49 protein-coding genes and 1 pseudogene are annotated in these 45,501 nt (G+C 69.6%); 38 read left to right on the top strand and 12 right to left on the bottom strand.

Annotated features, from left to right (window positions below):
• The 4 genes from GT354_RS45410 to GT354_RS45395 all read left to right on the top strand — a co-directional run.
• On the top strand, window positions 1-216 hold a 216-nt coding region (locus GT354_RS45410; protein ID WP_202513024.1), incomplete at its 5' end, for a hypothetical protein.
• Window positions 213-803 (top strand): 2Fe-2S iron-sulfur cluster-binding protein, encoded by a 591-nt coding sequence (locus tag GT354_RS45405; protein WP_161363262.1) that lies wholly within the window; start codon window positions 213-215, stop codon window positions 801-803. The genes GT354_RS45410 and GT354_RS45405, both read left to right, overlap by 4 nt.
• 35 nt (window positions 804-838) lie before the next feature.
• Window positions 839-2,974: a xanthine dehydrogenase family protein gene (locus tag GT354_RS45400; protein WP_346012472.1), complete on the top strand. Its 2,136-nt coding sequence runs from the start codon at window positions 839-841 to the stop codon at window positions 2,972-2,974.
• Between the two features lie 177 nt (window positions 2,975-3,151).
• Entirely contained in the window at window positions 3,152-4,552 is a 1,401-nt protein-coding gene (locus GT354_RS45395) for an MFS transporter (RefSeq protein ID WP_161363260.1), read from the top strand.
• 281 nt (window positions 4,553-4,833) lie between these two features.
• Here the strand turns inward: GT354_RS45395 and GT354_RS45390 are convergent, their stop codons facing one another.
• Complete coding sequence (locus GT354_RS45390) at window positions 4,834-5,289, bottom strand: ATP-binding protein (RefSeq protein ID WP_161363258.1); 456 nt, start codon at window positions 5,287-5,289, stop codon at window positions 4,834-4,836.
• Window positions 5,290-5,487: 198 nt separating this feature from the next.
• Between GT354_RS45390 and GT354_RS45385 the strand changes: the two genes are divergently transcribed.
• The 6 genes and pseudogenes from GT354_RS45385 to GT354_RS45360 all read left to right on the top strand — a co-directional run bounded on the left by GT354_RS45385 (window position 5,488) and on the right by GT354_RS45360 (window position 8,693).
• Window positions 5,488-6,321 (top strand): helix-turn-helix transcriptional regulator, encoded by an 834-nt coding sequence (locus GT354_RS45385; protein WP_161363256.1) that lies wholly within the window; start codon window positions 5,488-5,490, stop codon window positions 6,319-6,321.
• The gene (locus GT354_RS55280; protein ID WP_346012471.1) at window positions 6,318-6,503 is read left to right on the top strand and encodes a DUF397 domain-containing protein; all 186 of its coding nucleotides are present in this window, start codon (window positions 6,318-6,320) and stop codon (window positions 6,501-6,503) included. Before GT354_RS45385 ends, GT354_RS55280 begins: the two co-directional genes overlap by 4 nt.
• 51 nt (window positions 6,504-6,554) lie before the next feature.
• A pseudogene (locus tag GT354_RS45375) lies at window positions 6,555-6,734 on the top strand (DUF397 domain-containing protein); the annotation flags it as partial.
• Window positions 6,735-6,737: 3 nt separating this feature from the next.
• Complete coding sequence (locus tag GT354_RS45370) at window positions 6,738-6,923, top strand: DUF397 domain-containing protein (protein ID WP_161363251.1); 186 nt, start codon at window positions 6,738-6,740, stop codon at window positions 6,921-6,923.
• 47 nt (window positions 6,924-6,970) lie between these two features.
• Window positions 6,971-7,612 (top strand): class I SAM-dependent methyltransferase, encoded by a 642-nt coding sequence (locus GT354_RS45365; RefSeq protein WP_161363249.1) that lies wholly within the window; start codon window positions 6,971-6,973, stop codon window positions 7,610-7,612.
• A gap of 496 nt (window positions 7,613-8,108) precedes the next feature.
• A complete protein-coding gene (locus tag GT354_RS45360) occupies window positions 8,109-8,693 on the top strand; it encodes an HIT family protein (RefSeq protein ID WP_161363246.1) in 585 nt (194 codons plus the stop codon).
• A gap of 29 nt (window positions 8,694-8,722) precedes the next feature.
• On the opposite strand, the gene GT354_RS45355 is transcribed toward GT354_RS45360, so the two are convergent.
• On the bottom strand, window positions 8,723-9,490 hold the full coding sequence (locus GT354_RS45355; RefSeq protein WP_161363244.1) for a hypothetical protein: 768 nt from the start codon (window positions 9,488-9,490) through the stop codon (window positions 8,723-8,725).
• A 323-nt stretch (window positions 9,491-9,813) separates the two neighbouring features.
• Between GT354_RS45355 and GT354_RS45350 the strand changes: the two genes are divergently transcribed.
• Genes GT354_RS45350 through thiL form a run of 3 tightly spaced genes read left to right on the top strand, consistent with a single transcriptional unit; the run spans window position 9,814 to window position 12,351 of the window.
• Window positions 9,814-10,545, top strand: coding sequence for a hypothetical protein (locus GT354_RS45350; protein ID WP_161363242.1), 732 nt, complete (start codon window positions 9,814-9,816; stop codon window positions 10,543-10,545).
• A 46-nt stretch (window positions 10,546-10,591) separates the two neighbouring features.
• Window positions 10,592-11,251 (top strand): (d)CMP kinase, encoded by a 660-nt coding sequence (locus GT354_RS45345; protein WP_161363241.1) that lies wholly within the window; start codon window positions 10,592-10,594, stop codon window positions 11,249-11,251.
• The gene (gene thiL, locus GT354_RS45340; RefSeq protein ID WP_202513023.1) at window positions 11,248-12,351 is read left to right on the top strand and encodes a thiamine-phosphate kinase; all 1,104 of its coding nucleotides are present in this window, start codon (window positions 11,248-11,250) and stop codon (window positions 12,349-12,351) included. The genes GT354_RS45345 and thiL overlap by 4 nt, the downstream gene beginning before the upstream one ends.
• Window positions 12,352-12,692: 341 nt before the next feature.
• Here thiL and GT354_RS45335 read toward each other — a convergent pair whose 3' ends face one another.
• Window positions 12,693-14,213 carry an MFS transporter gene (locus GT354_RS45335; RefSeq protein WP_161363239.1) on the bottom strand — a complete coding sequence of 507 codons (1,521 nt, stop codon included), beginning with the start codon at window positions 14,211-14,213 and terminating at the stop codon, window positions 12,693-12,695.
• 452 nt (window positions 14,214-14,665) lie between these two features.
• Between GT354_RS45335 and GT354_RS45330 the strand changes: the two genes are divergently transcribed.
• From GT354_RS45330 to GT354_RS45320, 3 genes are all read left to right on the top strand, one after another.
• Window positions 14,666-16,450 carry a DEAD/DEAH box helicase gene (locus tag GT354_RS45330; protein ID WP_161363237.1) on the top strand — a complete coding sequence of 595 codons (1,785 nt, stop codon included), beginning with the start codon at window positions 14,666-14,668 and terminating at the stop codon, window positions 16,448-16,450.
• A gap of 338 nt (window positions 16,451-16,788) precedes the next feature.
• Entirely contained in the window at window positions 16,789-17,460 is a 672-nt protein-coding gene (locus GT354_RS45325) for a helix-turn-helix domain-containing protein (RefSeq protein ID WP_161363235.1), read from the top strand.
• Window positions 17,461-17,570: 110 nt separating this feature from the next.
• Window positions 17,571-18,341: a S16 family serine protease gene (locus tag GT354_RS45320; RefSeq protein WP_346012470.1), complete on the top strand. Its 771-nt coding sequence runs from the start codon at window positions 17,571-17,573 to the stop codon at window positions 18,339-18,341.
• Window positions 18,342-18,644: 303 nt separating this feature from the next.
• Here GT354_RS45320 and GT354_RS45315 read toward each other — a convergent pair whose 3' ends face one another.
• The 5 genes from GT354_RS45315 to GT354_RS45295 all read right to left on the bottom strand — a co-directional run bounded on the left by GT354_RS45315 (window position 18,645) and on the right by GT354_RS45295 (window position 22,910).
• On the bottom strand, window positions 18,645-19,616 hold the full coding sequence (locus GT354_RS45315) for a glycine betaine ABC transporter substrate-binding protein (RefSeq protein ID WP_161363233.1): 972 nt from the start codon (window positions 19,614-19,616) through the stop codon (window positions 18,645-18,647).
• 2 nt (window positions 19,617-19,618) lie between these two features.
• A complete protein-coding gene (locus GT354_RS45310; RefSeq protein ID WP_202513025.1) occupies window positions 19,619-20,362 on the bottom strand; it encodes an ABC transporter permease in 744 nt (247 codons plus the stop codon).
• 68 nt (window positions 20,363-20,430) lie between these two features.
• Complete coding sequence (locus tag GT354_RS45305) at window positions 20,431-21,687, bottom strand: ATP-binding cassette domain-containing protein (RefSeq protein ID WP_161363229.1); 1,257 nt, start codon at window positions 21,685-21,687, stop codon at window positions 20,431-20,433.
• The gene (locus GT354_RS45300) at window positions 21,680-22,327 is read right to left on the bottom strand and encodes an ABC transporter permease (protein WP_161363227.1); all 648 of its coding nucleotides are present in this window, start codon (window positions 22,325-22,327) and stop codon (window positions 21,680-21,682) included. The genes GT354_RS45305 and GT354_RS45300 overlap by 8 nt, the downstream gene beginning before the upstream one ends.
• Before the next feature lie 112 nt (window positions 22,328-22,439).
• On the bottom strand, window positions 22,440-22,910 hold the full coding sequence (locus GT354_RS45295) for an Lrp/AsnC family transcriptional regulator (protein WP_161363225.1): 471 nt from the start codon (window positions 22,908-22,910) through the stop codon (window positions 22,440-22,442).
• Window positions 22,911-22,983: 73 nt separating this feature from the next.
• Here GT354_RS45295 and GT354_RS45290 point away from each other — a divergent pair, with 73 nt between their 5' ends.
• The 6 genes from GT354_RS45290 to GT354_RS45265 all read left to right on the top strand — a co-directional run bounded on the left by GT354_RS45290 (window position 22,984) and on the right by GT354_RS45265 (window position 28,878).
• The gene (locus GT354_RS45290; protein ID WP_161363222.1) at window positions 22,984-24,351 is read left to right on the top strand and encodes an FAD-linked oxidase C-terminal domain-containing protein; all 1,368 of its coding nucleotides are present in this window, start codon (window positions 22,984-22,986) and stop codon (window positions 24,349-24,351) included.
• 668 nt (window positions 24,352-25,019) lie between these two features.
• A complete protein-coding gene (locus tag GT354_RS45285; protein WP_161363220.1) occupies window positions 25,020-25,394 on the top strand; it encodes a zinc ribbon domain-containing protein in 375 nt (124 codons plus the stop codon).
• Window positions 25,395-25,471: 77 nt separating this feature from the next.
• Complete coding sequence (locus GT354_RS45280) at window positions 25,472-26,278, top strand: SDR family oxidoreductase (protein WP_161363218.1); 807 nt, start codon at window positions 25,472-25,474, stop codon at window positions 26,276-26,278.
• A 133-nt stretch (window positions 26,279-26,411) separates the two neighbouring features.
• Complete coding sequence (locus GT354_RS45275) at window positions 26,412-27,716, top strand: nicotinate phosphoribosyltransferase (protein ID WP_161363216.1); 1,305 nt, start codon at window positions 26,412-26,414, stop codon at window positions 27,714-27,716.
• A 181-nt stretch (window positions 27,717-27,897) separates the two neighbouring features.
• On the top strand, window positions 27,898-28,521 hold the full coding sequence (locus tag GT354_RS45270; RefSeq protein ID WP_161363214.1) for an isochorismatase family protein: 624 nt from the start codon (window positions 27,898-27,900) through the stop codon (window positions 28,519-28,521).
• Window positions 28,522-28,677: 156 nt separating this feature from the next.
• Window positions 28,678-28,878, top strand: coding sequence for a hypothetical protein (locus GT354_RS45265; RefSeq protein WP_161363212.1), 201 nt, complete (start codon window positions 28,678-28,680; stop codon window positions 28,876-28,878).
• Here the strand turns inward: GT354_RS45265 and GT354_RS45260 are convergent.
• Both GT354_RS45260 and GT354_RS45255 read right to left on the bottom strand, forming a co-directional pair.
• Window positions 28,865-29,581, bottom strand: a complete 717-nt coding sequence (locus GT354_RS45260) for an RDD family protein (protein ID WP_161363210.1) — start codon at window positions 29,579-29,581, stop codon at window positions 28,865-28,867. The two genes, GT354_RS45265 and GT354_RS45260, sit on opposite strands and share 14 nt — an antisense overlap.
• A 242-nt stretch (window positions 29,582-29,823) precedes the next feature.
• Window positions 29,824-30,789, bottom strand: a complete 966-nt coding sequence (locus tag GT354_RS45255) for an RDD family protein (RefSeq protein ID WP_161363208.1) — start codon at window positions 30,787-30,789, stop codon at window positions 29,824-29,826.
• 116 nt (window positions 30,790-30,905) lie between these two features.
• Here GT354_RS45255 and clpS point away from each other — a divergent pair, with 116 nt between their 5' ends.
• The 7 genes from clpS to GT354_RS45225 all read left to right on the top strand — a co-directional run bounded on the left by clpS (window position 30,906) and on the right by GT354_RS45225 (window position 35,717).
• A complete protein-coding gene (gene clpS, locus GT354_RS45250; RefSeq protein WP_161363206.1) occupies window positions 30,906-31,196 on the top strand; it encodes an ATP-dependent Clp protease adapter ClpS in 291 nt (96 codons plus the stop codon).
• A 151-nt stretch (window positions 31,197-31,347) separates the two neighbouring features.
• Window positions 31,348-31,950, top strand: coding sequence for a DUF2017 domain-containing protein (locus tag GT354_RS45245; RefSeq protein WP_346012469.1), 603 nt, complete (start codon window positions 31,348-31,350; stop codon window positions 31,948-31,950).
• Between the two features lie 236 nt (window positions 31,951-32,186).
• The gene (locus GT354_RS45240; RefSeq protein WP_161363204.1) at window positions 32,187-33,599 is read left to right on the top strand and encodes an amino acid permease; all 1,413 of its coding nucleotides are present in this window, start codon (window positions 32,187-32,189) and stop codon (window positions 33,597-33,599) included.
• Window positions 33,600-33,640: 41 nt separating this feature from the next.
• Window positions 33,641-34,054: a M67 family metallopeptidase gene (locus GT354_RS45235; protein ID WP_161363202.1), complete on the top strand. Its 414-nt coding sequence runs from the start codon at window positions 33,641-33,643 to the stop codon at window positions 34,052-34,054.
• A gap of 131 nt (window positions 34,055-34,185) precedes the next feature.
• Complete coding sequence (locus tag GT354_RS56895; RefSeq protein ID WP_346012468.1) at window positions 34,186-34,317, top strand: putative leader peptide; 132 nt, start codon at window positions 34,186-34,188, stop codon at window positions 34,315-34,317.
• 168 nt (window positions 34,318-34,485) lie between these two features.
• Complete coding sequence (locus GT354_RS45230) at window positions 34,486-34,767, top strand: MoaD family protein (protein WP_161363200.1); 282 nt, start codon at window positions 34,486-34,488, stop codon at window positions 34,765-34,767.
• Window positions 34,767-35,717: a cysteine synthase gene (locus tag GT354_RS45225; RefSeq protein ID WP_161363198.1), complete on the top strand. Its 951-nt coding sequence runs from the start codon at window positions 34,767-34,769 to the stop codon at window positions 35,715-35,717. Before GT354_RS45230 ends, GT354_RS45225 begins: the two co-directional genes overlap by 1 nt.
• A gap of 214 nt (window positions 35,718-35,931) precedes the next feature.
• Here GT354_RS45225 and GT354_RS55275 read toward each other — a convergent pair whose 3' ends face one another.
• Both GT354_RS55275 and GT354_RS45215 read right to left on the bottom strand, forming a co-directional pair.
• Window positions 35,932-36,243 (bottom strand): helix-turn-helix domain-containing protein, encoded by a 312-nt coding sequence (locus tag GT354_RS55275; protein WP_237536094.1) that lies wholly within the window; start codon window positions 36,241-36,243, stop codon window positions 35,932-35,934.
• A gap of 269 nt (window positions 36,244-36,512) precedes the next feature.
• Window positions 36,513-36,878 (bottom strand): hypothetical protein, encoded by a 366-nt coding sequence (locus tag GT354_RS45215; RefSeq protein ID WP_161363196.1) that lies wholly within the window; start codon window positions 36,876-36,878, stop codon window positions 36,513-36,515.
• Window positions 36,879-37,496: 618 nt separating this feature from the next.
• On the opposite strand from GT354_RS45215, the gene GT354_RS45210 reads away from it, so the two are divergent.
• The 9 genes from GT354_RS45210 to GT354_RS45170 all read left to right on the top strand — a co-directional run bounded on the left by GT354_RS45210 (window position 37,497) and on the right by GT354_RS45170 (window position 45,322).
• Entirely contained in the window at window positions 37,497-38,774 is a 1,278-nt protein-coding gene (locus GT354_RS45210; RefSeq protein WP_161363194.1) for a hypothetical protein, read from the top strand.
• 164 nt (window positions 38,775-38,938) lie between these two features.
• On the top strand, window positions 38,939-39,394 hold the full coding sequence (locus tag GT354_RS45205; protein ID WP_161363192.1) for a 2'-5' RNA ligase family protein: 456 nt from the start codon (window positions 38,939-38,941) through the stop codon (window positions 39,392-39,394).
• 295 nt (window positions 39,395-39,689) lie between these two features.
• Window positions 39,690-40,505 carry a glutamate racemase gene (gene murI, locus GT354_RS45200; RefSeq protein WP_161363190.1) on the top strand — a complete coding sequence of 272 codons (816 nt, stop codon included), beginning with the start codon at window positions 39,690-39,692 and terminating at the stop codon, window positions 40,503-40,505.
• Window positions 40,502-41,257, top strand: a complete 756-nt coding sequence (locus GT354_RS45195; RefSeq protein WP_161363188.1) for an MBL fold metallo-hydrolase — start codon at window positions 40,502-40,504, stop codon at window positions 41,255-41,257. The genes murI and GT354_RS45195 overlap by 4 nt, the downstream gene beginning before the upstream one ends.
• 133 nt (window positions 41,258-41,390) lie before the next feature.
• Window positions 41,391-42,134 (top strand): ribonuclease PH, encoded by a 744-nt coding sequence (rph, locus tag GT354_RS45190; RefSeq protein WP_161363187.1) that lies wholly within the window; start codon window positions 41,391-41,393, stop codon window positions 42,132-42,134.
• 177 nt (window positions 42,135-42,311) lie between these two features.
• On the top strand, window positions 42,312-42,710 hold the full coding sequence (locus tag GT354_RS45185; RefSeq protein ID WP_161363185.1) for a hypothetical protein: 399 nt from the start codon (window positions 42,312-42,314) through the stop codon (window positions 42,708-42,710).
• Window positions 42,711-42,783: 73 nt separating this feature from the next.
• A complete protein-coding gene (gene rdgB / locus GT354_RS45180) occupies window positions 42,784-43,386 on the top strand; it encodes an RdgB/HAM1 family non-canonical purine NTP pyrophosphatase (RefSeq protein WP_161363183.1) in 603 nt (200 codons plus the stop codon).
• 99 nt (window positions 43,387-43,485) lie between these two features.
• Window positions 43,486-44,133 (top strand): GNAT family N-acetyltransferase, encoded by a 648-nt coding sequence (locus GT354_RS56890; protein WP_346012467.1) that lies wholly within the window; start codon window positions 43,486-43,488, stop codon window positions 44,131-44,133.
• A gap of 223 nt (window positions 44,134-44,356) precedes the next feature.
• Window positions 44,357-45,322 carry a glutamate ABC transporter substrate-binding protein gene (locus GT354_RS45170; RefSeq protein ID WP_161363182.1) on the top strand — a complete coding sequence of 322 codons (966 nt, stop codon included), beginning with the start codon at window positions 44,357-44,359 and terminating at the stop codon, window positions 45,320-45,322.
• Window positions 45,323-45,501 lie beyond the last annotated feature (179 nt).

Here is a 45,501-nt window from a genome sequence, read left to right as displayed (position 1 = left end):
GGGCCGGTGCGCGCGTTCGGCGCCGAGCAGTGGCTGGCGACCCGGATAGACGCGCGTACCGGCCGGCTCGTGGACGCGCGCGACGCCGCGGACTTCGGCCGGCTCGTCGCCGACGAGGTACGCCCGGAGGCCGAACAGCGGGCCGCGCGAGCGCACTTGCGGCACGTCCTCGCGGTGTGCGCGCGGCGCGCGGTACATCGGGCGTTCGCGGCATGAGCGCCGGGGCGGACGGTCTTCCCGAGGGTTTCCCGGCGGGCTACGGCGAGCCGACCACGTCGTACGTACTGCGGGTCAACGGCGAGGCACGGTTGATCGAGAACGCGTGGATCGGCGAGAACCTGCTGTACGTGCTGCGCGAGCGGCTCGGGCTTCCCGGGGCCAAGGACGGCTGCGGGCAAGGCGTGTGCGGAACCTGCACGGTCCAGCTCGACGGAGTCGCGGTCGCGGCGTGCCTGATCGCGGCGGCCACCCTCGGCGACCGCGAGGTGCGCACGATCGAGGACCTGGACAACGACACGGAGACCGGCGAAGTACAGCGCGCGCTGGTCGAGTTCGGCGCGGTGCAGTGCGGCTACTGCGTACCCGGTGTGGTGGCTTCCGCGTGCGCGCTGCTCGCGCGCGCGCCCGAGCCGGGCGAGGTGGAGATCCGGCGCGCGCTCGACGGCCATCCGTGCCGGTGCGCGGGGCCGCATCCGATGGTGGACGCGGTCCGCGCGGCGGCACGCCGCCGGGTACCGCAGGAAACCCACTCGACGATGATGTTCAACGTGATCGCGCCACCGTCGGCCGGCGGCGCGGAGTGAGCATCGGGGAATCCGCGCCACGCCCCGACGGGGACGTGAAGGCCCGCGGGCGGTTCTCGTTCACGGGCGACCTGTGGGCGCCGGGCCTGCTGTGGTGCGTGCTCGTACGCTCGCCGTACCGGCACGCCCGGATCCTGGGCATCGACGTGGGCCCGGCCTACGCGGTACCGGGTGTGCACGGCGTGGTGACGGCCGCGGACCTGCCGGCCGGCGCCTGCCACGGCCAGATCGTGGCGGATCGGCCCGTGCTGGCCAACGACGTCGTGCGGTTCGCGGGCGAGGGCGTCGCGGCGGTCGCGGCCGAGACGTTGCAGGCCGCGAAGGCGGGCGCGGCGGCGGTCCTGGTGGGCTATGAACCGCTGGACGTCGCCTCCGACCCCGAACACGCCTTCGCCGGCCCGCCGTTGCACCCCGACGGCAACGTGCTGCGGCACATCGCGCTGCGGCACGGCAAGCCGGTCCGCACCCGGCGCGACGGCAGCCCGGTCGAGGAGGTCGTGGTCGAGGGCCTGTACGAGGTCCCCGCGCAGTATCAGGCCAACCCCGCCACCGACGCAGCCCTCGCGATGCCCTCGCCGGACGGCGGCGTCGAGTTGCACGTGGCGTCGCCGTACCCGCACGCGGATCGCGATCAGGTCGCGGAGTGCCTGGGGCTGCCGCCCGGGATGGTGCGGCTCATGCCCACCGGCGCCGGTGGCTCCTCCGGAACCCGCGAGGACGTCGGGCTGACCGCGGTGGTCGGGCTGCTCGCGCTGCGCACCGGGCGGCCGGTCAAGGCGGTGCTCGACCGGGACGAGTCGTTGCGGGCGGGCGGGCACCGGCACGCGGCGCGGATGAAGTACACGCACCGGGCCGACGCCGACGGCCGGTTGCTCGCGGTCGAGGCGCAGATCATCCTCGACGGCGGCGCGTACGCGGGCGTGTCGCCCGAGGTCGTGGGCCGGCTGGTGGGATGCGCGGCGGGGCCGTACATGGTGCCGTACGCGGTCGTGGACGCGTGGGCGGTGCGGACCAACAACGCGCCGGCGGGCACCATGCGCGGGGCCGGCGCGGTACAGGTGTGCTTCGCGCACGAGGCGCAGATGGACAAGTTGGCGGACGCGCTCGGGATGGATCCGGTCGAGTTGCGGCTGCGCAACGCGTTGAGCACCGGGACGATGCTGACCACCGGCCAGGTGTTGACCGGTCCGGTGCCGGTGGGGGCCGCGGTGCGCGCGGTCGCGGAGGCGGCGGCGCCGACCGCGCCGCCGGCGCCGGGGACGTTGCGGGGGACCGGCTACGCGGTCGGGCTGATGCCGCTGCTGGGGATCGAGGGGGCCGACGAGTCCTCTACGGCCACGGTGCGCTTCGACGGCGGCGTGGTGACGGTCACGTGCGCGGCGGTGGAGGTCGGGCAGGGTTTCGTGAACCTGGTGCGGCAGATCGTCGACGAGGTGCTGGGCGTTCCGGACGCGATCGTGTTGCAGGCGGGCACGGCCTTGCCGACCGCCGGGGCGCCGGGGATGGGCCGGCACACGTGGCTCACGGCGGGGGCGGTGGAGCAGGCGGCGCGGGAGATTCGCGAGCGGTTGTTGGCGCCGGTGGCGGCGCGCTACGGGATGACGGCGAAGTTGCTGGACATCCGTGACGGGCGGATCAGGTCGTACGACGGCTTGATCGACCTGTCGGTGGACGTGATGTACGAGGACACCGCGACGGTGACCACGGCGGGCGCGTGCAAGGCGCCGGCCACCGAGCCGCTGGACGACGCGGGGCAGGGCAACGCGTACCCGGCGGTGGCCTTCTCGGCGTGCCGGGTCGTGGTGGACCTGGACCCGGAGCTGGGCACGATCCGGATCGTGGACGTGACGGGCGCCTACGACGCCGGCCGGGTCCTGGATCCGGCGCAGGCGCGCGTACGGGTGGAGAGTTCGGTGGCGATGGGGGTCGGGCTGGCGCTGACCGAGGACCCGGAGTCGGTGTGGACCCCGCCGGGCACGTGGGACGTACCGCCGGTGCGGATCGCCGCGTGGATCGAGGAGCCGCAACCCGGATCGCCGTTCGGCGCGAAGGGACTGGGCGACGCGTCCATCGTCCCGGTCTCGGCGGCGGTCGCGGCGGCGGTCCGCGACGCCACGGGGCTGGAACTTCCGAGGCTGCCGCTGCGCCCTCGCGACGTGGTGGTGGACTGAGCTCTCCGGGGCGTGGTCTCGGTCGAGTGGTGTTTCCCGGGCAAGTGTTTTCGGCGCGTTTCCATGACGTTGTCTCGTTCCACGACGTTGTCTCGTTCTATGACGTTGTCTCGTTCTATAAGGAGTAGTCGTCTTGTTCTATAAGGCGTATATGTGACAACCCTTTAGGCTGTCTCGGTGACAGCAGTGGGAGAGTCGAAGCGAGCACGACGCCGTGCCGAGAAGTCCGACACGGAGCCCGGTGTACTGACCCGGCCCTATCTCCACTTGACCCTCGGAATCGTCTCCGTCGTGCTGCTGATCGCCTTCGAGGCGATGGCGGTGGGGACCGCGATGCCGGTGGCGGTCAAGGAACTCCACGGGGTACCGCTCTACGCGCTCGCGTTCTCCGCGTTCTTCACCACCAGCCTGCTCGCGATGGTCTTCTCCGGTGAGTGGTGTGACGCGCGTGGGCCCCGGTTGCCGCTGTTCGGCGGGATCGGCGCGTTCGCGCTGGGGCTCGTGCTCGCGGGCACGGCGCAGTCGATGTGGCCGTTCATCCTGGGCCGCGCGGTGCAGGGGCTCGGCGGCGGCTTGGTGATCGTGTCGCTGTACGTGGTGGTGGGGCGGGCATATCCGTCGGACCTGCGGCCCCGGGTGTTCTCGGCGTTCTCGGCGGCCTGGGTGTTGCCGTCGATCGTGGGGCCGCCGGTGTCGGGTCTGGTCACCGATCACCTCGGGTGGCGCTGGGTGTTCCTGGCGATCCCGGTCCTGGTCGCGCTGCCGATCGCGATGATGATGCCGCAGATCAAGCGGATGAAGGGCGAGTCCGTGCCGGGCGCGCGGATGAACCGGCGCCGGATCGGCGCGGCGGTCGGGGCCTCGGTGGGCGCGGGGATGCTCCAGTACGGAGGGCAGCACCTGAACGTGGTGGGCGTGGTCCTGCTCGTGGTCGGCCTGGCGTGCATGGCGATGACGGTGCCTCGGCTGCTGCCCAAGGGCACGCTGCGGGCCGAGCGCGGGTTGCCTGCGGTGATCCTGTCGCGGGGCGTGATCGCGGGCTCGTTCTTCGCGGTGGAGTCGTTCGTGCCGCTGATGCTGATCAGCGAGCACGGGTTGTCGCCGACGCAGGCGGGCCTGACGCTGACCGCCGGCGCGTTGTCCTGGTCGATGGGCTCCTGGTATCAGGGACGCGCCTCGCGGACGCGGCGGCCTCGGCTGGTGCGGGTGGGCTTCCTGCTCGTCGCGGTGGCGATCGGCGGGGCGCTGCTGGCGCTGGTGCCGGGGATGCCGGCGTGGACGGTCACGGTGGGCTGGTTCTTCGGCGGCGCGGGCATGGGGATGGCGATCTCGGCGGTGAGCGTGCTCACGCTCGACCTGTCCACCCCGGAGGACTCGGGCACGAACTCCTCCTCGCTCCAGGTGGCGGACTCGCTGGGCACGATCGTGATGGTCGGCCTGGGCGGCGCGATCTTCGCCGCCCTGCACGAGGGAACCGGTCGGGACAGCGGCGTCTTCACGCTGATCTTCGCGATCATGCTGGGCGTGGCGTTGCTGGGAGCCCTGATAGCCCCCCGAGTCCGCAAGACGGACGTCTGATCGGTACCGCCAACCTCGCTCACAGCGTCGAGCCTTGAAACCTGATCACCGCGAGACGCGGTAACGCGTGGCCGAGCGCCGGTCCCGGGCCCATCGCGCGCGGTCGGCTCCGGCGGGCGGGCCCGACCCGTGAAACGCCATGTCGGTCGCCGGTGATGCCGCGAGTGCGCCCGGGACGGATGTGGTTCGCGTCCTCGGGGGCCGGGCGCCCTCGCGTTGTGTTCTCGGTTGTGGTGCTCGGCCGTGCCCTTCCGCGTCCGGTGGGCCCGCGGCCTGGTAACTCAGATGGAGATGGTGAACCAGACACGTTTGCCTCGGCCGGCCGGGAGGGGGATGACCCCGCAGCGGTCGGTCAGGTGGTGCACGAGGTGGAGGCCGTAGCCGGACTCCGCCTCGGTGGCCGGTGCGGGCCCTTCGTGGGGGAACAGCACCCGGGTGTCGTCGTGGTCGTCGACGTGGACGGTGAATCGGCGGGTCGAGCGATCGTGTCGCGCTTCCACATGCACGGTGGTGCCGGGCAGGTGGGTGACGCAGTTGGCGAACAACTCCCCGACGGCGGAACGGAGATCGTCCGTTGCCGTGTCGCCGGCGCCGGCGAGTTCGGCGGCGACCGAGACGAGGTCGCGCACCGCCCGCGCGTTCTTGCCGTGGGCGCCGCACGTGACGACGAGGGCGGGTTCGCCGCTTGGTGTCGTCGCGGGTGGCGCGGGGTGTGTGGGGTGAGTGGCTGAGGACATCGGACCTCCCGTGGTTGGGCGCGGCTCGGTGCCCCTGTGCACAGGGTGGCCGTCCTTGCGGCCGTGGTCATGATTGAACGTGCGACAGGTTGCATGCAACGCGAGGCGGGGTCATTCACTCGAAAGGGGTTAATCGCTCGGGGCTCTCGCACACGTGGGGGAGGATGCACATGCACACAGGATGCAAGGGGGTGGCACATGCCTGCGATGCGGCAACGGAGGCGTCTCGGTATCGAACTGCGAACACTGCGCCTGGACGCCGGTTACACGGTCGACGGGGTTGCGGATGCGCTCGGCTGGAGCAAATCCAAGGTGTCGCGCATCGAGACGAGCCGGGTAGCCCTCACTCGCCACGACCTCTACCGCCTCTGTGGCCTGTACGACGTCAAGGACGGCGAGTCCCAAGCTTTGCAGGATCTGCATGCCGGCTCGGACGACCATCGATGGTGGCTTGAGTACGGCGATGTAGTCGGTTCCGTCCTGGAGGACTACATCTCGCTGGAAGCTCAGGCTTCGGAGATCGCAGTGGCGAACGGCGGCTTGATCCCAGGGCTTCTCCAGTGTCGCGAGTACGCCGAGGCAATCACGCCTCCCAATCCGAACGAGCCGGAGAGCGCGGAAGGGATCGTCGAGGTCCGGCTGCGTCGCCGAGCTGCCATCACCGGTGAGAATCCCGCGGACTTGACGGCCGTCATCGGCCCCAGCGCCTTCTACCTGGAGACCGGTGGGCGCGACGTTCTGAAGGCACAGCTGAAGCACTTCTTGGACTTGGCCGAGTTGCCGACGGTGGACATCTGGGCGATCCCCGACAAGGCGACCGATGCCGCCTTCTCCGGCGGAGTCACGATCTTCGATTTCGCGGATGTGCGTGACCCGAGTGTGGCTTACGTCGAGTACTCCGGCGGCATGCTGTCCAAGGACAAACCTCGTGAGGTTCGGCGCTACCGACGGCTGTTGAGGCACCTGGCCGACCAAGCGTTGCCGCCGGACGAGACCAAGACATTCATCACGCAGAGATTGGAAGAGCTGTGATCGCTCCCCAGCACCAGTGGCGTAAGTCGTCCTACTCGTCACACACGGGCGACGACTGTGTGGAGGCCGCTTCGCTGCACGCGGTCACGGCCGTGCGAGACACCAAAGACCGCTCTCGCGGCTGCCTTGAAGTCCCGTGTGGATCTTGGGCGTTGCTCCTGGCCGCAGTTTGTGCACCCTGATGTGCTCGACGTCGAGATGACACATGACCGTCCCGCACAGGTTGGCGAACGTCTTCCTACTCGAATCCGAGCGACAGCGACTGCGTGGAGGCCGTCCTGTCGTCGGCGGCGACGGCGGTTCGCGACACGAAGGATCGCACTCGCGGTGGCCTCGAAGTCCAGGCTGCGCCTTGGGGTCTGCGCCTGACCGGCGGTTCGCGCTTCCCAACTTGCTCCACGTCGACGGGATGACCCGTGACCACTCCCGCACTGGCATGGCGTAAGTCGTCCTACTCGACGCAAACCAGTGAAGACTGCGTGGAAGTCGCATCGCTTCCCGCTGCGGCTGCGGTGCGGGACGGCAAAGCGCGTGAGCGTGGTCCGATCGCGGTCTCGGAAGCGGCCTGGGTCGCGTTGTTGGACGGAGTCCGCCGGGTTTGAGGGTCGGCTGTCGCGTGGTGGCCGACGGCGTGGCGTAGCGTGCTCGCATGGGTACTGCGGCGGGAGCGCGAGGGCCTGGTGGCGCGGCACGGCCGCGTGGGACGGCCGGGTACGGCGAGGCGGCCGAGGCGTTGGCGGAGCAGTACGAGGGGGTGACCTTCGCCGACGTGCACCGCGACGTGCTGCACCTGTTCCCGGACGCCCCGAGCCGGGTCGTCGACCTCGGAGCGGGCAGCGGACGAGACGCCGCCGCGCTGGCCGCGCTCGGTCACCGGGTCGTCGCGGTGGAGCCGACCGACGAGCTGCGGCGGCTCGGGGAGCGGATCCACGCGGGGGCGGGCGTCGAGTGGGTGGACGACTCGCTGCCGGAACTGGCCGGTGTGCAGGGCCCGTTCGACGTCGTGTTGCTCACCGCCGTGTGGATGCATCTGGACGAAGCCGAGCGTCTTGCCGGCATGCGACGGATCCTCACCCTGTCGGCCCCGGGTGCCCGGGTGGTGATGACTCTCCGACACGGCCCGGTCCCCGAGGGCCGACGAATGTGGGACGTCTCCGCGCCGGAGACCGTCGAGTTGGCCGACCGTTTCGGGTTCCGGCCGTTGTACGTGGGCGCGCGCACCGATCTGCACGCGCGGTCCGGAGTGCGCTGGACCATGGTGGTGCTGGAGGACGGCAGGGCCGCGTCGTGACGACGATCCGATGATCACGCGGATTCACCCGAACGCATTCTTTGTCCGGGTCGACTGCACCCGACGCCGCAGCCCGCTTCGGAATCGAATGGGCGGCCGACGAAATGCCCCGCGACCTGCTGGAACAGTGCTGCGCCGACGTGCCGAGGACCTGGGCATCCCGTCCGAGCGGGGTTATTTTGCGGTCGGGCCGGCCGGATTGGTCGACTAGCATGCCGTCGAGTGTTTCGCTGCGGCAACGTCAGGCTCATTCGACTCCGATAAAGATCACGGTCTTCGGAGAATCACCGATACCCATCTGTTCGCTTGCCTCGCGACGGCAGTCGGATCGGTATTGCATCGGTATTGCCGGATCGCGCGCAGTTGCGTGCCGGTACAGTCACGGGGTCGCGCACGAATCCGCAACAGGAGGCGTCTCACGGTGAGTACACATGTGCCAAATCACGGTGATCGGGGTATCGGGTCACGAAACGGAGTGATCGGAAAGTTGTCCCGGATGTTCGGTGTGCGGGCAAACCGGGAAATTGCAGCTCACGACCGGGATTCGGCTCCCGCCGAGGCATCGGGGGCGCCGGACTGTTTATTTTGCAAGCTGAATCGTCCGGACTTGAATAATATCCTCCAGCAAAACGGCACTTTCTATGCCAGGTACGACAACTTCCCGGCAGCCGAAGGGCATGTCGAGATCGTTCCGAAGCGGCATGTCGAGTCTTTGTTCGAGCTCACGCCCGCAGAGGTGCACGACGCGTACGCCCTGATGGTGGCCGTACAGCGCAAGCTCTCCGCCGACCACCGGCCGGACGGCTGGACCGTCGGCGTCAACGAGGGCCGGGCGGCCGGTCGCACCATCGATCACTTGCACATCCATCTGATCCCACGCACCTTCGGTGACGTCGAGGACCCCCGGGGCGGGATCAGGCAGGTGGTACCCAACTGCCATCCCGAGACGTGGGCTCCCGCCGCGACACCGGCGGCCGGATCCGCGCCCGAGGTCGCACCCGAGCCCGCACTCGCACCCGAGCCCGAGCCGGCCGGCGATTCTGCGGAACGCGGATCGGAATGTGCCGACGTCAAGCGATAAAGAACGACCGGCCGGTGTCGTCGAGTCGGTCAGAGGTTCTGCAGGCTTCGCTTTCCGAGAGTCTGGCTCAGGGAATTGATTTCCTGCCAGAATTCGGGGACGGCCAGCACGTCGTAGCCCGTGCGCGCATCGACGCTGATGCACCCGACGAAATTGCCGGCTCGATTCCTGATCGGCGTCGCGAATACTGCGCCCCGATGACGTACGCGCGTGAAGTCGAGCCAGGAAAGCCCCATCACCGCGTCCTCGCCGTGCGCGTTGCGATGGCTTTCGAAGTCACCCGCAGTCGCCAATCGTACGGCCAGTCGCTCGACGTTCTTTTTCTGCTCGGCGTTCTCTTTCCAGCAGAGCCCGACCACACCGACACCCTTGGGTGGCGCGAAGGATCTCGTCGGCTGGACATTGCCGAGGCGGTAGGCGGCGACCCGTTCGAGGCGACCGTGCCACGGGTGTCGGACCGAGCGCCGGACCCGCCAGATGTAGAGCGCGACGTCGCCGATGTCGATCGGCGAAGATCCCTTGGTCGCAATCTTGAGAACCCCGCCGAGGTGCGTGAGTATCTCGTTTCTTGTCGCCGTCCTCGCTGCGGTCAGGCTGCGCTTCACCAGCGCCTGGCAGGGAGTGAGCGCGCCGAAGACCCCGATCGTGCAGATCAGCACCAAGGGCAGGTAGTCCGTGTCGTCGGCAGACCGCTCCCAGAAATCCTTGCTCGGCACGTGGTACTGGCGAGCCGCCATGAGGATCGTCGCGGCGAGCAGGATCAGGCGGTCCAGGAGCTTTGCCGTCGAAGGTCTCATCCGGGCAGTTTAGGGACCTCGGATTTGATAATCGATGGTCTTCCCGGTCGCATTCGGCGTGCGCAGGTGCCGGCGCCCGTATCGCGGATCTTCGTCCGATGCCTGGGCCGGCGTATTCACGGCAACGCATCGTGCGGTCGGGGATCGAGCGGCCATGGATCATGCGGCCATGGATCATGAAGAAAGCCGACCTGGGACCCGAGCGGAATCTGACGCTCCGTCAAAGATCCTTGCAGTTGGCAAGTGATCACGGTAGGTTATCAATCCTGAGGCCGACTTCGCAACGTTTTTCACGTGCTGCTCCGTCGGATGGGGGATCAGATATGCGCGCCCGATTCCAGTGTGATGGTTCGGATCTGTGCGAGGAACTGCGCGGCTCTTCGGCAACGGCTTTTTCGCTGGTCTACCAGGGCGATCCGGAGAGTCGAACCATTTGCGCCACGGCGCATCTTCGCGTCCTCGCGGACCTTTCTCCGTTATGCGTCGGACACCTGCTGTTGTTGCCGATCGAGCACTATCCGAGCTTCGCTCGACTGATCTCCGACGGCAGCGCGGAGCTGGCCGATCTCCTCGCCGAGATCGTGCCGCGCTATCTGGACACCTTCGGCGCCCTGACCATCGTGGAGCACGGCTCGTCGCTCGACATGACATCGACGGCCTGCATCTCCCACGCCCACTGGCACCTGCTGCCGATCGCCGGTGGAGCCGTGAACAGGCTGATTCTGGCCGACGGATTGACCCCCGTAGAGGTCCCGAGTCTGGACGACCTGCCCTCGGTCGGCGGTCAAGGCTCCTATTTCTTCTGCCTCGACGACACGGGAATGCGCCTCTATCGCGCGGAATCCCACGTGCGCGGTCAATACCTGCGCTCGATAGTCGGGCGGATCCTCGGCATACCCGACCCGCTCTGGGATTATTCGGTCTCGATCCGCCCGGAACTGTTGCGCGAAACGATGGTGCGGACGAGTCGATGGAGTTCCGACGTCGCAGGCAATGCCACGTCGCACGTTGCGAGAGTCGGTAGGAGTACACCCGCCACTTTTCGGCGGACATGACCGCACCACCGGCAGACGAAATCGGTTCGAGGGGAAACAGGTATCCGTGCTCTCAATTTCGATCGACGGTCCGACCGCGAGTGGCAAGACGACACTTGCGACGGGCCTGGCGCGTAGATTCGGATTGGTCTTTCTCGACAGTGGATTGACCTATCGGGCCGTTGCCTACGCACTGGGCCGGGAATCCGTCTCGCCGAAGAGGGCGGACCTGTGGTCCGTCATCGAGCACCGGCCCGGCATCGGGCCCGACGCGGGAAAATCGGATCACGACGGCGAGGGCAGAATTCTCTACCGCGGAAAGGACGTTTCCGACCGGATCTGGGGGCCCGAGCAGGACGACCGACTCAAACAGGTGGCCTCGGATCAGTCCTGGCGTTCCGAGATCCTGCACATGCATCGCGAGATCGTCGATCGGCACCGAAACATCGTGGTCGTCGGTCGGGACGTCGCGGTCACCTTGCTGCCGCAGGCCACGTTGAACATCTACCTGACGGCGAGCCTGACGGTGCGGCGAGAACGCCGACGTGCTCAGTACCGGGACATAAGGCATCGTTCCGCCGCCGTGGGACCGGCCACGAGCCGCGACATCGAGAATCGTGACGCGATTCGCGCGCTTGCGGGCTCGGTCGAGATCGAGTCGACGTACCTGCCGGCCGATGCCGTCCTCAACAGCGTCGTACGCGAGTTGCGGGTGGTGGCCTCGTGAGTGACATCGAACCTACCTACTCGGACGAGCCCACCCGGGTGCGGCGGCTCGTCGCCGAGTTCTTCAGCGGCCAATCGGGAGCCGACGTCGGGGCGGACGGGCTGGCCGTCGACCTGGTGGCGGGGGCCGACGCCAAGGACGATTGCGCCGTCTACGACATCAAGGAACCGGTTTCGCTCGTCGTGGGATCGGACTACGTCCGCGGTCCGAAATTCGTGCTGTACGAGATGGGGCTCCTGACGGGTTTCGACATCGGGTACTACGTCGTGGCCGCGAACGTCAGCGATGTGGCCGCGATGGGCGCGACACCGATCGGCGTGCTCACGGTGGTGCGGTATCCGAGCGAGTTGGACGACGCCGGCTTTCGGCAGGTGATCGCGGGCATCCACCAGGCCTGCACGGACTTCGGGGTGCTCAACGTCGGCGGCGACATCGGCAACGCCGAGCGGGTGGTGCTGTCCGCCACCGCGCTGGGGATCTGCCGTCCCGGCAAGGCCCTGATGCGCAAGGGGGCGCGGCCGGGGGACCTGCTGTGTGTCACCGGCGTGTGCGGCGTCCTCGGTGCGGCCGTCGCGTACTTCCCCCGGCAAGAGGCCGAGGGCTGGACCTTGCCCGCCGCCACGGAAGAGCGACTGTTGAACGCCTGGAAATCGCCTCGGGCCCGGGTGGCCGAGGGGCGCATCCTGGCGCGCGAACCCTACGCCACCGCTTGCCAGGACACCTCGGACGGTCTGAAGGCGACCATCGACCAGATCATGGCCGCGGCCTCCGTCGGATTCCGGGTGGTCGAGCAGAACGTACCCATCGACCCGGCGGTGCGGGCGGTGGCCGAACTGATGGGCGTCGAGCCGTTGGCCCTGTCGATGAGCGCGTCCTCCGACTTCCAGCTGGCCTTCACGCTACCGCCGGAGCATCTCGACGCCTGCCGGGCCGAGTTCGCTTCGGCGGGCCTCGATTTCCACGTGATCGGCGAGGCGATCGAGGAGTGCCGGGTGGAATCGGTGAACGCGGTTGGGGTCACTCGGGCCTTGCCGGGGGTGGCTTGGCGGCATCAGACGAGTGACATCAGTTTGCTCGCGACGGGATCGGAAGCGGGGTAGGTGGGTTCGGTGCTGAGGGTTGGTCCGGGTTTGTCGGGCGTCCTCAGGCGCCGGACGGGCTGTCTTGGCTGCCTTGGGTTCTTGGGGTTGTCCTCAGGCGCCGGACGGGCTGATTTTGGTTGGTCCGGGTTTGTCGGTGTCCTCAGGCGCCGGACGGGCTGTTTTGGCTGTCCTGGGTTCTTGGGGTTGTCCTCAGGCGCCGGACGGGCTGATTTTGGTTGGTCCGGGCTTGTCGGGTGTCCTCAAGCGCCGGACGGGCTGATCTGGCTGCTCTGGGTTCTTGGGGTTGTCCTCATGGGCCGGACGGGCTGGATTGGTTGGTCCGGGCTTGTCGGGTGTCCTCAGGCGCCGGACGGGCCGGGTTGGCTTGGGTGGTTGTTCAGGTGTCGGGGGAGGGCGGTCACGGTGATCAGGCCCAGGGTGAGGATGCCCGAGGCGCTGATCAGGAGGGTGGGTTCGGGGCCGAGGGTGGCTACCGATGGGCCGCCCAGGGCGGTGCCCAGGGGGACGGCGAGGATGCGGATCGCGGAGACGACGGCCAGGACTTGGGGGAGTTGGGCCGGGGTGGACGAGTGTTGGAAGAGGGTGGTGGACATCGTGGAGAAGGGTGGCCACAGGAAGCCCAGGAGGGCGAAGCCTGCCATCGCCGCCCAGGTCGGGGCGCCCAGGCCAACCGGGAGCAGGGTCAGGCCGGAGAGCGTGACGATGCCGGCGGCGGCTCGGGCCAAGGGGAGGCGGCGGAGGTAGCCGGCGAGCAGGGAGCCGAGTACGGCGCCGGCGCCGAAGAGGCTGTAGAAGCCGGCGAGGGTGCCGGCCGACGCGTGCAGGTCCTGGGTGACGTGCAGGGGCAGGGCCACGTAGACGGGGCCGAAGAGGAAGAAGAACCCGATGGTGAGCAGCACCAGGTTGCGCATCGTGGGGTCGGCGCGGATCACTGCCACGCCGCCGGCCCGAGAGGCGCCCTCGACGGGCATCCGCTCCGGGTCCTCGGCGTCGGCCGCCCCGGCTGTCCCGGCCGTCTCGGCAGGCCCGGCGCCGGCTGTCCCGGCCGTCTCGGCAGGCCCGGCGCCGGCTGTCCCGGCCGTCTCGGCAACCCCGGCCCCGGCTGTCCCAGCCGTCTCGGCAGGCCCGGCCTCGCCCGTCCCAGCCGTCTCGGCAACCCCGGCGCCGCCCGTCCCAGCCGTCTCGGCAGCCCCGGCCCCGTCCGTCCCGGTGGCCTCGGCGGCCCCCACGCCGCTGTCCGCACCGGGCGCCGCCACCAGCAGGGTGCCCGCCAGGATCGCGAACGAGGCCGCGTCGACGGCGATCACGCCGATCGCGCCGGTCCACACCACCATGGCGGCGGACAGCAGCGGCCCGGCGACGCTCGATACCGAGCCGATCGTGGAGAACAGTGCGTTGCCCGCGAGATGGTCGCGCTCGCGCAGTTGCCGCGCGAGCAGCGTGTACGTACCTGCCTGACCCCACGAGTGGAGCACCGACGACATCGCGAGCAGCGCGACGCACAGGCCGATCGACAGCGCCCCCGCGACGTGCGCCACCGGTATCGCGCCGAGCGCGGTCGCCCGCAGCAGTGCGTCCCACGTCGCGAGCCGCGCCGGGTTGCGGCCGCGGAGGAGGCGGTTGAGGACGACCGCGCCCAGCGCGCCCGGCAGGGTGTACGCCGCCGCCGCGAGTGCCACCCACACGCCCCGCGCGTCGGCCGGCGCCAACTCCACCGCCAGCCACCCGACCGCGACCACCGCCATGCCGTCGCCGATCGACGAGATCGCGTAGCCCGGCAGCAGCCGACGCAGCACCGGGTGCGCGAGCACGGGCCGATAAGGGGAGCCCCGCAACGGGTGCGGCGTCGAGCGCGCCATCGGATCTCCGATACGTCGAGAAGGCCGGGAAGAAGTTGACCGAAAGAATTCCCCAGCCATTCGACGTGAACGGCCCGTTTGGCGCTGAGCGTAATAGCGATATGTGGTCTCGGGGGACGGGAGATGGTCGACCCCTTGCTGCCGCGATGGCCGAGACGATCTTTAACCGGCCGCAAATCCCCTGGTCAGGGACCACCTGGCGGACACTCGAAGGCATTGTAAAAGATCGTTCCTCGCCTTTTCGGATTCCGCCCGGAGAGAAACTTCTCGGCTGTCGGCGCAATTTCCGGCCAAGCATGGACCCGGCCGGTTTGTCGCGACTCGCCGCAGTGGGTCGGTGGTTGCCGATTTCGGCGTGTCCTCGTGCGCGGTCTGCGCGGAAGTGGTGAGCCGCTCGGGTAGCCTGATCGCTTGCCCGCAACCGCGCCTCGGCTTGGAGCAGACCCGTCGCAGTGAGTACCGCAGCCGCGTCCCATCTGTCCCCGGCGTTCCCCAACCGCGCTCCGTGGGGCACGGCCAACAAGCTCCGCGCCTGGCAGCAGGGGGCCCTCGACACCTACCTCGAACGGCAGCCGCGCGACTTCCTCGCGGTGGCCACACCGGGCGCCGGCAAGACGACGTTCGCGCTGCGCATCGCGTCCGAGTTGCTCGACGCGCACGCGATCCACCAGATCACCATCGTCGCGCCGACCGACCACCTCAAGAAGCAGTGGGCCGAGGCCGCCGCCCGGATCGGCCTGCGGATCGACCCCAACTATTCGAGTGCGTCGGGTCCGGTGTCGAAGGAGTACCACGGCATCGCGGTCACCTACGCGGGCGTCGGCGTGCACCCGATGCTGCACCGTCGACGCTGCGAGAACCGCAAGACGCTGGTGATCCTGGACGAGATCCACCACGCCGGCGACAGCAAGTCGTGGGGCGAGGCGTGCCTGGAGGCGTTCGAGCCGGCCACGCGCCGACTCGCGCTGACCGGTACGCCGTTTCGCTCCGACATCAACCCGATCCCGTTCGTGGTGTACGAGGAGGGCAAGGACGGCATCCGCCGCTCCTCCGCCGACTACACCTACGGCTACGGCCACGCGCTCTCCGACGGTGTCGTGCGCCCGGTGATCTTCATGTCCTACTCGGGCGACCTGCGCTGGCGGACCAAGGCCGGCGACGAGATCGCGGCCTCGCTCGGCGAGCCGATGACCAAGGACGCGATCAGCCAGGCGTGGCGTACCGCGCTCGATCCGCAGGGCTCGTGGATGCCGCAGGTGCTGCGGGCCGCGGACCGCCGCCTGGACGAGGTACGCAAGGCCGTCCCCGACGCCGGCGGCCTGGTGATCGCCACCGACCACGAGTCGGCCCGTGCGTACGCGCGGATGATCCGCGAGATCACCGGCCAGGGCGCGACGCTCGTACTGTCCGACGACGCGGGCGCGTCGAAGAAGATCGACGATTTCTCCGCGTCCGAGGAGCGCTGGATGGTCGCGGTGCGGATGGTCTCGGAGGGCGTGGACGTCCCACGCCTGTCGGTCGGCGTGTTCGCGACCACGATCTCCACGCCGCTGTTCTTCGCCCAGGCGGTCGGCCGCTTCGTGCGGGCCCGGCGCCGGGGCGAGACCGCGTCGGTGTTCCTGCCGTCCGTGCCCACGCTGCTCCAGCACGCGAACGAGATGGAGGTCGAGCGCGACCACGTCCTGGACCGCCCCAAGAAGGAGGGCGGGATGTACGACGAGGAGGACGCCCTCCTCGCCCAGGCCAACGCGCAAAAGGACGAACCGGGGCAGCAGGAGCAGTTCGCCTTCGAGGCCCTGGAGAGCGAGGCGCGGTTCGACCGAGTGCTGTTCGACGGCGCCGAGTTCGGCCTCCAGGCGCATGTGGGCAGCGAGGAGGAAGAGGAGTACCTCGGCCTCCCCGGACTGCTCGAACCCGACCAGGTACAGATGCTGCTGCGCTCGCGGCAGGCCAAGCAGGTCGCCAAGAGCCGGCGCAAGCCCGACCACGAGGCCGACCTGTCGGAGAAACCCGCCGACCAGCGACCGGTGGTGACGCACCGTCAAATGAGCGCGATGCGCAAGGAACTCAACACGATGGTCGCCGCGTGGCACCACCGTACGGGCCAGACCCACGGCCAGATCCACACCGAGTTGCGGCGCGTGTGCGGGGGGCCACCGGTGGCCCAGGCCGTCGCCGGCCAACTGGAAGCGCGAATCGCCAAGATCCGGGAGTGGGCGACCGGGCCCGGACGCTGAACCGTGTCACGTGTCTTGAACCCGACGTAGCGCGGATCACATTTGGTGATTCGCCGGAAATGCGGCAACTGAGGCCCTTCAGTCGATATTTTGCCTGTCCGAATCCCGGATATCACGTGCCACTTGGGGCTTTGCTGGTTAGCGTGATCTTCCGACGCGCCGCCTGGGAGAAACCGTCCTGCGCAGCCGTGGGACGTGATCGGCCTGCCCGCCGACCACAGCCGAGTACGTGTTCGCGCTCCACGATCTGGTGCCGCACAGCCTCGCGAATGCGGCTCCGCTTGGGGAAGCGAATGCCGCTGGACGTACTGGACACGTCACGCGAAGGGAGGGGGATCGTGGTCGCCGAAACGTCACAGATCCTTGACCGAGGGCTCAAGGTCCTCGCACTGCTCGCCGATGCGCCGGAGGGGATGTCGGTTCCCGACATCGCCACTCGACTCGGGGTCAATCGCACGGTCGTCTATCGCATTCTCGCCACGCTGGGACAACACGGCCTCATACGCCGAGACGTCAACGGCCGGACCCGACTGGGGCTCGGCGCGCTGCAATTGGCCCGTCGGGCGCAACCGCTGGTCCGGGACGCGGCCGTGCCGTGTCTGCGCCGCCTGGCCGAGGAGACCGGCGCCACCGCCCACCTGACCATCGTCGACGGCATGGAGGCGCTCGTCGTCGCGGTCGCCGAGCCGACGTGGACCGACTATCACGTGGCCTACCGCGTGGGCTCGCGGCACGCGCTGGACGCCGGTGCGGCGGGACTGGCGATCCTGGCCGCCCGCCGGACGATCGCGGGGCTGGACGCCGCGACCACGTACGTCTACGCCCCGGGCGACGGACGGCACACCGTCCCGGGCATCGCGGCCGCGGTACCGCACCTCGCGGCCGTCGAATCGAGCGTGGGCATCGTCTCGCTCGGCAACCTGGACACCGAACACGTCGGCGCGCGGGTGGCCGAGGCGGCGGCCGAATTGTCCGAGGAACTGGGCGGTGTACACGTGTCGGCTGCGTAGCGGGTCGACTACGTGATCGGTGGACGGTCTCGGCCGGTGCGGGTGTGCCGTTGGGCGTGCGCGCGAGTCCGGTACGGCGGGCGGGACCGCGCCGTGTTTAATTGCCAAGCGTGGCCCGTACCCAGCGCACCCTCGCGGTGTCCGTTCTTCTTGTCGTGATTCTCTTCGTCTTCGCGTTCAGCGTGCCGATGCCGTATGTCGTGACCACTCCGGGGTCCACGGCCGATGTGCTCGGTGACGACGCGGGTCGGCCGGTGATCGAGATCTCGGGGCCCACGGTGGTGGATCCGACGACCGGGCACTTGTTGCTGACGACCATTCACGCTCCCGCGCGCGGCGACACGATTCGGCTGGGTTCGCTGTTGCGCTCGTGGTGGGACACGGACGCGTCCGTCGTGCCCAAGAAGGCCATCTACCCGGAGGGCAAGAGCGTCAAGGAAGTCGTCGAGACCAACCTCAAGGACATGCGGGACTCGCAGGACGACGCGACGGTCGCCGCCTTGAACTACCTCGGCAAGGCGCCCGATCAGGTTCAGGTCAAGTTGCACCTCACGGACGTCGGCGGTCCCAGTGCCGGGTTGTTCTTCGCGCTGGGCATCGTGGACAAGCTGACTCCCGGTGAACTCACGGGTGGGCGGACCATCGGCGGCACGGGTGCGATCGACAAGGCCGGCAAGGTCGGCGAGATCGGTGGGCTGCCGCTCAAGTTGCTGGCCGCGAAGCGGGATGGGGCGACGGTGTTCATGTTGCCCAAGGGCGAGTGTGCGGAGGCTACGCGGGTTGGGGCGGGGGGGCTTCGGTTGATTCCGGTCGAGACGTTGGCTGGGGCGGTGTCGGCGTTGAACGCTTTGAACTCGGGTGGCGTGGTTCCTCGTTGTTGAGGTTGGTGGGTTTTCGGGTGTCCTCAATCGCCGGACGGGCTGATTTTGGGCCTGGGCGGGCTCGGGTTGGGGTTCTTGCGTCCTGGGGGTCGTTCGTCCTCAAACGCCGGACGGGCTGATCGGGTCTGACTGGGCTCGGATGGGATTGTTGCGTGCCGTAGGACGTTCGTCCTCAAACGCCGGACGGGCTGATTTTGGGCCTGGGGGGCTCGGGTTGGGGTTCTTGCGTCCTGGGGGTCGTTCGTCCTCAAACGCCGGACGGGCTGGTTGGGTCCGACTGGGCTCGGACGGGCTGATTGGGGGTCAGGTGATGAAGCCTTCTTGTTTCAGCCAGGCTTCGGCTACGTCTCTTGGTTCGCGGCCTGCCACGTCTACTTCGGCGTTGAGGCTTCGCATGACGTCCGTGGTGAGTTTTGCGGTGATCGGGGCCATGACGTCTTTGATCACCGGGTACTTCTTGTAGGTCTTCTCGTTGATCGTGACCGCGGCGTTGTAGTTCGGGAAGAAGTGTTTGTCGTCTTCCAGGACCTTCAGGTTCATCGCCTGGATTCGGCCGTCGGTGGTGAAGACCTCGCCCAGCAGGCAGGTGGAGCCCTTGGCCGTCTCGGTGTAGATCAGGCCCGACTGCATCTTGCGGATGTTGCCGTCCGGGACCTTGATGCCGTACGCCGCGAGCACGCCGCCCAGCCCGTCGCCGCGGGCCGCGAACTCGTTCTCGACGCAGAACGTCACCGCGCCGTTGTCCCGCTTCGCGAGCACGGCGACGTCGCTGAGCGTGTTCAGCGCGTATCTGCGCATGTTCGCCTGCGTCCCGGCGAAGGCGTAGGTGTTGTTCAGCGGGGCCGGCGGGAGCCACACGATGTGGTTGGACAAGTCCTGCCTGGCCACCGCCTCCCACTGTTGTTGCGGGTCGGTGATCGGCGTGGTGTGGCCGAGGTAGTTGATCCACGCGGTGCCCGTGTACTCCCAGTACAGGTCCACCGAGCCCTTTTTGAGCGCTTCGCGCGCGCCGATCGAGCCCTTGATGTTGGTCTTGTCGATCACGTTCGCGCCCGCGACCTTGAGCGCGAGGCCGGCGATCTCGCCGAGTACGAGCTGCTCGCTGAACTCCTTCGAGCTGACCGTCAGCGTCTTGCCGTCCAGCGTGGGCTCCTTGCGGATCGAGCCGGGTTCGGCGTCGGTGGTCAGCGGCAGGCCGCTTTGCAGGCCGCACGCGGACCCGAGCGCGAACGCGAGCACGACCGACAGGCTCGCCCGCAACACCGCGTGAGCCATCGTCAGCCGCCGTTTCGCAGGCCGCGTGGGCGCAGGCCCTGTTCGGCGAGGGACGCCAGCCAGTCCACCGCGAGCGCGAGCACCACGGTCAGCACGCTGCCGACGATCAGCACTCGCGTGCGCTGGAGCAGGATCCCGTCCTGGATGATGTCGCCGAGCCCGCCCGCGTTGACGAACGTCGCGAGGGTGGCGGTACCGACGTTGAGCACGAGCGCGTTGCGTACGCCGGCGAGTACGAGCGGCACCGCGAGCGGGAGTTCCACCTTGAACAACACACCGGGCATGGACATCCCGATCCCGCGAGCGGCCTCGACCAGGGTGCCGTCGACGTTCTCCAGCCCCGCGATCGTGTTGCTCAGCACCGGCAGGACCGCGTACGCCACCGCGCCGATCAGCGCGACCTTGACGCCCACCCCGAGCCACAGGGTGAGCAGCACCAGCAGGCCGATGGCGGGCGTGGCCTGGCCGATGTTGGCCAGCGCGAGGACGAACGGCGAGAATCGACGGGCCCCGCGGCGAGTCAACAGGATGCCCAGCGGGATCGCGATGACCAGGACCAACACCGTGGACACCGCGGTGAGTTCGATGTGCTCGATCAGCCGGCGCCGGACGTTGGACCACGCGAGCGTGGTGCGTTCGATCGCGTCCAGGTCCTCGTGGGTGATCCACTGCCACAGCGCGAGCAGGACCAGGCCCAGGAACACCGGCACGACCACGAAGTCGGTCCACCGAAAGCGTGACGGCAACGCGAGCGGCCGTGCGGCCCGGGTGTCGGCGTCGACGGTGGGGCCGACCGGCCGGACCTGCTGCCCGCTCACCGCTGGTCGCTCTCGGCCGCGTGCGCGCCGTCGACGTGACCGGCCCGCTCCTCCTCCTCGAAGCGCTGGACGTTTTGCTGCGCCTCCAACTCCTCGAGGTGCACGCGCGCGTCCTCACGGTCGGCTTCCAGCATCTCCTGGATGGAGGTCATCAGCGTCTCGATCGACACCACGCCGACGTACTCGCCGCGCGCGCCGGTCACCGCGACCTTGCCGCCGCCCTCGGTCAGGATCGCGTCGAGCGCGTCCCGCAGCGTGGCGTCGCGGGTGACGGTGTCGCCCACCTCGTGCGCGGTCACCGTGAGTCCGGGGCCGCCGCGCCGTACCTCCTCGCGGCGGATCCAGCGGGTGGGCCGGCCGCGGTCGTCGAGCAACAGCACCTCGTCGGTGCCGTGCTCGCGCGCGGCCCGGCGGATCGTCGCGACGTCGTCGCGCATGCTCGCCGTCGCGAACGGCTTCACCTCGACCTCGCGCACCCGGGAGAGGGTCAACCGCTTGAGCGCGGCGCCCGCCCCGACGAACCCGGCCACGAAGTCGTCGGCGGGGCTGGTCAGGATCGCCTCGGGAGTGTCGTACTGGGCGATGTGCGACTGCTCGCGCAACACCACGATCCGGTCGCCGAGCTTGACCGCCTCGTCGAAGTCGTGCGTGACGAAGACGATCGTCTTGTGCAACTCGTGCTGGATCCGGATCAGTTCGTCCTGGAGATGGCCGCGGGTGATCGGATCGACGGCGCCGAACGGCTCGTCCATGAGCAGGACGGGCGGGTCGCCCGCGAGCGCCCGCGCGACCCCCACCCGCTGTTGCTGGCCGCCGGAGAGCTGACGGGGATAGCGGTTGCGAAAGTCGGCGCTCTCCAGGCCGACGGTCTCCAGGAGTTCGTCCACCCGGCCGGACACCCTGGACCGACTCCATCCCAGCATCTTCGGGACCAGGGCGATGTTTTGACCCACCGTCATGTGCGGGAACAGGCCACTGTTCTGGATCGCGTAGCCGATCTTGCGGCGCAGCTTGACCGGGTCCAGGTGGGTCACGTCGCGGTCGTCGATCATGATCCGGCCCGACGTGGGCTCGATCAGCCGGTTGATCATCTTCATCGTGGTGGTCTTGCCGCTGCCGGACGGACCGACCAGCACCACGAGGCGACCGGCGGGGATCTCCAGCGTGACGCGGTCCACCGCGGGCTGCTTCCCGCCCGGAAACCGCTTGGTGAGCTCTTCGAGTCGGATGGTCGCGCCGGTGACGTCAGCCACGGATCCCCCTGGGAACGGTCAGCCGGCCGAGCAGCACATAGGCGGCGTCGAAGAGCAGGGCCAAAACGACCACGCCGAGGGTGCCCGCCCAGGCGGCGTTGATCGCGTTCTTGCTGCCCAGGCGGGCCAGTCCGTTGAAGATCTCGTTGCCCAGTCCGGGACCGGACACGTAGGCGGCGATCGCCGCGATGCCCATGATCATCTGGGTGGACACCCGGATGCCGGTGAGCAAAGCCGGCCAAGCGAGCGGGAGTTCGACCCGCAGCAGGATCATCACCCGGTTCATCCCGATTCCGCGCGCGGCGTCCACAAGCTGTGGATCGACACCGGCCAGGCCGACGATGGCATTGCGCACGATCGGCAGCAGCGCGTACAGCACGAGCGCGACCACCGTCGGCGCGACGCCCAGGCCGAGCATCGGGATCAACAGGCCGAGCAGAGCGAACGAGGGAACGGTCAGGATGGTCGCCGTGACGCCGATCGCGATCCGCGACGCGAGGGCGCTGCGGTAGGTGGCGATCGCGAGCGCGACGCCGATGACCGTCGCGACGACCATGCACTGGAACACCGCGCTCGCGTGCATCCAGGTCTCGATCCACAGCTGCTCCCGGCGGCTGGAAACGTAGTCCCAGAAACTCAAGGCGGCCCTTTCCCCGGCTCCGGTGATGACCGGGATCCGTTACCGCCCGCGCCGAACCCGGAAACGCCCGATGGGCCGAGCGAGGGGATTCCTCACCCGTTCCGGTGGGCTTTCACCCGTCCGCCACGGCGCCTTCCACGAGCGGCAGCACCCGGTAGGGCACGGGGTTGTCCAGCGCGATCGTGGTCGACACGCGCACCACCGGGTCGTACTCCAGGATCTGTTCGATCACCCGTTGCAGATCGCTGTTCGAGCGCGCGACGATTCGGCAGAGCAGGTCGCCCCGGCCGGTGATCGTGTGCAGTTCGAGGACTTGTGCGATGCCTTCCAGGTGCTTCTGCACTCCCCGGCCCTGGCCCTGCCGGATCTCCAGGGTCGCGAACGCGGTCACCGCGAAGCCGAGTGCGCCCGGATCCACGTCGGGCCCGAAGCCCCGGATGACACCCGCGTCGCGCAGGCGGTCCAGGCGGGCCTGCACGGTCCCGCGCGCCACCGCGAGTCGACGCGAGCACTCGACGACGCCGATCCGCGGCGTCTCGACGAGCAGTCGTATGAGCGCGGCATCCAACCGGTCTATCTGCAAGGTTGCCCTCCCTCTGGTGCGGGCTTTCCGGGTGCCTACCCTGGGGCCATTCACGGTCACCCCGGGAGGCACCATGACCACCGACCTGTTCGCCGCACTGCGCGAGGGTCTGCCCGCTCACGTCCTCGTCACGGACGCGGACATCGCCGCGTCGTACGCGCGGGACATGGCGGGTCTGTGCGAGGCGGGGACCCCGGCCCTGGTCGTCCTCGCGGAGACCACCGAACACGTGCGCCACGTCATGCGGGTGGCCACCCGACTGCGGGTACCGGTCGTCCCACAGGGCGCGCGCACCGGCCTGTCGGGCGGCGCGAACGCCGTCGACGGGTGCATCGTGCTGTCGCTCGTACGGATGAATCGCATCCTGAGCGTCGACCCCGTCGACCGCATCGCCGTGGTCGAGCCGGGCGTGGTCAACGCCGACCTGTCCAAGGCGACCGCCGAGCACGGCCTGGTCTACCCGCCGGACCCGTCGAGCTGGGAGACCTGCACGATCGGCGGCAACATCGGCACCGGCGCGGGCGGGCTGTGCTGCGTCAAGTACGGCGTGACCGCCGAGTACGTGCTCGGCCTGGAGGTCGTGCTCGCCGACGGCGAGGTGCTGCGGACCGGGCGGCGGACCCCGAAGGGCGTCGCGGGCTACGACCTCACCCGTTTGTTCGTCGGGGCCGAGGGCACGTTGGGCGTGGTCACGCAGGCGACCCTCGCACTGCGGCCCACGCCACCGCCCGCGCTGGTGACGGTGGCCCAGTTCGCGTCCACGACGGCCGCGGGGGTCGCGGTGGCGCGGATCATGGCGGCCGGGCACACGCCGTCGCTGATGGAGCTGATGGACGGCACCACGGTGCGCGCGGTCAACGCGATGTCGAACATGGGCCTGCCGGACGAGACGGCCGCGCTCCTCCTGGTCGGGCTGGACACGCCGGAGCCGGCCGCCGAACTCGCCGCCATCGAGGCGATCTGTACGGAGGCCGGCGCGTTCGAGGCGTTCACCGCCGAGGACGCCGAGGACTCGGCGATGTTCATGCAGGCGAGGCGACTCGCGCTGCCGGCCCTGGAGCGGCTGGGCACCAGCCTGATCGACGACGTCGCGGTGCCGCGCTCGCGGCTGGGTGAGCTGCTCGACGGCGTGGCCGCGATCGCCGAGCGCTTCGAGACCCGGATAGGGGTGTGCGCGCACGCCGGCGACGGCAACACCCACCCGATCGTGGTCTTCGACGCGACCGACCCCGCCGCGGTCGAGCGGGCGCACGCGGCGTTCGACGCGATCATGCGGCTCGGCCTGGACCTCGGCGGCACGATCACCGGCGAACACGGTGTGGGCCTGCTCAAGCGCGAGTGGCTCGCGACGGAACTGGGCCCGGTTGGCGTACGGGCCCACCTGAGCGTCAAGTCGGCGTTCGACCCGCTGGGCATCCTCAACCCGGGCAAGGTGATCTGACCCGGGACGCCCCTGTCGATGCTGCGGACCGCGAAGCACCGGCCCGGGACGCCTCACCGACCCGGCCGACTCCACCGGCTCGACGTCACCGACCTGGGCGACCTCACCCACCCGAGCGACCCACCGGCGCGACCTCACCCACCCGAGCGACCCCACCGGTTCGACCTCGCCGACCCGTCCACGTCGACCTGACGCTGTGTCACTTGACGCTACGTCAGGTGTCGCGCGGGGACGTGAGTACTCCACTCGGCGCATGCCTCAGGGGTACTTCGGGGTTCGGGTCGTCCTCTGGGAGTAGGTCCGATCGGCACTCCCGGGCGACGTCCGATCGGGGGTCGGCCGCCTAGATTTCTCAGTGTCGCCCTCTCGGGGCGGATGGGGGTCGGTGCGGAGGTGACGGTCGTGGAGAAGCGGGACAGTCGAGAGACACGGGTAGCGGCGATCGCGTTGCGGCGGCGCCGCCTGGCGCGCGCACAGGCCACGGCCCGACTGGTCACGGCGATCCGCCGGGCCGCCTGACTCGACGGCCGAGGCCCGACCGGAGCGTGCCGGCCTCGGCCGCGCTGCGCACGGACGGCCTTCGCGCGCAGGCGGGCACGGAGACCGCCGTGACCAAGGCGGGTCGAGAGTTCTGTCCCCGGCGGGTGGCATGACTTACCTTGGTTGTCATGACCGAGCAGCCTCGGCGCGAAAGCGTCAACCGTGCCGGGGAGGGCGAGCGCTCGGACCTGCGGCCGGACATGGCCGATCGGCTGCGCTCCTACTGGGGTTTCTCGGCGCAGCGCGAGCGGCAGGCGGCAATCGGCCGAGCCGCTCCGCGCAAGCGCCGGCACGTCGAAGTGCAGTGCGGCAAGTGCGGGTCGACCAAGGTCAGCACCGACATCGTCGGTGACTACGTCTGCGGGTCGTGTGCCGCGCGCTGGCGTCCGCCGACCGCCGCGGACGGTCCCACGTGTCCCGAGTGCGGCTCCGGCAAAGTCTCCACGCTGCCCTACGGGGACAAGAAGTGCCGTGACTGCGGTCACCAGTGGCGGCCCACCTGACCTGCGCTTTCCCTTGTTTTGTCAGACCATCGGGGATACCCACGTAGCACGGAACGATCTACGTGGAGGTCAATGCCATGGCAGCACGTCTTCTGGACCACGTCGCGGTGATCACCGGCTCCGGGGCCGGGATCGGGCGCGGGATCGCACGGCGGTTCGCGGCCGAGGGGTGTCGGATCCTGGTCAACGACATCCGGGCCGAGTCGGCCGAGCGGGTCGCGGCCGAGATCACCGACGCGTTCGGCGTCGAGACGGTCGCGGTGGCCGCCGACGTCACCGTCAAGGCCGACGCGGTCGGCCTGGTGGAGGCCGCGCTCGCCCGCTGGGGCCGGCTCGACACGCTCGTCAACAACGCGTGGGGCGGCGGCCGGATCAATCACATCGAGAACAAGACCGACGAGCAGTTCCAACACGGCCTGGACATGGCGCTGTGGGCCGGGTGGTGGACGATGCGCGCGGCGTTCGAGCCGATGCGCGACGCCGGCGGCGGCAGCGTGATCAACATCGCCAGCCTCAACGGCGTCAACGCGCACCGATTCACCGCCGAGTACAACGTCGGCAAGGAGGCGTTGCGCGCGCTGACCCGCTCGGCCGCGCGCGAGTGGGCGCCGCACCAGATCCGGGCCAATGTGATCTGCCCGGGCGCCAGGACCGAGGCGTTCGAGGCGTACGCCAAGGCGAACCCGGAGGCGGCCGCGACCGCCGAGTCGGCCAACCCGATGGGCCGCATGGGCGACCCGGAGACCGACATCGGCGGCGCCGCGCTGTTCCTGGCGAGCGAGGACTCGCGCTACGTCACCGGCAACACCCTGTTCGTCGGGGGCGGTACGCACATCAACGGCTCGACGTGGGCGCCGACGCCCGAGGAGGATCGCGACCGGTAGGGCGGATGCGACGTTTCACGACATGCGCGGGGAGATGAGCATTCCGGGAGGCCCGCAGGTCGGGAATGCCCGTGATGCGCATCACCTTTCGAGTAATCGTCAGTCTGACGAGTAATCGTGTTATGGTGACGACATGGACACCGCAACCACCGCCCTGCTGACGGACCACTACGAGCTGACGATGCTCGAAGCCGCGCTGCGCAGCGGCGCGGCGCACCGCCGTTCGGTGTTCGAGGTCTTCGCGCGTCGCCTGCCCGAAGGCCGCCGCTACGGCGTGACCGCCGGCACCGGCCGACTGCTCGACGGCATCGAGAACTTCCGCTTCGACGACGAGACGCTGCGCTTCCTGTCGGAGGCCGGCGTGGTGGGCCCCGCGACGCTCGAATGGCTCGCCGACTACCGGTTCACCGGCGACGTATGGGGCTACGCCGAGGGCGAGTGCTGGTTCCCCGGCTCGCCGCTTCTGGTGGTCGAGGGCAGCTTCGCCGAGGCCGTGGTGCTGGAGACGTTGATCCTGTCGATCCTCAACCACGACGCCGCGGTGGCCGCCGCCGCGTCGCGGATGACGGCGGCCGCCGCCGGGCGCCCGTGCATCGAGATGGGCTCGCGTCGCACCCACGAGGAGGCCGCGGTCGCCGCCGCCCGCGCCGCGTACATCTGTGGCTTCGCGAGCACGTCGAACCTGCGCGCCGGGCAGCGGTACGGGATCCCCACCAGGGGAACCAGCGCCCACGCGTTCACGCTTCTGCACGACGACGAGCGCGAGGCGTTCGCCGCGCAGGTGGCCGCCCTCGGGCGCGACACCACACTCCTCGTGGACACCTACGACGTGCCGGCGGCGGTACAGGCCGCCGTCGACATCGCCGGCGACGAACTCGGCGCCGTGCGGCTCGACTCCGGCGACCTGCTGCTGCTCGCGCACCGGGTCCGCCGCCAGCTCGACGACCTCGGCGCGGTCAAGACCCGCATCGTGGTCACCAGCGACCTGGACGAGTACGCCATCGCGGCCCTGCGCGCGGCCCCGGTGGACGCGTACGGGGTCGGCACGCAGCTGGTGACCGGCTCGGGGCAGCCCACCGCGTCGCTCGTGTACAAGCTCGTCGCGCGCGCCGTGAGCGACGGGCCCGACGCGCCGCTGATCCCCGTCGCCAAGAAGTCGCCCGGCAAGCCGAGCCACGGCGGGCGCAAGAGCGCGGTACGGCGCTACGACGCGGAGGGCGTCGCCGAGGCCGAGGTGCTGCGCCCGTACCGCGCCGACGCCCGACCGGTGCCCGGCGAGCGCGAGTTGCTGGTCCCGCTGGTCCGCGCCGGCGAGATCGTCGGCCGCGAGTCGCTGTCGGCGGCGCGCGATCGACACGAGCGTTCGCGTGAGGAACTGCCGTTGTCGGCTACTCAGCTCTCGCGCGGGGAACCGGTACTCCCGACCATCTACGAATAGACCGCCGGATCGAACGGATCGCCGGTTCGAACGGGCTCTCGTATCGAACCGACCACCGGATCGAACGGGCCGCCGTACCGAACCGACCGCCGGATCGAACGGCCGCCGGTTCCGGATGGCGGAGCTCGTATCCGGCAGGACAGACGCACGAAGTGGACCCACGAGTAGGGGAAGTGCAGCGATGACCCGGGCCTTGATCGTCGTGGACGTACAGAACGACTTCTGCGAGGGCGGCAGCCTTGCCGTGACCGGCGGGGCCGCGGTCGCCGAGGCGATCCGACACCACGTCGCCTCCAACGCGGCCGAGCAGCCGCCGGACCCCGTGCACGCCGAGACGCCGGCGTACGCGCACATCGTGGCCACCCGCGACCACCACGTGGACCCGGGCGCGCACTTCTCCGCGACCCCCGACTACGAGAACACGTGGCCGGCGCACTGCGTGGCGGGGACCGAGGGCGCGCGCTTCCATCCGGCGTTCGCGCCCGTGGTCGCGTCGGGCCGGGTCGAGGAGGTGTTCTCCAAGGGCAGCCACGCCGCCGCGTACAGCGGCTTCGAGGGGGCCGCCGAGGACGGCACCTCGCTCGCCGACTGGCTGCGGGCGCGCGGCGTCACCGACGTGGACGTGGTCGGCATCGCGACCGACCACTGCGTGCGGGCCACCGCGCTCGACGCCGTCCGCGAGGGCTTCGCCACTCGGGTCCTGCTCGGCCTCACCGCGGGCGTGGCCGCCGAGACCACCGCGCGAGCCGTGGCGGAGCTCGACTCGGCCGGCGTAACCCTCCAGGGGGAGCCCGCCGCCCCGTGACCCGGTGCTCGCCCGCCGCCGGCCCGACGGTCGGGTGCGGGCGCCCGGCCCCGACGGACAAATCCCGTTCGCAGTCGAGTGCTTACATTGCGCGGCCGGCGCAGTAGCGTGGAACGGGGGGCGTGCACAAAGAGGTGCAGGGGGAGGTGGTGCGTCGTGGCGAGGGGTGATTTTCTCCGACTCGGCTACGGCGTATTCGTCACGATCGTCTTGACGATCTCACTATTGGCGGCCTGGGAACCACGAACCGTGGCGGGAGCTGCCGTCGCCATGGGCATCGGTATCGCGCTCGGCACGACGACGGCAGTGCTCGGCATCCGCGCACGGCATCACCCGCAGCGGATCAGGACCCGCTGATGACCGTGGTGCGCGCGGCCTTGTCGTGCAGACACTGGTGCCACGGCTGATCCCAGAACTGCCACAGCACGTTGACCAGCCAAAAGATCGTGCCCAGACACGGCACGATCGGCGGCAGCGTGTAGACACCGGCGCGGGTCCACGCGGTCGCACCGCCGATGGGCCCGCCGTCGGCGACCCGCACGACCCTGATCCGCACCACGCGCTTGCCGAGCGTGCGGCCGAACCGGTCGAGCTGGAAACCCTCGTAGACGAAGTAGACCAGCGAGAAGATCAGGCCCGACGAGAACTGGTTGCCGAACGACGTGTCGTCGTAGTCGAAGTCGGTGATCGGCCACGAGATCAGTCCGGCGACCACACCGACGATGATGCTGTCGACGATGCGGGCTCCGAGGCGCCGGAGCGGTCCGCCGAGGGTGGGGCCGCCGCCGTAACCGCCACCGCCGTACGAGGGGTCCTGGCCGTACGGGCCGGAGGGGCCGTGCGGGCCTGGTGGTTGTTGGCCCGGCGGGTATTGGCCCGGGGGCTGTTGACCGTAGGGCGGCTGCTGCCCGGGGGGCTGTTGCCCGTACGGGGGCTGCTGTCCCGGGGGTTGCTGTCCGTACGGGGGCTGCTGCCCGGGTTGCTGTTGCCCGTAGGGGCCTTGGCCGGACGGGTCGTCGCCGAAGGGGTCGGGGGGCGGGGGAGGTGCACTACCTGTCATAAATCCGAGTAAAGCGGACAAAACCAAGCACGGCCGTGACGTGTTCGATCGAGCCCCGCGTGTCGTGGCCCTGGCTTCGCGGGTCGCGTCCGTACGGGTGACACCCCGTCAGGCGCGGGCCGAACTCGCCTCGGCGCCGCGCCTTCCGCCAGCCCGAGTGCTCTCCCCGGTCCGCGCCCTGCGCCCGACCGGGTGCCTTCGCTCTCACACCGTGCCCACCCGGTCCGCGCCGCGTACCCGCCTCAGTCCCGGGCCACGAACGTACGCGCCGCCTTGTCGTGCAGGCCCTGCCGCCACGGGCGGTCGAACAGCGCCCACAGCGCGCCGAGGACGCCCACCACCGCCACGCCCGCCACGTACAGGACCAGCCAGCGGCGCAGGGATTGCCACAACGTCGGTGTGTCGTGGCTGTCGAGGTCGGCGACCCGCAGCCCGAACAGGGTCTTGCCGAGCGACCGCCCCCACCGCCACGTGGGCAGCGCCTCGTACAGCAGCGCGGCCACGATCACCGTGCCCAAAACGACGGCCAACGCGGTGCCGGTGGTGCCGTCGAGCAGCCACACGGTCGTGTCGCGGCCCTCGTAGCGAGCCCGGTCGATCTTGTCGCGGATGTGGTCGATCGCGTCCGGGACGAGCGGGATGCCGACCGCGGTCCCGGCCGCGAGCGGGACGAGCACGTCGGCCACCCGGGCGAGCAGGCGCCGCCCGAGACCGGCCGGCCGGCGCTCGTTGCTACCGAAGATGTCGGCCTGGACCGGCCGCCACGGCGCGGGCCCGTCCCCCGGGCGGGGGCCGGGCACGGCATCTGCGGTCGGCGCACCGAACGGGCCCGCGGCGGACGCGGCCACGTGGTCGGGGAAGGGCGCGGGACCGTGCGACGACGTGGGACCGGGGGCCGGCTCGGTGTCCGGCGGCACGGGTGGCCTGGCGTACATCCCGGTCGAGGACATGTCGTACACGTCGCCGGTCCGCGCCGACAGAACCTCGCCCTGTATCACCCGGCCGCCCCGCCCGATGGCTTGCGCACTCGGGGCGGACGGATCGGACTGCTCGGCGTGTGCGGCGTGTTCGGCTTGCTCGGCAGCGGGTCGGTCCGGTTCCTCGGCCGGCCGACTGCTGTCCGGCACCCAGGCACCGCCGTCCCAATAACGGATGTGGCCGGTGATCTCCGGGTCCGGGTACCAACCCGGTGTGGGCGCAGAGGACATGCGCGGGATTTTGCCGTACTACCGGGTCGGCGGGTACGCCCCGGGTCGGATATCGGCTCGGCCGGCCGCCCGTGAGCCGGTTCGCTCGGGCCCGAGCCGAATGGCAGCATGGACGTATGAGTGTCGCTCCCATCGAGGTCGAGAAGCACAAGCCGGACGAGGACGTCCGATCCGAGACCCCTTGGGTGTGCATTGTCTGGAACGACCCGATCAACCTGATGTCGTACGTCACCTACGTCTTCCAGTCCTACTTCGGGTATCCGAAGAAGAAGGCCGAGAAGCTCATGCAAGACGTGCACTACAAGGGTCGTGCGGTCGTCGCCTCGGGGACCCGCGAAGAGATGGAGCGCGACACCACCGCGATGCACGGCTTCGGGCTCTGGGCGACCATCCAGCACGACAAGTGAGCTTCGGCCACCGGTCACCGTCACGGTCCGCGTCTCCGGTTCGTCCCCGTTTCCGTCTCTGTCCCACTGCCTCCTTCGTTCGGTCCTCCCCCTCCACCGCTTTGCTCCACCCGCCTCGTCGAAACACCACCATCCGGGAGATGCGCAACCTGTGAACGGCCTCTTCACGCCGGGATCCTCGGGACGACCCGAGATCGTCCTGGAGGACATGCACGTACGGGTGCTGGCCGATCTGTGCGGTCAACTGGTCGAGATGGTCTCTCCCGATGACGAAGAGTCCGACCCGTTGGCCGCGGAACTCGGGCTGACCGGCCTCGGCTCCGAGGGCACCCCGACCACCCCCGAGGACCCGGCGCTCGCGCGACTGTTGCCGGACGCGTACGCCGAGGATCCCGACGCCGCCGCGGAGTTTCGCCGCTATACCGAGACCGACCTGCGGCTGCGCAAGCGCGACAACGCGCGGATCGTGCTCGCCGACCTGGCCGAACTGCTCGATCTCAGCGAACCGCAGCAGCCGGCCGAGTTGCTCGACGAGGCCGGTGAGCACCGCATCGTGCTCGACGCCCAGGGCGTGCAGGCGTGGCTGGGCACGCTCAACGACCTACGGTTGGTGATCGGCACCCGGCTCGACGTCTCCGAGGACATGGAGGCGGCCGAGGCGAAGTTGGCCGAGGACGACCCGCGGCGTTGGCTGTTCGCGGTCTTCCACTGGCTCGGGGGTCTGCAGGACTCGTTGCTGGCGGCGCTGCCGTAGGCGGCTCGGTGCCTGTCCCGGCGCTTGTCCCTGCCGGCCGCTGCGCCGTGCCCGCCCCTGCGCCTTCCCGGCATCCTTCCCTTGCCCGGCATCAGGGCGGGCGTTTTCGGCAGACGGGCGAAACGCCCTGATCCCCATACACGGTGCGCTCTTCGGACACGCCGGAGTATTCGGAATTCGGGTTTCCGCTCGCCGTGGTTGGTAAGACGGCTTCCGTACCGACGACGGGAGCGATCATGGCGGACACCGAAGCCGGTTCGGGAGCACGGGCCTTCGACCCCGAGGCCGGTGTCGCCACCGAGGGCTACGAGCGGGGACTGAACGCCCGTCAGATTCAGATGATCGCGATCGGCGGGGCGATCGGCACCGGTCTGTTCCTCGGCGCCGGCGGAGCGATCGAGAAGGCGGGGCCGAGCCTGATCGCGGCCTACGCGGTCGCGGGCGTGATGATCTTCTTCGTCATGCGGGCGTTGGGCGAACTGTTGATGTACCGCCCGGTGGCGGGCAGTTTCGCCGAGTACGCCAGGGAGTTCTTCGGGCCGTTCGCGGGGTTCGTGACGGGCTGGACGTACTGGGTGATGTGGGTGGTCACCGGGATGGCCGAGATCACCGCGGCCGGCGTCTATGTGCAGTACTGGTGGCCGGCGATCCCGCAATGGGTGACCGCGCTCGTGGTCCTGGTCGTGCTGTTCGCGGCCAACCTGATCTCGGTCAAACTGTTCGGCGAGTTCGAGTTCTGGTTCTCGATGATCAAGGTGACCGCGATCATCGGGATGATCCTCGTCGGCATCGGGGTGCTGATCTTCGGCTTCGGCGAGGCGGGTGACCAGGCGTCGGTCACCCACATGTGGGCCGACGGCGGCTTCGCGCCCAACGGCGTCGGCGAGACGCTGATGGTGCTTCAGATCGTGATGTTCGCGTTCCTGGGCGTCGAACTCGTCGGCGTCACCGCGGGCGAGGCGGAGAACCCGGAGAAGGTGCTGCCGCGCGCGATCAACACGATCCCGTTCCGGATCGGGCTGTTCTACATCGGTGCGCTCGTGATCATCCTCTCGCTCGCGAAGTGGACCGATTTCCACGCCAAGGAAAGTCCGTTCGTGCTCGTGTTCGACCGGGTGGGCATCCCGGCCGCCGCCGCGATCATCAACTTCGTGGTGCTCACCGCCGCGCTGTCCTCGTGCAACTCGGGGCTGTACTCGACCGGGCGCATGCTGCGCACGCTCGCGGTCGAGGGCCAGGCGCCGCCACAGGTGAGCAAACTCAGTTCGCACCGGGTGCCGGCCGCGGCGATCACCGTGTCGGCGGTGGTGATGGGCGCCGGCGTCCTGGTCAACGCGCTCGTCCCGGACAAGGCGTTCATGTACATCACGTCGGTCGCGACGGTCGGTGCGCTGTGGACGTGGGGCATGATCGTCGCGTGCCAGATGCGCTACCGGCGCGCGGTGGACCGGGGGCGACTGGGCGGGCACGGCTTCCGGATGCCGGGCGCGCCGTACACCGGGTGGCTCGTGCTCGCGTTCCTGGCGATGGTGGTCGTCCTGCTCGGCTTCTCCGCGGACACCAGGGTCGCGTTGTACGTACTGCCGATCTGGGCGGTGTTCCTGGTCGTGGCGTACGCGCCGGCTCGGCGTCGGGCGGCACGGGGCTGAGGGGTCGGCCCGGGCGAAGCGGCGCTCAGTACGCTCGGACCATGCTCACCATCACCGCATCCCTGCGCGACCGGATCGTCGCCCACGCCCGCGCCGACCACCCGGACGAAGCGTGTGGCGTCGTCGCGGGCCCCGAGGGCACCGACCGACCCGAGCGGTTCATCCCGATGCTGAACGCGGCCCGGTCGCCCACGTTCTACGAGTTCGACTCGGCCGACCTGTTCAAGCTCTACCGCGACATGGACGAGCGCGACGAGGAACCGGTGATCGTCTACCACTCGCACACCGCGACCGAGGCGTACCCGTCGCGCACCGACGTCTCCTACGCGTCGGAGCCGAACGCGCACTACGTGCTCGTGTCCACGCGCGAGGAGGACACCTGTGAGTTCCGGTCGTACCGGATCGTCGACGGTGTGATCACCGAGGAAGAGGTCACCGTGGTGGAGTCGTACTGACGCCGGATATCGGTGGGTTCGCGATGTTCCGATGCTCGGTTCGCCTCGCCTTGGTCTCACCTGTCGAGACCGGGTGTTCCGATATTCGGGACAGGCTCGGAGCGCCCGGAGGGAATGGCTAGCATGACCATATGCGTTATGCAGGCGTGAATACGACGGAAGCAGCCCCGGGCGAGGCCCCGGGATCGCTGCTCGTCGCGCGTTTGCACGTCGATCTGTGCCGACTTTCCAGCGCCCTGTGTCGCGCTGCGTACGTGGGCTGATCCCGCTCGGATCGGCCCGCCAGGCACCCAGGCAGCAGGCACCCCCCGCAGCACCGGCGCACGCGAACGATCCACCGCCCCGACGCTCTCTCGACCGAGCGTGGCGGTTGCGGCCCGCGACCGGACTGCGTTCTCTCCGTTTCGAGTCGTCACCAGAGGAGCGCATCCATGGCCATCGAGGTCCGCATCCCGACCATCCTCCGCACCTACACCGACGGCGCGAAGGCCGTGGACGGCACCGGCGCCACGCTCGGCGACCTGATCGTCGACCTGGAGGCGCGCCATCCGGGCGTCAAGAGCCGACTGCTCACCGACAAGGGCGACCTGCAGCGCTTCGTCAACGTGTACCTCAACGACGAGGACGTCCGCTTCCTCGGCGGCCTGACCACCAAGCTCGACGACGGCGACACCGTCACGATCCTTCCGGCCGTCGCCGGCGGCTCGATCTGATGCGCTACGACTCGCTGCTCGACTCGGTGGGCCGTACCCCGGTGGTGGGCCTGCCGAGTCTTTCGCCGTCGCCGACCGTGCGGGTGTGGGCCAAGTTGGAGGACCGCAACCCGACCGGCTCGATCAAGGACCGCCCGGCCCTGCACATGATCGAGGCCGCGGAACGCGACGGCCTGCTCACCCCGGGCTGCACGATCCTGGAGCCCACGTCGGGCAACACCGGCATCGCGCTCGCGATGGCGGCCAAGCTCAAGGGCTACGAGATCGTCTGCGTGATGCCGGAGAACACCTCCGAGGAGCGCCGCGAACTCCTGCGCATGTGGGGCGCGCGCATCATCGCGTCGCCCGCGGCGGGCGGCTCGAACACGGCGGTACGGGTGGCCAAGGAACTCGCGGCGGAGAATCCCGAGTGGGTGATGCTGTACCAGTACGGCAACCCGGCCAACCCGGACGCGCACTACGCGACCACGGGCCCCGAACTGCTCGAAGACCTGCCGACCATCACCCACTTCGTCGCGGGGCTCGGCACCACCGGCACGCTGATGGGCGTCGGCCGCTACCTGCGCGAAAAAGTCCCCGGCGTCACGATCGTGGCGGCCGAACCGCGCTACGACGACGTCGTGTACGGGCTGCGCAACCTCGACGAGGGCTTCGTGCCGGAGCTGTACGACGCCGAAGTGCTGACCACCCGCTACTCGGTGGGCTCGGCCGACGCGGTCGCCCGCACCCGCGAACTCCTCCAAAAGGAGGGCATCTTCGCAGGCATCTCCACCGGCGCCGTCCTACACGCCGCCCTGGGCATCGCCCGCAAGGCGGTCAAGGCGGGCGAACCCGCCGACATCGCCTTCGTCATCGCGGACGGCGGCTGGAAATACCTCTCCACCGGCATCTACACCGCGGAGTCCACCGAAGCGGCGGTCGAGGGTCTGCACGGCCAACTCTGGGCCTGAACGCCACCACTTGCTCCCCCACCGCGCCCCCACACCGTCAGGCGACGTGGGGGCGCGGTCGTTGCTGCCCGACACCCCGAAAGCGCATCGGCCGGGCGGGTGTGCGGCCAGGGCTGTGGACCCCGGAGCCGGTCAGGTCGGTAGGCCGGATTGGGTGGCGAGGGTTTCAGGGCGTCTTGTAGGGCCCGGCGGGCGGTTGGGGTGAGGGCGGCGGTCAGGGCCGCGTCGATGTCGTGGGCGGCTTTGGTGCAGGTCGCCGGCAGGGTGTGGCCCTGAGGGTGAGGGTCAGGATCTGGCGTCGGCGATCGGCCGGGTCGCGCTCGCGTCGGATGGCGTCGAGTTCTTCGAGGTGGTCGGCGAGGGTCACCACGAGGCTGGGCGCGACGCCCATGGTGCGCGCGATGTCCTGCTGCGAGTCGGCGGTGCCGGCGGCCAGGACCGCCATCAGGCCCACGTGTTCGGGCTTGAGGCCGTAGGGCTGGATCCGCTCGGTGAAGCGGATCGGTGGCCGGCCGGCGCCGCGCAACTCGGCGACGCGGTGATCGGCATCGACCAGGGCACCCCGGGGATGGCGATCGGCGACACTGGGCGCAACGGTGCACCTTGCCTCCGCGCGGTGGCTGTCCCGCTCGGGCTCCGCCGCGATCGCGGTGACTCGAGACGTCGTGCGTACCGCGCTCCGCGCCGGACCGGCCCGGGTCGGCCGTTCGGAGCCGCCGGTCGAGGGCTGGTCGAGCGGCCGGGTATCACGTCGTGCAGCCCCGTCACGCCTTCGGAGAGCGGGACGGGGCGTTGTCAGCGCAGTGAGTTTTCGATCGCCTCGAAGATGTCCGAGTCGGTTTCCCGCTGCCAGTCGGGGAGTTCGGACCAGTCGGCGACGTAGCCCGGCTTCGGATCCTCGAAGTGCTTGAACATCTGGGCGGTCCAACAGGTCGCGACGAACCGACCCTTTTGTTCGCGCGTCAGTCGCGACGCGTGACCTCCGCTCAGATCGAGGAGGTGACGCACCTGTTCGTGTACGGCGCCTGCGGCCTGGCGTTCCCATTCGGGAGTGTCGTCCCAGGGGGTTACATAGCCCGGCTTGGGTTCGCCGGGGAAGTTCTTGTGCACGCTCGCGATCCATGTCTCACGGAACAGTCGAGCCCCATCGTTCTCCGACATGTCTACCCCTCTGTCGTCCCGCCGTGTTCAATGTCCATGATCTCGGCTTGCCGATCGGCAATGCGGCCATCTCGAGCCGAGTAGTCAAAGTCAAGTAGCAACCGCTGGAGCCTCCCGGCATGGCGATCGGCCCGACACTGGGGCAACGGTGCATCTCGGTTCCGTATGGTGGCTGTCCCACTCGACCCCCGCTGCGATCCTGGCGATCTGACTCGTCGCGTGGCGATCCGGCGGTCCGAACCCCCGCGCGCGTCAGTCGGGCGCGTAGGGCCAACGGCACTGCGGCGAGCACTTGCACGGCGGTTCGGACCGTTGTCCGATGCGGCTGAGTCCCACATGCGTTTCGCGCGGCACGACCACTTCGGTCCCGTCCGGGCCGACCCGATAGACGGCCAACGTAATGGTGCTTCCGGGGGGTTCGGGGAGTGGACGATTATCGGGTCCGTGAAGCGTCGGGTGGGGCATCGGTCACTTCCTTGCCGGATTCACGTGCGACCTGTCTCGGCCGTGAGCGTCGGGATTTCGGTTCGCTTCCATCGAAGAGCCATCACGCAGCGTGCGGGAGGGGATACTTCAGGAGACGGGATCCGGTTCACCCCGAAGAGGTGCTTCAGGTACGTGACGGACGAACAGCCACCGGCATGGGCCGCACGTCTGCGCTCCGAGCGGGCACGTCGGTTGTGGAGCCAGAAGGACATGGCTATCCATCTGCGCGACGCGGCGGATGGGCACACGCGTGCGCGGTTGCCGAGTGTAGAGAGCATTCAGCGCTACGTTCGTGACTACGAGACGGGCAGGCACCATCCTCGGGACCGATACGCGCAGTTGTACTGCCGAGTCTTCGGGTTGTCCTACGGCGTTCTCTTCGACGGACGAGAACTCGGAACGCATCGCGTCACGGCCTCTCGGTTGCCTACACGCCGGGACGCGGCCGACCTCACAGCGTGGATGACCTCGACGAATATCGGCAATGAGGGCATCGCCTACCTCGCTCGGACAGTTGCTTCGCTGTCCGAGGCTCATTCCGGTACCCCACCGCGTGTCATGCTCGCCGACGTCATCGACACCCACCAGCGGGTCCAGGGGCTCCTACGAAGTGGACGCCAGCGGCTGAAACAGACTCGGGAACTCATGAGGCTGGATGCCGTGCTGATCGCCCATGCCGGACTGCTGCTGGGGGATCTGAACCGCGATGCTTCGGCGAGGGCTTACGGAAGGGCCGCAGTCCTGTGCGCCCGGGAAAGCGAAACCAACGAAGCTGTCGCGTGGAGCGCCCTGGCCAAGACCGCGCGGTGGGAAGGGAAGTTCCGCGACTCCGCCGACTTGGCGCGACGCGGCTTCGAATGCAGTGACCCTTCATCGGTACGCATCCTGCTCGCCTGCCAGGAAGCAAACGGTGCGGCGTTGAGTGGTGACCGGATTCGAGCGACCGAAGCTCTCGCTCGGGCGGAAGTAGCGGCGGAATCCGTCGGCGGGAGTGGCCGCGAGGTCTCGGCCTGGTCATGTCCCAGACCAAGACAGGCTTTGTTCGCCCTGTCGGTGGCGACCAGCTTTCACGAGCCGGAGGCAGCGCTTCGGGCCGCGATGACGGCCCACGAAGGCTGGGCTGCGGGTGACCGTCGCGTGGCCACCACTTGGGCGCAGATTCAGATCGGTGTAGCCATTGCCCACGTACAACAGGGTGCTGTGGACGGGGCGGTGGAAGGCGTTACACCCATGCTTTCACTGGCTCCGGAGTTGCGGATGGCGACGGTTACTCGGCACCTTGCGAATCTGGACCGGCGACTGCAGGGCCGGCGATTCCGCCGAAATGCGGACGCGATCGATCTCCGCGCGAGAATCCGGGAGTTCGGTGACGTCGCCATGTCGAACCGAGATGACGAGGAGGGCGGTTGAGTCCGCTGCCGGTGGGGTTTCGGGATCGGTGGCGGGGGCGGGTCGAGCCGGCTTTCGGGTGTGGGTGGCTGTACTGGCATGTGTTGTTGGGATGCGAGGCAGAGGTTTGTGCGGTCGGCAGTCGTGGGCAGCGGCGGATCGCGGGGTTTTCCGGGTTCCATCCGGTGCCCCTGCCGTGGCTGCATCTGACCGTCATGGAGGTCGGGTCGGCGAGTGAAGTCGGCGCCGAGCGGGTGGGCGCGATGGTCGAACGCGCTCGGGAGGCGCTCAAGGGGTGGTCGGCGGTGACCGTGAACCTGGGCCGGGTTCTGTATCACCCGGAAGCGATCGTGCTCGCGGTCGAACCGGATGGAGGGCTCGACGGACTTCGCGAAGGCGTTCAGGGTGCGACCGCAGAAGTGCTCGGCAAGGACTTTGCGCAGGAGGGCGACCTTTGGTCTCCCCATGTGACGCTTGCCTACAGCACGGCCGTACAGCCCGCCGCCCCCGTCATCGCGACGCTGGGTCGCCGACTACCCGGCTGCGAGGTCACCATCCGCGCGGTCACCCTCATCGATCAGCGCGGCCCGGAGCGCGATTGGGACTGGCATCCACTGGCCACCGTCAACGCGGTCCGCTGACCGACCTCCGCCCCGACGCCCTGCGACACTCGGTGCCCGCGCCGAGGGGCCCCAGCCGACCCGGACAGCCGCGACCCGCGTGGCCGCCCGCCCCCGTGACGTCCGCTCGGCGGACCCCTGGCGCGTCAGCGCCTGTTGATCGATCGTCGACCAGTGATCGACGAGCCTGCGAGGAGAGCGGCCGGAGGCCGCTGCGGCGGAGCCGCCCCCGCGCGCAGCGCGGCGTATATGACGTCGGTCACCCCCGTGACCGTTGTGCGCCGGAGCGGGCCCCTCTACTGCGTACTCTCGTGACGTGGCATTCGCATCCAACGACGCACCGATCGGGATCTTCGACTCCAGTTTCGGCGGGCTCACCGTGGCCAGGGCCGTGCTGGATCAGCTTCCGAACGAGCCGATTCGCTACCTCGGGGACACCGCGCGCCGGCCCTATGGACCGCGGCCGATCGCCGAGGTGCGGGCGTATGCGTTGGAGTGCCTGGATCGGCTCGTCGACGAGGGCGTGAAGCTGCTCGTCATAGCGTGCAACAGCGCGTCCGCGGCGATGTTGCGGGATGCGCGCGAGCGGTACGGCGTGCCCGTGGTCGAGGTGATCAAGCCCGCCACGCGCCGGGCCGCCGCGGCGACGCGCAACGGGCGGGTCGGGGTCGTCTCGACCCGGGCCACGCAGACCTCGATGGCCTACGAGGACGCGTTCGCCGCCGCCCCGCACATCCACCTGACCACGCAGGCGTGCCCGCGCTTCGTCGAATTCGTCGAGCGCGGGGTGACCGGCGGCGACGAACTGCTCAAGGTCGCCCACGACTACCTCGACCCGGTCGTGGCCGCGGAGGTGGACACGCTCATCCTCGGTTGCACGCACTACCCCTTGCTCACCGGCGTCATCTCCTACGTGATGGGGGAGCAGGTCACGCTCATCTCCAGCGCCGAGGAGACCGCCAAGGACGTCTATCGAGCTCTCGTGGCCGGCAACCTGATGCGTGACACCGGCCTGGACGTGCCCGAGCACCAATTCCTCACCACGGGTGATCCCGCCCAGTTCCGCGACGTCGGTCGCCGCTTCCTCGGCCCCGAACTCGCGCACGTCGACGCGCTCGGAGCCCTCACGTGAAACTCACCGTCGTCGGCTGTTCCGGCAGCTACCCCGGTCCCGACAGCCCGTGTTCGTGTTACCTCCTCGAAGCCGACGGGGTCCGGATCCTGGTCGATCTGGGCAACGGCGCGCTCGGCGCGCTGCAACGGCACACCACGCTCGCGTCCGTCGACGCGGTGCTGCTCAGCCACCTGCACGCCGACCACTGCCTCGACCTCGCGTGCTACTTCGTGGCCCGCAAGTACGATCCGGCCGGGCAGCGCCCGAAGTTGCCGGTGTACGGACCGCGCGACACGCACGAGCGGATCGCCGGCGCGTACGACGTCGAGGGCGCCACGGACAACGGCCGGATGGCCGACGTGTTCGACTTCCGGACGGTGGTGACCGGGACGTTCGAGGTCGGCCCGTTCCGGATCACCGCGGACCGGATGCCGCATCCCGTCGAGTCGTACGCGTATCGGATCGAGGCGGGTGGCAGGTCGCTGGTCTACTCCGGCGACACCGGGGTCAGCGACGACCTCGTCCGGATCGCGCGCGGCGCCGACCTGTTGCTGTGCGAGGCGTCCTTCGAGCACGGGCGCGAGGACCTGCCGCACGTGCACCTGAACGGCCTCCAGGCCGGCGAGCATGCCGAACGGGCGGGCGTGGAAAGGCTCTTGCTGACCCACATCCCGCCGTGGACGAGTCGCGAACGCAACCTCGACGACGCCCGCAAGCGGTTCTCGGGCGTGGTCGACCTGGCCCTGCCGGACCGGTCGCACACGGTCTGAGGGCTGCGGGAGGAACCGCCGACAGGACCGCCCGACCACCGCGCCGCATCCGCGCCCACCCTGTCCACAGGCCCCGTCCACAGCCCCCACCGGACGGTCCGGACCGGCTCGCGGCACGGCTTAGGCTGGGGTCATGTCACGAGTAGACGGTCGCACCCCCGACCAGCTCCGCCCCATCGGTTTCCAGCGCAAGTGGCTCGACCACGCCGAGGGCTCGGTCCTCGTCGAGTTCGGCCGTACGCGGGTCCTCGTCGCCGCGAGCGTCACCGAAGGCGTGCCGCGCTGGCGCAAGGGCAGCGGGGAGGGCTGGGTCACGGCCGAGTACTCGATGCTGCCGCGCGCCACGCACACGCGCGGTGACCGCGAGTCGGTCAAGGGCCGCATCGGCGGTCGTACGCACGAGATCTCCCGCCTGATCGGCCGTTCGCTGCGCGCGGTGATCGACCCGAAGGCGCTCGGCGAGACCACGATCCACCTGGACTGCGACGTGCTCCAGGCCGACGGCGGAACCCGTACCGCCGCGATCACCGGCGCCTACGTCGCGCTTGCCGACGCGATCGCATGGGCCCGCGAGCACAAGCTCACCCGCAAGGGCGCCAATCCGCTGATCGGCTCGGTCGCGGCGGTCAGCGTCGGCATCATCGACGGCGTCCCCACCCTCGACCTCCCGTACGAGGAGGACGTCCGCGCCGAGACCGACATGAACATCGTGTGCACCGGCGACGGCCGCTTCGTCGAGGTGCAGGGCACGGCGGAGAAGGAGCCGTTCGACCGCGCGCTCCTGAACGGCCTGCTCGACCTCGGCGCGAAGGGCTGCGAGGAGTTGACGGTGCTTCAGCAGATGGCGTTGGAGTCGGTGGAGCCCCTGCGCGCCTGAGGGTTCCTCGGCAAGGTCACGCGCCGGTTGCGAGTGTCACGTACGCGCAACCGGCGCGCACCGGGTGTGCGACCGACGGCCCCGTATACGGGTCGGCACCACTACGGTCATGGCATCTGGTCATCCCGATCAGCAGTCCTGACCGGGCCGGTCGGCCCGTCCCTGACGAGGAGCACCATGTTCCGCGCCACGTTCCGTCCCAGCCGCGTCCTGCGCACCACGATCGCGGCCGCCGCCATTGCCGGCGCCCTCTTCGCGACGACCGCGTGCGAGCAGGCGCAGCAGGCCATTTCGTGTGCCGAACTGGCCACCAACCTCACCAACGACATCACCAATCTGGGCAACGTGCTCAACGACCCGGCCGCGGCCCGCAGTTCGCTCGACAACCTGCAGAAGAGGCTGAGCGACAAGACCAAGGACCTCGACTCCGACGACGCCAAGAACGCGGCGAACAGCCTGAGCGATGTCATCACGCAGCTCAGCACCAAGGCCGCCAACGGTGGCAGCCTGAGCACCAGCGACGTGCAGCCGCTCTACAACGGCGTCAAGAACCTGACCACGATCTGCGTCAAGTAACGCGTTGCGGCGGGGCGTCGCCGAGCCTCGGGTCGCGAGCGGCGCGCGTGCCGCGCCCGCCTAGGCTTGTCCCATGAGCCGTCTCGTACTCGCCACGCGCAACGCCAACAAGGTCGTCGAGCTTCAGCAGATCCTCAAGGACGCCGGACTCGACGTCGAACTCGTCGGCATGGACTCGTATCCCGACGTCCCCGACGTACCCGAGACGGGCCTCACGTTCGCCGCCAACGCCCTGTTGAAGGCGCACGCCATCGCGCGGGCCACGGGTTTGCCGGCGATCGCCGACGACTCGGGGCTGTGCGTGGAGGCGCTGAACGGGATGCCCGGCATCTTTTCCGCGCGCTGGGCCGGCACACACGGCGACGACGCCGCGAACCTGCGGCTGCTGCTCGCGCAACTGTCCGACATCGCGGACGAGCACCGCGCGGCCTGGTTCGCGTGCGCCGCCGCGCTGGCCCTGCCCGACGGAACCGAACGCGTGGTCGAGGGTCGGCTCGAAGGCACGCTGACCCGCGAACCCCGCGGCACGGGCGGCTTCGGCTACGACCCGATCCTTCGGGTCGCCGGCGACACCCGAACGACGGCCGAACTCACCGCGGCCGAGAAGAACGCGATCAGCCACCGAGGCAAGGCGTTTCGCGCCCTGGCCCCGGTGGTGACCGAGCTGATCGGCTGAGCGGTCGACCGGGTTCGCACTCCCGCGCCGTCCAGTTGCAACCTACTTGCAATAAGCTCGACGCGTCCGGATGCGGGAGGTCGACACGTGGGAGCCGCCGTGAGCACGATCGAGCGGGGTTCGCCGGTTGTCGGCAAGGACGTCGTCCGAGCCTGGGTCGACGGCTGGGTGCTCTCGCGGTCGGTGCCGGCGGCGGTGGAGATACCCGGCGGGTTCCGGATCGATGTCGGGGAGCCGGGACACGTCGTGCGCTATGTGCTCTTCGACATCGCCCGCGTGCGCGAACTCGCCGTCGGCCGTGCGGACGGCGGAACGTGGATCAAGACGGCGGCGCCGGCCGAGGTCGTCGTGCCCGCGTTGACCCCCGCGTGGACCGTGAACGACCCGGAGTTCCTGATGAGCACGCCGCTGCGGCGGGGCGTCACCGCCGTGCCGAGCGGCTACACCGTGCACACCGAGGAGCGCGGCGGCGTCACGGTGGTGCGCGTACGGGCGGCCGACGGCTCGGTCGCGGCCGGCGGCCGGATCGCCCGTACCGGCTCGACGGCCGTCGTCGACGTCGTCTCCACCGAACCCGCGCATCGACGACGCGGCCTCGGCGCCGTCGTGACGACCGCGTTGACCGACGCCGCGGCACAGGCCGGGGCCGAGACCGCCGTCCTGGTGGCCACCGCGCAGGGCCGCGCGCTGTATCGGTCACTGGGCTGGGAGTCGCGGAGCGAGATCACTCCGGCTTTCGTGGCGTAACCCCTCGGCGCCAAACGGCAGTTCACGGTGTGACGGGGCGCGGCTCGGCCCCACGGTCGACGGTGTGGTGGCGGTCCGTTCGGTTCGTGGTGCCGATCTCTCGTAGGGAGATACCCCACACCTGCACCACGCCGAGGCGCGACGATGGGTGCCGATCGGTCCCGGGCCCGGCGCGAACCGCGCGCGCGATGCCCGGCTCGGCACGGAGAGGACGTCGCGGGCGATGCGTTCACGGCCGGTGGGGGTGGTGGTCGGGTGCCTGCTCGTGATCGTGGGGACGCTGACCGGGTGCGGATCCGGAGCGCCCGCGCGGCGCGAACCGCCGCAGGTGGTCGTACAGGCGCCGCCGCAAGTAGGCGCACCGGCAGCGCCGCCGGGGAGCCCCGCGTGTGACCCGGCGGCCAGTTTGCGGCCTTCCGACGCCGATGGTCCGGCGATCGCGCGGATCCGCGAGCGCGGGTATCTGACGGCGGGGGTCGACCTCAACAGCTACCTGTGGGGGTCGGTGGACGCGGTGACCGGCGAGATCGTCGGCTTCGACATAGACCTCGTACGGGCCGTGGCCCGGGACATCCTGGGGCCGGACGCCCAGGTCAAGTTCGTGACCATGGCACCCGAACAACGTGTGCCGCGGATCCGGGCCGGCGACGTGGACGTGATGGTGCGGACGATGACCATCACGTGCGAGCGCAAGGCCGAAGTCGCGTTCTCCACGGTCTACTTCCGCAGCGGGCAGCAACTCGTGGTGGCCAAGGGGTCGCCGATCACCGCGTTCGACCAACGCCTGCGCGGCCGGCGGGTGTGCGTGGGGGCCGGCACCACGGCGGTGGACCTGTTGGCGCGGGCCGACCTCGGCGCGATCGTCGACGTCGCCGACAACCACCTCGACTGCCTGGTGCGGTTGCAGCAGGGGAAGACCGACGCGATCCTCACCCACGGCTCGCTCGGCGCGGGGTTGGCCGCGCAGGACCCGATGATCACCGTGCTCGAACCCCGGCTCGACGAGACGCTGTACGGCATCGCGATGAACACCCGGGACACCGACCTCGTCCGCCGGGTCAACCGCGTCCTGGAGAACTACCGTGCGGGCGGCGCGGACAGCCCCTGGATGGTGTCGTATCGGACCTGGCTTGCCCGGAACCTGTCGGACTCGAACGCGACGCCACCGCCCGCGGTGTACGCGGACTGAGGCGAACCGAAGCGGACCGAGGCCAAGCGACGAACCTACGCGGGCCGAAGCGGACCGAGGCCAAGCGACGCACCGACGCGGACCGAAGCAAAGCGACGAACAGACGAACCGGCGCGGACCGAAGCACCCCGACGAACCGCCACCCACCACCCCCGCCACCCACCGGGACCGACGCGCCC

It is taken from the genome of Streptomyces sp. SID3343, from assembly GCF_009865215.1.
In the GTDB taxonomy this organism is placed as follows: Bacteria; Actinomycetota; Actinomycetes; order Streptomycetales; family Streptomycetaceae; genus Embleya.
The sequence above is the reverse complement of the archived record's forward strand: the minus strand, read 5'-3'. Positions and strand labels throughout refer to the sequence as shown.

What these genes read in the sequence shown, in the direction of transcription:
- GT354_RS45350 (WP_161363242.1), top strand. Translation starts at nt 9,814, where the DNA reads ATGCGCGCCCGATTCCAGTGTGATGGTTCGGATCTGTGCGAGGAACTG.
- GT354_RS45270 (WP_161363214.1), top strand. Translation starts at nt 27,898, where the DNA reads ATGACCCGGGCCTTGATCGTCGTGGACGTACAGAACGACTTCTGCGAG.
- GT354_RS45390 (WP_161363258.1), bottom strand. Translation starts at nt 5,289, where the DNA reads ATGTCCTCAGCCACTCACCCCACACACCCCGCGCCACCCGCGACGACA.
- GT354_RS45405 (WP_161363262.1), top strand. Translation starts at nt 213, where the DNA reads ATGAGCGCCGGGGCGGACGGTCTTCCCGAGGGTTTCCCGGCGGGCTAC.
- GT354_RS45290 (WP_161363222.1), top strand. Translation starts at nt 22,984, where the DNA reads ATGACCACCGACCTGTTCGCCGCACTGCGCGAGGGTCTGCCCGCTCAC.
- GT354_RS45255 (WP_161363208.1), bottom strand. Translation starts at nt 30,789, where the DNA reads ATGTCCTCTGCGCCCACACCGGGTTGGTACCCGGACCCGGAGATCACC.
- rdgB (WP_161363183.1), top strand. Translation starts at nt 42,784, where the DNA reads ATGAGCCGTCTCGTACTCGCCACGCGCAACGCCAACAAGGTCGTCGAG.
- rph (WP_161363187.1), top strand. Translation starts at nt 41,391, where the DNA reads ATGTCACGAGTAGACGGTCGCACCCCCGACCAGCTCCGCCCCATCGGT.
- GT354_RS45170 (WP_161363182.1), top strand. Translation starts at nt 44,357, where the DNA reads ATGCGTTCACGGCCGGTGGGGGTGGTGGTCGGGTGCCTGCTCGTGATC.
- GT354_RS45385 (WP_161363256.1), top strand. Translation starts at nt 5,488, where the DNA reads ATGCCTGCGATGCGGCAACGGAGGCGTCTCGGTATCGAACTGCGAACA.
- GT354_RS45355 (WP_161363244.1), bottom strand. Translation starts at nt 9,490, where the DNA reads ATGAGACCTTCGACGGCAAAGCTCCTGGACCGCCTGATCCTGCTCGCC.
- GT354_RS45230 (WP_161363200.1), top strand. Translation starts at nt 34,486, where the DNA reads ATGGCCATCGAGGTCCGCATCCCGACCATCCTCCGCACCTACACCGAC.
- GT354_RS45335 (WP_161363239.1), bottom strand. Translation starts at nt 14,213, where the DNA reads ATGGCGCGCTCGACGCCGCACCCGTTGCGGGGCTCCCCTTATCGGCCC.
- GT354_RS45215 (WP_161363196.1), bottom strand. Translation starts at nt 36,878, where the DNA reads ATGTCGGAGAACGATGGGGCTCGACTGTTCCGTGAGACATGGATCGCG.
- GT354_RS45360 (WP_161363246.1), top strand. Translation starts at nt 8,109, where the DNA reads ATGTTCGGTGTGCGGGCAAACCGGGAAATTGCAGCTCACGACCGGGAT.
- GT354_RS45260 (WP_161363210.1), bottom strand. Translation starts at nt 29,581, where the DNA reads ATGACAGGTAGTGCACCTCCCCCGCCCCCCGACCCCTTCGGCGACGAC.
- GT354_RS45225 (WP_161363198.1), top strand. Translation starts at nt 34,767, where the DNA reads ATGCGCTACGACTCGCTGCTCGACTCGGTGGGCCGTACCCCGGTGGTG.
- GT354_RS45365 (WP_161363249.1), top strand. Translation starts at nt 6,971, where the DNA reads ATGGGTACTGCGGCGGGAGCGCGAGGGCCTGGTGGCGCGGCACGGCCG.
- GT354_RS56895 (WP_346012468.1), top strand. Translation starts at nt 34,186, where the DNA reads ATGCGTTATGCAGGCGTGAATACGACGGAAGCAGCCCCGGGCGAGGCC.
- GT354_RS45235 (WP_161363202.1), top strand. Translation starts at nt 33,641, where the DNA reads ATGCTCACCATCACCGCATCCCTGCGCGACCGGATCGTCGCCCACGCC.
- GT354_RS45285 (WP_161363220.1), top strand. Translation starts at nt 25,020, where the DNA reads ATGACCGAGCAGCCTCGGCGCGAAAGCGTCAACCGTGCCGGGGAGGGC.
- GT354_RS45315 (WP_161363233.1), bottom strand. Translation starts at nt 19,616, where the DNA reads ATGGCTCACGCGGTGTTGCGGGCGAGCCTGTCGGTCGTGCTCGCGTTC.
- clpS (WP_161363206.1), top strand. Translation starts at nt 30,906, where the DNA reads ATGAGTGTCGCTCCCATCGAGGTCGAGAAGCACAAGCCGGACGAGGAC.
- GT354_RS45240 (WP_161363204.1), top strand. Translation starts at nt 32,187, where the DNA reads ATGGCGGACACCGAAGCCGGTTCGGGAGCACGGGCCTTCGACCCCGAG.
- GT354_RS45280 (WP_161363218.1), top strand. Translation starts at nt 25,472, where the DNA reads ATGGCAGCACGTCTTCTGGACCACGTCGCGGTGATCACCGGCTCCGGG.
- GT354_RS45275 (WP_161363216.1), top strand. Translation starts at nt 26,412, where the DNA reads ATGGACACCGCAACCACCGCCCTGCTGACGGACCACTACGAGCTGACG.
- GT354_RS45185 (WP_161363185.1), top strand. Translation starts at nt 42,312, where the DNA reads ATGTTCCGCGCCACGTTCCGTCCCAGCCGCGTCCTGCGCACCACGATC.